Origin of the sequence: Sebaldella sp. S0638, assembly GCF_024158605.1 — a bacterium.
In the GTDB taxonomy this organism is placed as follows: domain Bacteria; phylum Fusobacteriota; class Fusobacteriia; order Fusobacteriales; family Leptotrichiaceae; genus Sebaldella.
In genome coordinates this window covers 57,672-115,342 of the sequence record NZ_JAMZGM010000004.1, presented here as the reverse complement: position 1 = coordinate 115,342, position 57,671 = coordinate 57,672, and the positions used below count along the sequence as shown (strand labels likewise).

Sequence of the window (57,671 nt, the reverse complement as noted above, 5' to 3'; positions counted from 1 at the left end):
TGTAAAAGGCACAGCATACCTGCGGAATGATATCCCCGTGAGTAATCATAGACTGCAGATGTGCATATTCCACTATTTTATCCTCTTCATGATTACTATATAACCCTAACGGAAATACACGCATAAGAGAACCGTTTCCTCTTCCGTTTTTTACCACCATACCGGATGTCAGAGGATTCTTTGTTTTGCTGTACTCCGAAAGCGATCTTGATGTCTGTACCCCTACATCAAAAACTTTCTGATTCACAGCCATATACCCTTTTTCATACCAAGCCAGAAGCTTTTTAGCCAGATTATTTATGTTAAAATTTCTGCATTCCATGAGACTCGCAAGCATGCAAAGCATTTGCGCCCCATCATCCGACCATGTTCCGGGTTTTACTTCTTTATGCGATCTGTTAAACTTTTTGGGAGGTATCATATCTATTTTTTCCAGTCTTCTGAGTTTTTCAGAAGTACAAAACTCATATGGAACCCCAACAGCATCACCGATCAAATATCCGTAAATCCCGCTCTTCATTTTCTCTCTCATTCTTCATACTCCCACAATTTGAATTTTTCAACCAATATGCCTAAATGTGTAAAATCCCGTTTTATTATACCTTTAGTTATTTAATGCCAAAAAACAGCTTCAAAATACAGATATAAATCATGCATACATCCTTATATTACCATTTTTCCACAATTTTGTCAGTCATTTTTTTAGGAATATTACATATTTTTTATTCTTATGTTATTTCTAAATACATTTGTAATTAAAAACTCAATATTATCAATGATAGAAGATACTTCAATATTTTTTTATTAACCATATTTTTATTTTCATGTAGTACGACTTTACGAATTTTTCCTTAAATATAATTCATTATAATAATTTGCCATAAAGAGAAAAAGCATCGGGACAAGAAATATATAAGCGATCCCCCTTGTCATATCCGCGGCATACTTTAAAAGGGCAAAAAATATATATAAGACTGCGAGATTAAATATATCAATGAATCTAAACAAAAGGACGCTTTCCCTGATTACTTCCCAGACATTATAGTGAGAATTATCTATTATCACAAAAAACACAAGCGAGTAAAATAAAATCACAAATAACGGGATAAAATCCATAATAATTTCTATATATTGATTCATATATATATTTCCACTGATTGCTGCTCCTCTGTCTGGAAAAACAAATGCCATAAAAAAAAGCATTATAACTGATAAAAAATATCCAATTATTAAAAAAATTCCTGTTATTGTAAGATTATAATTTTTCCTTAGTATAATAAATCCATAATTTTCATTTCTGCTTATTTTCAAAAAATAATCATAAACGCCGAAAATCAGAATAGACCCTAATAATAAAGTTATCAAAGAACTTAATATAAATCTTAGAGTAAAAAAACTGTCACCTGAAGTTGAGTGTATAAAAAATTCAAGGGGAGTATAAATCATAGATCCCCTCTCGAAAAACCAGTACATTATAAGGCACAGAAGAGATGCCTTAAAAAAGTTATTTTTATAATCATCAAATGTTTTGCTGAAAACCTCAAAGATATTAATCATGCTAAAAAACCTCCCGCTAAAATTTATGAAACTCTATCTCTCCGCCTCCGATAAGTACATTGTCAAGATAAAAGACTATATGCTGTCCTTCTGCATTTTCTGCATTTTCATTATCAAAAATAAAGTAAACTTCCTTATTTTCCACAATAATTCCGCCTGATAATCCCTTACTGGAAAATCTCGGCCTTGCAATAATTGTCTTTCCAGCTGCACTTTCCAGTTCTATATTAAATTTATAATTTATTACTCTCACAGACTTTCTCATCAAATCTTGAAATTCTCCAAGAATTATCATATTTTTCTCAGGTATAATATCAGTTATAAAATACATCTTCCCCAGATTAAGCCCGAGACCTCTTCTCTGACCTATTGTAAACAACTGATATCCCCTGTGTTTCCCCAGAACTTTTCCGTCTTTATCACAAAACAAACCTTCTTTTATCTCTATTTCTTTCCGGCTTTTCAAAAATTCTTCGTAACCTTTTGGTGCAAAACAAATTCCCTGACTGTCAGGTTTTGAGTGAATTTTTATTCCTGCTTCCTTTGCTATTTCACGTATTTCTTTTTTATTATATCCTGAAAGAGGAAACAGCATTCTTGAAAGAGTATTCATATCAAGCCTGTAAAGCATATATGTCTGATCTTTGGTATTTTCATTGTCCCATACAAGCCTGTTTTCTGATGTTTTGCCTGAATAATGACCTGTTGCTATATATTCGGCCCCCATCTTATCTGCAATTTCCACAAGTTTTTTTATTTTTATCTTTTCATCGCATATAACACAAGGTGAGGGAGTTTTTCCCTCATTATACATTTTTATAAAATAATCTATTACCTCTTTTTGAAATTCTTCTGATACATCAATGGTATAATGGGGAATTTCCAAATGACTGCATACATTTTTTGCGTCAGTTATATCATCAATGGAACAGCAGGTTTTTCCGCCGCTTTCAGATAATTCATCAGGGAGATGTTTCAAAGTTATTCCTATTACTTCATATCCCTGCTTTTTTAAAAAAAGAGCAGCGGCCGAACTATCTATGCCGCCGCTCATTCCTACTATAACTTTATTTTTCATATTTTCTTTCCTGTTTTGTTTTTTGTTATTTTACTACGATATTTACCAGTTTATTAGGAACTACTATAACCTTTACTATTTCCTTGCCTTCTGTAAACTTTTGGGCCTTTTCCGAATCAAGCGCTATTTTTTCCAGCTCTTCCTTAGGTGTATTAACATCTGCCAGAATAGTATCTCTCAGCTTTCCGTTTACCTGAACTACAAGGTTAATCTTAGTTTCTTTTGTTAATTCCTCAATATATCCCGGCCATTCTTCAAGAAAAGAATATCCTTCCCTTCCAGAAGCAGTCCATAGTTCATCAGCCATATGCGGTGCAAAAGGAGATAACATTAATATTATCTTTTCCAGCACTTCTTTCCATATCTTTTTTGATTCACTGCTGATATTTCCAGTATCAATAACCTTTTGTCTGTATGTTGTCATATCATTCAAAAGTTCCATCAATGCAGCTATTGCCGTATTAAAGTGAAAATTATCCTCCATACTTTCAGTTACTTTCTTTACTGTCTGATGAAGTTTTTTCTGTATTTCCGAATCCTCGCTATTTCTCTTGCCGTGATCTATCTCACCGTTTTCTGTGAATTCTTTTGTATCTTCTATTAATAAAAATAATCTGTTCAAAAATCTGTATGCCCCTGCAAGACCGTTCATATTCCATTCCAGTTCTTTTTCAGGCGGCGCTGCAAACAGTGTAAATACTCTGGCAGAATCAGCCCCGTATTCTTTTACTATTACTTCAGGGTCTACTCCGTTATTCTTAGACTTAGACATTTTCTCTATTTTTACTACCAGTTCTTCGCCTGTTCTTTTTGAATATGCTTTATCTGTCTTTGTATCCACATTTACATCTTCTTCAAAATAGAATTTTCTCTCTTCATTTGAGTAATATGAAGGCCCAAGAACCATTCCCTGTGTAAGCAGTCTTTTGAACGGCTCGTTTGTGCTGAGAAGTCCCATATCTCTCAGTACTTTATGAAAAAATCTGGCATAAAGCAAATGCATTACAGCATGCTCTACCCCGCCGACATACTGGTCTACAGGAGTCCAGTTATCTGCATCTGTTTTATCAAAAGGTGCTGTTTCCAGATTTGGATTCAAAAATCTCAAATAATACCATGAAGAATCCACAAATGTATCCATTGTATCTGTTTCTCTTTTAGCTGTTCCGCCGCATACAGGACATGCTGCACTTTTGAATTCCTCAGAAGTTTCCAAAGGATTTCCCACTCCTGTAAATTCTATATCCATAGGAAGTTTTACAGGGAGATTTTCTATTTTTTCCATAACAAGACCGCATTTTTCGCAGTATAATGCAGGTATCGGCGTTCCCCAGTATCTTTGTCTGCTTAAAAGCCAGTCATGAAGTCTGTAATTTACAGTTCTTAATCCGCCTTCTATTTTTTCAAGATGTTCTGAAATAGCCGCTTTTGCATCATTATTTTTCATTCCGTTAAACTTATCAGAATTAACAAGCAGTCCTTCACCTGTATAAGCCTGTTTCATTGTGCTGATATCCAGTGTTTCTCCTTCTGGCTCTATAACTATTTTAAGAGGCATACTATACTTTCCTGCAAACAAAAAATCTCTTTCATCATGTGCAGGAACCGCCATTACAGCTCCAGTTCCATAATCCATCAAAACGTAATTCCCTACCCATAAAGGAAGTTTTTCTCCGTTTATAGGATTAGTAACATATTTTCCTGTAAAAAATCCTTCTTTTTCTTTATCTTCTGCTGTTCTTTCTATTTTATCCTCATTTATCATCGCATCATTTTTAGCTTTTAATTCAGGATTATCTCTAAGAATTATGTCTTCTACCACAGGATGCTCAGGAGCTAACACTACATATGTCACTCCATATAATGTATCCGGTCTTGTAGTAAATGCAGGTATTTTTGTTTCACCGTCATCAAGTACAAAGTCTATTTCAGTCCCGTATGATTTCCCAATCCAGTTTCTCTGCATTGTAATTACCTTTTCAGGCCAGTTTCCGGCAAGTTCTTCATGGCTCTGAAGCAATTCCTCCGAATAATCAGTAATCTTAAAATACCACTGATCAAGTTCTTTTTGTATAACATCAGTTTTAGAATGTCTCCAGCACTTTCCATCTTCCACCTGTTCATTTGCCAAAACTGTATTACACTCAGGACACCAGTTAACATAAGACCTTTTCTTATATACCAGACCTTTTTCATACATTTTTACAAACATCCACTGATTCCATTTATAGTAGTTTTCCTGATATGTAGCCAGCTCACGTGACCAGTCATGGGATATTCCCATTAACTTCAGCTGTCTCTTCATATTATCTATATTTTTACGGGTCCATTCTCCCGGGTGTGCTTTATTTTCAATAGCCGCATTTTCAGCAGGCAGCCCGAAACTATCCCATCCAAACGGATGAAGTACATTAAAGCCCTTCATTTTTTTATATCTGGCAATGGCATCACCTATAGTATAATTTCTAAGATGCCCTACATGCAGCTTCCCCGACGGGTAGGCAAACATTTCCAAAGTGTAGTAGTTTTCCTTATCGCTGACATTTTCACTTTTAAAGATATTATCTTTTTCCCATTGTAACTGCCATTTGTTTTCTATTTCTTTTGGATTGTACTCTCTCATGAAACTCCCTTTCCATAATTTTTATTTTTTATCTTAATAATAACATAATTTGACTTTTTACACAAGGAAACTGTAACAAAAAGTACATTTCACAGTATCCGGAATTTTTTCTGTGATTTCCTGTAAAATAAAACCGGCTCCTGACCAGATACCGGCTTTATTATATAACAGCTTTTATCATTACTTTTTCATATCTTCCTCAATCATTTTTTTCAGTTCTTCCAAAGCTTCTGATTCAGCTACTTTTTTTACTATCTCCCCTTTTTTAAACAAAACAGTTACCTGCTTCCCGCCGGCTATTCCGTAGTCTGCTTCCCTTGCTTCACCGGGGCCGTTTACCACACATCCCATTACTGCTATGTCAATATTATAATTTTTATCTTTAAATTCCTTTTCTACCTGTTTTGCAAGGCCGATAAGATCAATTTCCGTTCTTCCGCAAGTGGGACATGAAACTATATCTACTCCCTCATCTATATAACCAGCTACTTTTAGAATGGTTTTCGCCACTCCGATCTCTTCTACCGGATTTTCAGTAAGGGAAACTCTTATCGTATCGCCTATTCCTCTTAATAAAAGCCCGCCTATTCCCATTGCACTTTTTATGCTTCCTCTTTCCATGGTACCGGCTTCTGTTACGCCGAGATGAAGAGGATAGTCTGTTTCCTGCGACATTTTTACATATGCATCATACATTGTTTTTACATTACTTGATTTCAGAGAAATCACAATATCTTCAAAACCGTATTTTTCCAGAAGTCTCACATGAAACATTGCACTTTCCACCATTGCTTCCGGTGTAGGATGTCCGTATTTCATCAAAAGATGTTTTTCCAGAGATCCTGAATTTATTCCGATTCTTATCGGGATATTTCTTCTTTTGGCTTCATCTGCCACCAGTTTTACTTTTCCCTCGTCACCTATGTTTCCGGGATTTATTCTGATCTTGTCTATTCCGTTTTCCATTGCCGCAAGGGCTAATCTATAGTCAAAATGTATATCTGCTACCAGCGGAACTCCGGGCACCTCTTGTTTTATTGCCTTAACTGCTTCTGCATCATACTTGTCTTTCACTGCCATTCTTACTATATGGCACCCTGCACTTGCCAGTTCCTTTATCTGTTTTACCGTGGCATCTACATCTTTTGTTTCAGTGTTTGTCATTGATTGTATTGCTATAGGATTTCCGCCGCCTATTAATACATTTCCTATTTTTACTATCCGGCTCATTTCTCCTCCTTACATCATGTAATTTTTTCTGATAAATCAGATTATACCTTTTTTGTATTTTTGTCAAGAGGTACATTCATTTTTTACTCTGCTCAAAGCTTAGGCTGAATAAATTACGGCGCCAGTTTGTATTTCTTATTCTCCACTATTACTTTCGGCGGTATTTTATTTTTCTCAAAATAATCATAACCAAATTTTATCTCTTCCCAAAAGCTGTAGTATTCCGAATTCTTATGCCTTTTCATATTAGCCTGTTTCATCTTAAACGGGAAAACATCCACATTTATTTTTTCCTGCCCTTTATTCAATGTTTTCTCTACTATTCCGTAAATTTCCTCTATATATTTATCAGTCATGGCATAACATCCTATAGATACACAGTTTCCGTGAATCATAATCAGGCTTCCGGTATAGCCGTGACTTTTGTCATATTCATTTGGATATCCAATATTAAATGAAAGGTGATACGAGCTGTTTGGATTTAAAAATGATTTTTTGGTGTAATAGAATCCTTCGGGACTTTTTTTGTCGCCTTCTTTTTTCTTCGGTCCAAGTCCTCCGGAAAAAGTACATATATCAAATACTTTATATAGACTATACGTACCTTTGTCATTCTTTATCCACATTTCCAGCTCTTTTTCTTCTTTAAATACTCTTATATATAAAGGATTTCCTATTTTCACATCTTCCTGTCCCGCTTTTTCTTCATTTCCGGAACTCTCCTTTTCTTTATCCATAAGACTTATAGTGCTGATAATATCTTCTCCTCCGTCCATTACTTTTTCAAAGCTTATTTTCTTGCTGACTCCCAGAAAAACCAGAAGAAATATGCCAAAAACGACTATTTTTCCTTTCTTCCCCATTAATCCTCCTTGTCTGACTCAGATTCAGATATCATTATTTCTGACTTTTCTCCCAGTTTTACAGTAGATATCTGATCGAATCTCTTGCTTATTTTATTTGAAGTAGTTGTGATATCTTTTACGTCTTTATGTACTCTGTCTATATCTCTTTCAAGATTACTCCATCTTTTCTGATATCTGTCAAATTCCTGTCCTAATCTGAGCAATTCTTCCTGTATCACATGGGCGTATTTTTCTCTTTCCACATTTACCATTACCACCTGAAGCGTAGTAAGTACAGACATTAAAGTAGTCGGTGATGCAAGCCATACTTTCTTCTTGTGGGAATATTCTATTATTTCCTGATGATACGCATTTATTTCGGCAAATATAGCCTCGGCAGGAAGAAACATTATAGCCTGATCTGCTGTTTCACCTGATACAATATATTTTCCCGAAATATCATCAATATGCTTTCTGAGATTTATTCCGAATTCTTTTTTGGCAAGCTCTCTCTGTGATTCCTCAAGGTTCTTGTCAAACATACGTTTATAGTTTTCCAGAGGAAACTTGGAATCTATACAGATTGTCCCCACAGGTTCCGGCGCAAAAACTGCCGCATCTGTGATTACCCCTGTGGAAAGTTTGTACTGAAGTGAAAAAACCCTGTCATTTCTCTCGCCAAAAACTGTTTTTAATATCTGATTCAGCTGTATTTCCCCGAAAATACCCCTGCTCTTTTTATCAGTAAGCACATCCTGCAATGATATAATATTCGTAGAAAGAGAGTCTATTTTCTTCTGTGCTTCATCTATTTTGCTGAGTCTTTCTATTATGCTGTTAAATGTTTTTGTTGTCTGCTCGAATCCTTTCGAAAGTCTTTCTTCTACTTTCAGATTCAGCATATCAAGCCTTGATTCTATTTTCAGGTTTAACTGCTCAAAATCCTTATTCATGCTGGTTTTAAATTCATCTTTAAATATATTGATATCCTTTGTAAGAATTCTGTTATTTTCTGCTGAGGTATTAGTAAGATTCTGGCTGAAATCTCCGAATTTCATAAGCAGATTTTCATTATTTCCCGAAAGATTTTTATTTACATCCTGCAAACCTTCAAGAAGTGTATTTTTACTCTTCAAAGCAAGATTACTTTCCATCTGCATAAATATTTCTTTTTCATTTTCTATATTCTTTATTAAAAGCTCTGTAACTTCTGAACTTTCTGCCGCTCTTTTTTTATTTTGGAAAAAAATACCAAATAATTGTATCAGAATAACAATTATTATTAAAACCACTATTATTATTTCCATATCATCTCCTGATGTTTTTTCTGAATTTAAATTTAAAATAACAAATGTAATATTGCCTGTATTTACTCTCTGCTATATCACAAAGCAAAATTATTTATCTATATCTTTTATTAGTTTTTCATTTTTACAAATTATATCTTCCTGTATATTTTTCAATATCGGCTTATATTTTTTGCTTATTTCCACATCTTCATACAACTGCATATTCCTGATCTCCATTTTGTTCAGCAGCATATCCAGCGTGAGAACTGCGGGGTCAACAGAAATCTGATATTTATCATCATCGCTGTCATTAACTATTTCATTGACTATTTCTATATCTTCAAGACTGTTTATTATATCTCTCATTACAGGAACTTCCACTCCCAGTTCTTTGGCAAGCTCTCTGCTGCTGTACGGCGTCTCACCCTCATGAAATCTTTTTGATATACAGTAAACCGCCAGTATGGAAAGTTCTTTTTTCAGCTTTATAGGCATTTCATCTGCATTTCTGTTTACACTGTATTTTTCAAGATTCTGGCTCGAAAAACTTATTTGTGCGCCAACCAGTACAGACATCCAGATATACTGAACCCATATAAGGAATATAGGAATAAATGATAAACTTCCATATATTGCATTATATTTCGAAATTGTAGACTGAACATGAAAAAATACAAATTTTAGAACGAAAAACATTATCGTTGTGGATATTCCAGCAACAAGAGCCGGTTTGAACTTAACCTTTGTATTCGGGACTATAATATAAATAGATGTAAACAGCAATATTATAATCAAAAATCCTGCAAAATTAAGAAACAGCGGTACACCTGTACTGAATAAAAATCCTTTTGCCAGCATCCTCAGATAATGTGTAAGAAAAGATATTGTCGCCAATACCACTGCAAAAAATATAGGCCCTAAAAAAACAATAGCCACATAGTCTATCATTCTTCTTACAATGGATCTGTCCCTTTTTACTTTCCAGATTCTGTTAAAAGCATTTTCCAGCATCAGCAGCAGTTTCAGTATTGTCCACAAAAGGATAACTACTCCGACACCTGTAAGGACACTTCCTTTAGTGGAGTCAATAAGTCTTTTTGCCATGTCTATAATCATAGAGGCGCCCTCTTTGCTTTCAGGAAACATAGAGTATATCTTTTCCTCAAAAAACATATCTATCCCGAATCCTTTGGTTATACCCAGAGTAAGAGCTATTACGGGAATTACAGCCAGTATGGAATAATATGTCAGTGAAGCTGTCCAAAGCTGTGTCTGGCTGTCATTATAGTTTCTGTATACAGTTATTACAAGAAGTATCTGCTTTTCAAAATGCTCTTTAAAAGTCTTGACTCTGTTATATATTTTCTCTACTTTCTTTTTCACGGCCTCACCTGCTCTTCAAAAATTCGTTGCGATTATTCAAAAGTAAAAATTTCCATATTATTATATATTTCTTCCATAAGTTCATTATAATCTTCGATTTTTTCCTCTTCAATCAGTACATTTTCCAGCTTTGGATTAGTCACGGGATGTTTTGGTGCAAAAATCACACATGAATCCTCATATGGTTCTATTGATTTTTCATATGTATCTATCTCTGTAGCAATATTTATAATCTCAGTCTTATCCATACCTATAAGCGGTCTGAAAACGGGAATATCCTTTACTGAAGCATTGGTACATGTAAGTCCGCCTATTGTCTGGCTCGCCACCTGACCAAGACTTTCCCCTGTTATTAAGGCACCGAATCCTCTGTCTTTAGCAAGTCTTTCTGCCAGTCTCATCATCACTCTTCTTGTAAGAATAGTAGCCAGATCTTTATTAGTTTTCTGATTTATTTCCTGCTGTATTTTTAGTATATTCATTGAAAAAAGTCTTGTCTTTGGTATATAAAGCGACAGAATTTCAGAAAGATCCTTTACTTTTTCCAATGCCTGAGTGCTGGTAAACGGAAAACTGTGAAATGTAACAGCATTTACAAACATTCCTCTTTTTGCCATCATAAAAGCAGCTACCGGACTGTCTATTCCTCCTGAAAGAAGCACCAGTCCTTTTCCTGTAGTTCCTAGAGGAAGTCCGCCGTATGTTTTTATTTTTTCAGTGCAGATATATGTACTGTTTCTTATCTCAAGATATATTGTTACATCTGCATTTTTCATTTTCACATGTTCAAACTTGCTGTTTACAAGAATATGTCCGCCCAGCTCTTTTGCAAAATCCATTGATTTTTTCTGGAATTTTTTATTATTTCTTTTTACGTCTACCTTAAAATTTCTTGCTCCGCTGTCATAAGCCCTTTCAGCAATTTCCAAAACAGCTTTCTTTATCTCGTCTTCATCATTTTCCACACGGACAGACGGTGAAATAAGCACTATCCCAAATATTTTTTTTATTTTTCTTATTATTTCGTCTATATTTTCCTGATCTGACAATATATATAATTTTGAACTGTCTATTGTCAATTTATAATCTGTTCCTTTTAGTATATTTCTTATTCTTGTGTTCAGTATTCTCTCAAAATTTCCTCTGTTTTTTCCTTTTAAAGCCAGTTCTCCGTAGCTTATCCCTAAAGCATTATACATTTTATACCCTCTTTACTATATTTTTATCTAATTATATCATAGAATGGAAATGGTTTAAATATTTTATATGCTTATACTTTTTTTTTGAAAATTTTTTTTACTTAATATACAAAAATTTTTTTATTTTTTCTTAGAACTTAAATACACATAAATTCACCATAAGTTCAATTTTTAGAATGACTATCCTAAATATCTGCAAATTTTATCTTGACTTTATTTGAGTTTTGAATTATTATTCAATCAACAGAAAGATTTTACTAAATAGTAAGCTTTTAAAAATATGAAGGAGATTTTAAGGAGAAATGATAGAAACAAAAGATAAAATTTTGTTAGGAATGCTGGATTTAATTGCTGAAACAGGATTGGAGAAAGCATCTATAGGGAGATTATGCAAAAAAATAAAGGTCAGTCCGGGGAATGTATATTTTTATTTCGCCAGTAAGGTAGAGTTGCTGAATACACTTTACCATTATTGTATTGCCGATTTAATGGAGTCACTGAATCTGGAAACCTATATAAATATTTCCAAAGAAGCAGAGTATTCAGAATATACTACTCTTATGGAGAAACTGGTAAAAAATATCATTATTTTTTACAGGGCAAATCCTAATATGCTGAACTTTGTTATAACTTCAAAAAGTTCTTGCTATCTTTCCGATGAGATAAAAAAAGGACGTTTTAAGGGAACTGTTACTCTTAATTCATTCTGGGAGAAAAGTATAGACAGAGGAATTATTAAAGATGTAAGTACAGAGTTTATACTTGCTTTCATGCTGGGTGTTGTTTACGAATTTATGAAAGAAGACATTATTTTCCAGAATATTTCACTGGATGACAATAAGATCGATATGCTGAATGATCTTATCTGGTCTGGACTGCTTGTAGAAAACAGGGTTATATCATAACTTTGATAATATAATAAAGGCTGTATCAAAATGAATACATTTTCATTTTAATACAGCTTCTTTAATTTCCAATATATTTTATCTGCCTGCTTTTAATCTTTTTGCTTTTCTGAGTGCTCTTATTATTTTTATTACTATGAGCAGCATAATAAAACTACCGGCAAAAATCACAGCTAAGTCCACAGGGCTTAAATGGAAAGCTTTTTTAGGAATAATAAGCGTGCCGTTTGGATTAACAGGAGTATAGCCGTTGTTTTTCAAAATCTGTGCAGCACTCGTAGCTCCCAGATATCTTTTACTTTTTGATAAATCCGTAACCCTTCTTACTACCCCGAAAATTGTTCCTCTTGCGTCTATTACCTCTACCCTGCCTTTGCCGAGATTCCTTATTACTATTCCCACATGCCCTGTTGTCGTGGATACAAGAGGTGAGAAGTGAACTATATCTCCGGGTTTCAGGGATTCGTAATCATCCTTTTCCATTTTCTGTCCGCTGCTGTTATACAGACCTCTTGCCGTTGTCCCGTAATCTGATTTTTTACCTGAAATAGATGTTATTCCTACCTCTCTCAATCCTCTGCTTATGAAGCTCGAACAGTCATAAGTATTTTCACCCCAGCGGTTTTCCATACTATAATCTGCCCCTACTTTGGAAGAAGCCCAGTTTATTAATTCCTGTCTGAATTTAGTCTCATCATAAGTTTTTTTTGAAAAACAAAATATACTAACTGCTAAAAATAAAAATACGCAAACTTTTTTCAAATTACCCTCCTGTTATTACTTTTTATATTTATATTTCTTTAATTATATATAATTAAATTACCACTTTATTTTTATATAGAACTTCTTCTTAATTATAATAAAAAACAGAAATCAAGTCCAGTATTTTAGTAAATAATAAATCTGGATATTTAACAGCACAAAATATCTGTTCCATTCTAATTCATTCTAAATACAAAAGACTGCACCGAATTTCTTCTGATACAGTCTTATTATTCATGCTAATATCTTCAAATTAACTTTATTTTCTCCTAAAAATAAACCTTGAAACCTAAACTCATTTTATCATTACCTGAATCATTAAGTACTTCTTTTTTATACTGTCCATAAAAGACCAGTTCTCTGTTATAGTTATACTCAAGCCCTATACCCAGATCCAGATTTCCTCTTTCAGAATCTCTTGATTCCACAAAAAATGCATTATCAAAAGCTTCCAATCCTATATTTCTTACTTTATAAGGATTTGCCGTCTCATATGAATAAAGCACTGACGGCACTAATTTTAATTTTGTATTATTATTTTCATATAATCCTAAATCTGCTCTTATCCCGGCTTTAGGCCTTACAGATGTTCCTGATGCAGAATCCACTCTCAGATTATAACCCGCAGCACCGCTTTCATTATATGAATTCTGGTGCAGATAACTCACATTCAACCCTACTAAAGGTATCACGCTTATTCTTTTATTTACATCATATGTATATTCCAGATTTGTGTCAATTCTTGCAGACCATGAATCAAAGTTACCATTGAGTTCGGTATAGCTTTTATCATATGTCAGTTTTCTCTTTGTATCAGTATTTCCGTAATTATACCCCAGAATATTACGCCATCTCAGACCGTCTGTAAGTTCTATCTCCAATGCTCCCTTTAATGAAAGAGTATCTGTTTTCTGATTTGAATTTCCATCATCTTTATAATCAATATCAGAACTAAGATATCCTGCAAAACCTCCGGCAGATATCTTATTGTTGATTTTTTTCATCATTCCGAATATTACACCGGCTTCTCTGTTTTTATAACCAAGAAAATCACCGTCATTGTCAGAATCTTCCTTACCTCCGAGAATATTTACATATACTCCTTTATCTGCTGATCTGTCTCTGTTCTCAAGAAGATCATTTACACCATTTTCCAGTACGCGGTTTCTGTTGAATTCCTGATACATCAGATTACTTACTATACTTCTTCCAGTCAGCTCGTTTTCTGCTGTTAATGCCCTATCTTTGGAAGTTACACTCACTTTCAGTGAATTATATATTTTATTTTTCCCTTCAATATCTCCTGTTTCGCTATAATTTTCTTCCAGTATTTTTCCGAATTCACTGCTAAACACTTCGGAAAAATCTTTTCTTTCCATTACTATATCATATTTTCCGCTGGAATTTTTTTCCAGTTTTCCTGTAAATAAAAGTGAATCTGATATTAATGATCCTTCACCTTCTACTTTTTCAGTATTCAGATTTCTTAGTGTAAATTTATCACTAAAAGAATCAGTAGTTCCGGCAGCATTCACATATAAGTCCCCAGCTAAATCCACGCTGTCTGCATTTATAGTTCCTGTTTTTGTATCAAGCACGAATTTTCCTGTTTCCTCTACTGTAAATGTTCCGTATGCTGATATAGTTCCGGCATTTACAAGTGTAGATGTAGAATCTATGTTATATGCTTTTCCTGCTGAGTTGCTGTTTGCGGCACCGGTACTCTGCTTATCGCTGTAATCAGTATTTCCCTGTGTTACAGCTGCATTGCCGTTCAAAATTATCTGAGAATTCTGAGCTATTTGTACCACACTGTTCCCCATAGCTTTTATTCCTGTGACATTATTCCCGTCTACTCTGATAATACCGTTATTTATAAAGACCGCATTATTATTTATATGTACTCCGATCTTATTATCCCCTGTCAGATAAATAGTTCCCTCGTTTATACCAGTAGCATTATTCAGATGCATTCCATAATCACCTGTATTTTTTATTGTTCCTTTATTTACCACATGTGCACCATTAATCCCGTAAAGTCCGGAATTCCCGTTATTTGCTATCACTCCTGATAATCCGTTAACAGCCTGTGAACCTGCTCCTGTTGCCTGCATACCATAAGTCCCTGTATTTTCTATTCTTCCGTTATTGATTATCGTCCCGGCATTTGTAGTATACATTCCGTTTGTTCCCTGATTTTTTATAATACCGTTATTTGTACCTAATGAATTAGATCCTGCCACAATACCATAATTCCCTGTATTTTCTATTATCCCTGTAGAATCATTCAGAACTTCGGAATTAGTGGTAGCATACATACCATGTGTTCCGTCATTTTTTATTGTTCCGTAATTTATTCCTTTAGAATTTACTGCTGTAGTATAAATACCATATGTACTTGTATTTTCTATTGTTCCGCTGTTTATCCCCAATCCGCCGTTAATCACATAGATTCCACTCATACCGTCATTTTTTACAATCCCTTTATTTTCGGCCTTTGAACCAGAAGCTACAGCAATTCCGTAGTTCCCTTGATTCTCTATTATTCCTGAAGTATCATTCAAAGCTTCGGAATTTCCTGTGACAAACATTCCGTTTGTTCCAGTATTTGCTATTGTACCGCTGTTCACTGCATATGAATAATTTATTGTACGTATCCCGTAATCTCCTGTATTCCTAATTATACCGCTGTTTGTACCTTCTGCATAATTAGAAATATAGAAACCGTTATTTCCTGTATTTTCCACTGACCCGTTATTTATAGCTATACTTCCGAGACCGTCAGCTGCCATTCCTGTATCTCCAGAATTTTTCACGATTCCGCCTGCGGTATTTTGTGCTTTTGCACCGGAAACTGCATACATTCCATATGTTCCCGTATTTTCTATTGTTCCGCCGTTTTCTATTACAGCATTGTTCCATTCTGCATACATTCCATAATCTCCGGCATTCTTGACTGTTCCTTTATTCGAAGCCTTTGAAGATGTTCCTGCCGTATTTAAGACTGCTATTCCGTAATCTCCGTTATTCTGTACTATTCCTGCTGTATTATTAAGAATTTCAGAGTCTGAATCAGCATATATTCCGTACATCCCAGTATTTTCCATACTGCTGTTATTTTCAAAATATGAATTATCCAGAACTTTCGCACCGTAATCTCCTGTATTTCTTACTGTTCCGTTATTAGTTCCTTTTGCACCGCCTGTAAGATTTATTCCGGTATCTCCTGTGTTTTCTACTATTCCGTCGTTTATAACTGTACTGTTTAATCCGGAACCGCCCATTCCTATGTTACCTGAATTCTTCACTGTTCCTTCATTAACTGATTTTGCACCCGATTCAGAAAGCATACCATAATTCCCGATATTTTCTATTACTCCCTTATTCAAAGCCGAACTGCTGTTACCTGCAGAATACATCCCGAAATCCATTCCGTTTTTTATCACTCCGCCGGCATTATTTGTTATTTCTCCGCCGTTCGCTGCCATTCCGTAATTACCGGTATTTTCAATAACTCCGCTGTTAGCAGCTGTACTATTTTCAGTTGCTGCAAAAATACCATAATCTCCTGTACTGGAAATTATTCCTGTGCCGCTATTGTGCGCATTGCCGTTTTCCAGATATATGCCGTAATCCCCGGCGTTCTCTATTATATTGTTATTTTGTATCTCTGCGCCGCTCTTTCCTCTGATTCCCCCGTGAGTTCCGGCTACAGTTCCGTTATTGATAAAAACTGCATTTTCCTCGGCTTCTACTGAAAAATTCTCAGCTCCTGTTCCTGTAAAAGTGGAATCCAGTATTTTATCATTCACTACTTCCGTATTCAGATCAGTCAGCCATAAAGCTGCTTTATCAGTGGAAAATATATCATTTGAAACTGTGTAATAAAGTCTGTCGCCCGCATTTTCTTTCCATGCTTTAATCACATTGTCTTCTTTGACTACAGCTATAGGATCCGGAATAGGTAATACCGGTTTTTCTTCCTCTTCTCCGGAACCATCTGATTCTTTAGAGTTAGAGGTATATGTTGACTTTGTATTTTTCTTAAATTTATAGTATGATCCCCATAATAAAAATTCATCTATCTTATTAAAACTATCTTGTGTCCCCATACTTACCGCAGGTGCCAAAACCAAAATAAAAGCTCCCACCTTTAAAAAATTATTTTTCATGATTATGTCTCCTCCTTTCAAAGCACATAAAAAAACCATATAAACACTGTAAGAGACTATATATGCTTATACAAAAAATCAACGAAATCTATTTTTATAATTTACAAAAATAACATTTCAGAATTTATTTTTTTAAGTGAAACTGCCTGTTTTTTATTGAAAGATTTTTATATGATAAGAAGAAACTGAATTTTTACTGTAAATATCTGCAAATACAATTTTATAAAATCCCATTTACTGAATAGATCATTCGCTCTAATAGTTTTGATACTTTAATATTTGTAATTTTTTTTTATTATAATTAAATAATCACAATATCTAACTTCTATTTTATAATTTCCATTTTTTGATTAAGCATTCAATTTATTAGAATAGAAAAAAATTTAATTTTCATTTTTGTATCATAGAATCCACTGACAACCCTTTTTTACAATTTCTCGGGGTTTCTTCCATAAATTTTATATAAATTAATTATCAAACCTAAAATTTTTAGACAATTTATTAAATTATACTTATTTTTCAGAATTTGTCAATAATAAAATTCTTTACATGTTTATATTTACTGAAAAATGTAGCATTACCAAGAATATATTTTTTATATTATAAAAACATTTTTTTTGCAATATTGTAATTTTTACATTTTTTGGATTTTCATAATTAAGTCTTTAAAATAAAAAATCCCTCAAAAATAATTTTTTCAGGGATTTTTTATTTTTACTTTACGAGTTCCAGTTCTATTCTTCTGTTCATCGCTCTTCCTTCCGGATTATCCTTACCATCAGGTCTTGTATTTGGAGCTATTGGATCACTTTCTCCTAATCCTCTTACTCCGGCTATATCATTCTCATTTAATCCAAATTCTAAAAGTTTTATCTTTACTGCTTCTGCTCTTCTTAACGAAAGTTTTTCATTATACTCTGCACTTCCTTTAGAATCGGTATGTCCTGTTATACTTACTCTCATACTGCTGCTTTTTATCACCTTTACTGCTTCTCTTAATTCTCCGTAATACTCTGGTTTTACCCTGCTGTCATCAAAATCAAAAAACAGCTTATCTTCACCCAGTCTTATTACTTTCTTTTCTTCTTTTACTTCTTTCTTTTCCATGGCAGGTTCTGCTTTTTCCTCTATCAGCTCCACTTCCATTGCATTTATTCTTATAGTATCATTTCTCATCTGCTTTGTGGTAAAAGGTCTCGCTGCTGCCTGAACAGAAAGAACTGTTAATAACAATACCGGTATTAATCTTTTCATCTGTCCGCCTCCTTTTCCAGAGGGACTCTTCTTGTTGTTCCGTTTATTTCCCCCTTAGGCACTGTTTTTCCCTCTACACTATTCAGATATTCCTCATTTTTATCCATTCTCTGTCTGTTGTATTCTACCAGAGCCTTATTCGTAGAGCAGGATACCATAAGTAAGAATGCAGACAATAATATAATTTTTTTCATATTTTCTCCTCTTTTTGAGATTACTATTTTATTGTTTTCTTTATATCTCTCATTTTTATTTTGTTTAGTTCTTTGAGTTCTGCTTCTTCTCTTTCCACACTTCTCACTACTCTTTTATAAAAATCAACTTTTTCCTGCATATGGGCAAGCTCCTGTTCTGCTTTTTCCACTTTTGTCAAAGAGATTTTCTCTTCTTCCAGAATCTGTACTTCTTCTATGCCGTAGGCTTCCTCTTCTGCGGCAAATCCTGCAATTCCCAGTAAGAATCCCAGAAGACCGTATATAAAAATTTTCTTTTTCATATTATTTTTCTCCTCTCGCTTCTGTTATTCCTTTACCTGATTTTCCCACAAATACTGTTCTGTGTTATTCACACGTTCTTTGGTATCTTCTATTGTTCTCTTAGTCTCCCCGGAAGTACAGGCTGTCATCATAAACAGAACCATTCCTGATAAAAAAATTTTTTTCATAATTTCTCCTTTATTCTAATCTCAAATCCTTCATTGTCTGTGAATATTTTTCTTCCAGCTCGTCCAGCTTTATTTCAGATGTTTTATAATCTTCTATATTTTTATTTATTTCATTTACTCTTTTCTCTATTCTGTCTATTTCAGCCTGCATTTTCTGACTCTCGGTTTTCTTTGCTTTTCTTATTTTCGGAGCTGACAGTGAAGTCTGTCCTGCGGAAAATATCAGCAATACTGATAACATTATTATTTTTTTCATAATTTTTCCTCTTTTCTCCATATAAAACGGAACTTTATTCATATTTCTCAAGATAAAGATATTACACATTTCGCAGTTATTATATCTTTTCAGATCTGTTCTGCAACAAGGCTGACGGATTTTTTTAAAAACGGATGTTTATAATATCTGTTACTGCTATCTGAAAGCATATGCTGCTTACATTCGAACAAGGGCATTTATATTTAAAAAACTTGAAAATATATTTTTCGGGTTTTGGGGAATCCGGTAAATAACTATTTTAAGTAAAGAAGTGTAATTCAATCTATTTGTAACCTGATTAAATTATATTTCCGCATCTTCTGCAAAACAGATCCAAAAAAGATACAATACCGCAAAATTATCATTATCTGTTTTTACTTTTTAAAAACTATATTTTACTCATCCACAGTTTCTGCTGTTATTCCAAGACCTCTGTTAACTATTGCCAGTTCTCTCTCTTTTTTTTCTATTTCTTTTTCAAGATCAGTCTGAACTGATTCATATTTTTTCAGTATTTCCTTATATTCATCCCTGTACCATCTTACTTCCGAATCCATTTTAAGTTTTTCTGTTATCTCTGTTCTGCTGTTATAATTCCCCTGCAATTCTGCAAGTTCTGCTTCCAGCTTTTCCTTTCTTCTGCTGAGCCTGTCTTTTCTCTGTTCCTCAGCTTTTTCCATTTTTTCGGCTTCTTTTGTTATTGTTGATGTTCGTGTATAAGCATAACCCCATGTACTTAGACCTATCATTAAACATATCAATAATTTTCTCATTTTTCCTCCTGTCGGCTTTTTTCCGAAAGCAGAAACATTCCGGATAAAGTCCGTTTATATAACTAATGAAAACATTTCTTTATTATTAATAACCTGATATTCTGAATAAATAAATCAGATGCATTTATTTTATCCAGACTAGAATTTCCATGAGAAATCTATCTGATATTTTGTTCCGTCTACGCTTCCTTCTTCTCTTTCCACTCTTACTCCTGTTTTGAACCCGTATGTAGTCTCAAATCCCAGTCCCAGATTAGCTTTTACTATATTATCAATTTTTTCCGGTTTTTCTAGTCTGTAATATCCTGCCGGAGTATCAGCTATTTTTACACGGTTTCCGTCATCATATATATCCTGTGTCTCATATTCATATGCAGCCCCTGCGGTTACCATGAATTTATTTCCCTTTACTGTTGTGTATGCCAGTTCTCCTTCCACTCCCACACCAGGTCTTAATGAGAAATAATCTTCCGATTTTACATCAAGATATATTCCGTCTCCGTCTTCTTTGAATCCTTCATATACTCCGTAACCCATATTCAGACTTCCAAAAATATCTACTTTAAATGTTTTTGATATTATAGGCAGTTCATAGTTAATTCTGTTCTTTATCTGTGCAGTTCCTGAAAAATAATCCCCGGTATTCTTATATGTTCCCGTATTCAGGTGAATTTTTCTTTCCATATCATGATAGTTTACACCAAGTTCTCCTCTTGTCATAAACTTAAATCTGCTGTTCTGTGCGAGATACTGCTCATATCCTATACCTGCTTTCAGGCTTGTTACATCTTCTTTTGAATCCTGATCAAAGTCAAATTTACTCTGCAGTATTCCCAGCGAGTAATTAAAGTTTGTACCATATTTCAATGTTTCTTTTTCTTTCAGATACATTATTCCAAGTGACTGATAATCATATTCTTCCACTCCCGGATTTTTATCCGATATATTTCCTCCTGAATATATAGCAGACACTTTTGTTATATCCTTAGTTGTATTTTCCTCGCTCTTAAGCTGTTTGTACGCAGTATCAAATACTCCGTCCACATCCATCATTCTCTGCTGGATATTGGCATATACATTACCTCTCAGCTGCATATCAAATGTTTCTGCCAGCTCATCTTTGTTCATTATAGTATCAATGCCGTCAAACATCTGAAGTTCTTTCCCTATCTGTCTTTCATAAATATAGTCAAGCCCTCTTCCGAATTCCATTGCTCCGGTATTTGACAGAAGTTCTACATAAGGTATCTTTGTCAGTCTTAATACATGACGTGTGTTATCTTCATCATACCATTTATCTGCAAGCCATGTTACTGATTGCGACACTATTGACAGATCTCCTGCTGTAGTCCCGAAGTCCATTATCTGAACATTATGGACAAGTTTTGAATTACCCTGTGTTGCTCCCGGACTTAATATAATGTTACCTGTTCCTGTAATTCCGTCAAGAATTTTCCATGAACCCATTCCGTCATCTGTGTCTACAGTGTTCAGAATTACATTTGTTCCTGCCGGTATATTCAAAGGCCCGTTAATAACTATATTCCCTATATTTGTTATAGGTACGCCGTGTATCTGTACATTAGGCCCTTCGAATACTATGTTTCCTATATTAGTAAAATCTGTTGCCCCTATTTTCTTAACCTGATCTTCTGTTGCTCCTATTCCGTTTATAATAAGTGTTCCTGTAAGTGTATTTACGAACTGAGACCCAGTTCCCAAATATACTCCCTGCCCTGTAGTATCCATTATCATTGTACCGCTGTTTTCAAAGTATGAACTATCCTCAAGATAAACTCCCATAGAAGTACCCTGTATTTTCATAATTCCTGAATTATACACGCTTGATCTCTTTGAAGCAGCTATTCCATATGCTCCGGCTCCGCTTACATTTATCGTTCCTATGTTATATGCTTCGGCTTCTTCATTTATCTGTATACCATAAGCATTTTTACCGGTTACGTTTATCGTTCCTTCATTATAGACTTTTCCTGTATTAGCGCCTTTTTTACCGGCGAACATTCCTACACCATATTCATTGCCTACATTTATAGTTCCTCTGTTGATCACAGTACCTGTTTCTGTTGCCATTCCCACCGCGAATTCTCTCGGATCACTCATAACATCTGATTTCCCTACATTTATTATACCTGTACTGCTGTTTACAGCGCTTCCTGCTGTAGCATATATACCTATACTTTTGTCTGTAAGATTCAGAGTGGAATTATTTATTATATTTCCTCCGGCACCATATGTAAACATGTATATAGAGCTTTCCCCGGCAGTTATAGTACCATCATTGGTAATAGTTCCGTTTTCCCCGAAAATACCCACAGATGACCATCCTGTATTAATGCTGCTTGTATTTCTTATATCACTGGTACCTGTTGCATATATTCCCACTGCTGTTTCTTCTGTTAACCCGGTTTTTATTGTATCTCCTGTTATTATAGTACCGGCATTCTCTATTATACTATCTCTTCCGTATATCCCCACACCTGCAAGTGACATTGTTACAGTTCCCGCATTTTTTACTCTGGAACTTTCACCGTACATTCCTATTGCATTTGTAGCTGTACTTGTTATATTTGCATAGTTGTCCACACCGGAAATTCCGTCTGTAACATTTTTTCCGTACATTCCTATTGCAGCTTTTCCTATGTTTATATTCGCATAATTCAGTATATTATTTGCTGTTTCCCCGTACATACCCACTGCTGTACTTGTACTTGCGGAGTCACCTATTAATATCTGATTATTATTCTGTATGTTATCGGTACTGCTTCCGTACATTCCTATATTTCCTGTTCCTCCTGTGAAGTCTATTACCCCTCTGTTATCTGCTGTTCCTCCGGCTCCTTTATTTATCATACCTATAGTTTCATTTACACCTGGTGCTGATATTATGGAAATTCCGCTATTCAGGGTAATTATTCCGCCTTCACCGGAAATTCCTCCGGCACTGTGGTCATTTAGGAATATATTATAATATATATTATAGTTTGAGTTATCTTTTACGTACACTCCTGTAGAAGCATTTCCTACATTTATACTGTTTATATTATTTACGCTTCCTGAAGAACCTATGATAATTCCTACACTGTTATTATTACCTACATTTACGATTTTCCCGCCTGTAAGATTAACTATTCCTCCGTCAGCTGCGAATCCTTTTCTTTCGTCATTTCCTACGAATACATCTCCTGCATTATTATAATTAATAGTTCCTCCGACACCTGCCATTGCTATAGTCGACTTATCCGCCAGTATATTCAGACCGTTAGTATTTATCACTCCGCCGTTTCCTGCAAAGTGAGCTATACCGCTGTCGCCTGTTTCTACTGTACCTGTATTAGTCACAATTGCCCCGTTATCGGCAAATATTCCCACTGCTGTTCCCAAACCTGTGCTTGCTCCTACTTTTATATAAGCATTTGTGGTAAAATTGCTGTTATCAGTATAAATTCCCGTTGAATTATCACTAAGAATTATATTTCCTGCCACTGTTCCGGATACAATTGTGTCTTTCATATATATACCTTTATTTTCTCCGCCGGTTCCCTGTATATCCACAGTTCCTGTGAAGTCAAGCCGCAAGTCCCCTGTAGAGCCTATTTTCTTATCAAAGGCAATTCCTGTTGCTCCTTCACCTATTTTTATCAATGAAGATCCTGTATCTATTTTCACCACAGAATCCGGTGCATTATTATCCAGAAGGGCATACACACCTACTCCGTTTTTCCCTACTTCTATAGAACTTCCGTTTTTCAGTGTTGCTGTGGAATCTTTTGTAAATATTCCCACTGAATTTTCACCTGTTAGTCCTATTATTCCTTCATTTGTTATCTTTACACCGTCTGACCCTGAAAGCGCCAAAGCCTGATCTATTACAGACCACAGCTTGCCTGTGGAAAGATTTACCACTGTGGCTCCGTTTATTCCCTGAAGTCCCGTAGTACCTACTTCTACATTAACTCCATTAGTGACACTTCCTGTTGCTCCTTCTACAATTATATTAGTCAGACCGTTTATTACAAGGCTTCCCGAAGTATTAAAAGTACCTTCCTTAATATATGCAAGTATTCCGCTGTTATTGGTATTTATCGTTCCTGCAGTAAGACTTGATGTGGCATTATTTTCAATATAGAATCCTATGTTATTTACTCCTGTTGCTCCCCCTATATTTATAGTTCCAGTAAAATCAAGATTGCTGTATTCACTCAGGTAAATTCCTATTCCGTATTTTCCGCTTGGGTTCACTGCAAGAAGATCCATAGTCCCTGTATATTTTACTGCTGCACCTGTAATTCCCGTTTTAGCAAGATAAATCCCTACTCCTTCTTCACCAGTAATTTTTATATTTGTATTCAGGTCTTTAGCTAAGCTGTTTACAGAGCTGTCCACATATATCCCTATTGTTCTGTGATCATTTAATCCGTCATTAAATGTAGTTCCTCCCACAGTCATAGTTCCCGCATAATCTATGTAGCTTTTCAGATACATTCCTATTCCGCCGTCTACATTAAATGTATAATTATCTGTACCTGTTATATTTGCGTTAGTGTCTATATATGCCCCGATTCTTTCCTTATAATCAACAAGACTTCCTGTTTCTTCCTCTATAGACCCTAGTTTGCTTATCGTCACAATATCAGCAGGCCCTGCTCCTTTGGCGTAAAGTCCCACAGCAGTTTCACCGTTCAGAAAAATCGTACCGTTATTTATTATACTTCCTCTTCCAGAACCGTAAATTCCTATCCCGCTCTTACCTACTACCTGATCGGCATTATTTATAAGATTGGTATTATTGCTCAAAATATTTACAAAATTTTCTTTTTGTCCTGTATTTATATTTTTTACAGTGATATTATTTACTCTGTTTCCAAGTCCTGTACTTTCTTCATAATATACCCCTACTCCTTTGTCTGTAGCAGAAGTATAGTCCATGTTCAGTACTTTTACTCCAGAACCTGTATCTATTGCCGTATCTGTATCGGCATATATTCCAATTCCTTCATTACCCAATACAAATTTTGAATTCGCATCATAATTTTTTATATCCAGATTTCCATTAACAGAATAAACAGCTATTCCGCCGTTCCCCACTGTTATATCACCTTTCAGAAGTTCTGCGGATGATTTATTGGATGCGCTTGGCACTATACTTGTGAGCAGCAGCCCGAATGCTTTATTTCCTGTTAATGAAATATCAGAATCTTTAAGTGTAACTTTTGTTCCGTCCAGTGCAAGCACACCTGTAAGACCATTTGCAGTTCCTGTTATCTTTGATGAACTTCCTGTTACTGTATCTGTATCCAGTATTATAGTGGAATCTGCACCGGGTGCAGTTGTTCTTTTCCCTATTATTCCTGTTCCGCTTAAAATATTTATATTACCCTGATGTTCTATCTTACTGTCTTCAGAATAAATCCCCACATATTCAGAAGTTATATCTCCTTTATTCAGAACTTCCCCGTCTTTTGAAGACACAGCTATACTTCCCGCTATAATTACCCCGGGTATAGGTTCTGTTGATGCAAGATTAGATTTTATAAGTCCTGTATATGCTGCTGTTTTATCATTTATAAATTTCCCGTTTTCTACATATACACCGACTGCATCTATCCCTGATACCAGACTAACTCCTGATTCCACTGTACCTTTGTTTACTCCCAAAGGAACATTTGTCACAGCTGTATCGCCTTTTATCAAAAGTCCTATGGAACTGTCGGCTTTTGCATATATTTCACCTTTTTTCAAAGGATCATATTCATTTGTAAATATACTGTCCTGTGTAGCAAATGCTGTAGAATTAGTGAGATAAACCCCGTAAGAACTTTTTCCGTTAGCAGTAATAGTCCCCGTACTTGACAATACTGAATCTATTACATATGCCCCCAGACTTTCATCGCTTCCCAGAGTTATATTTCCTGTACTTTTTACAGAATCTGTATTATTTATACCTGTTATAAATAATCCTATTACTGATTTCCCTGCTCCTGTACCGGTATCTGTGATATTCAGACCGTGTCCAAGTGTACCGAGAGTACCCACTGTTGTCGGTTTTGAATAGTAAACTCCTATTGGTCTGATGGCATTTCCGGATGAATCATTTCCCGTTACACTATTTAATGTTATATCTCCGCTTTTTGCCACAGAGCCGTCTTTCAGGAATATTCCTATAGATTTTACAGCCTGCGTTCCTGCCATACTTGATCTTAAATTATATGTACCTTTATATCCTGTGAGTTCATTTGTTCCGTCAGAATAAATTCCTATTCCGTCTTCATCCACATTAAATGTATTCCCAGCTGCTGTAGTTGTACTTATTTTGATTCCGCTTCCCTTAGCATACACACCTATAGGTGTATTTACCGGAGTGGCTCCTTTAGTAACAGGTTTTACATTTATTATTCCGCCTGCATCAAGATTTATTACTCCGCTTGAGTCTGTTCTACCGGAAATTTCATTAATAGTAGCAAAAATACCAAGATTATTTTCACCTTCCACATTTATGGTACCTGTATTAGTGATCTTGAATTTATCCCCGCCTGTAAGAGCCGGAACACCAGATGCTGCATCAGTAAAGTAGATACCTATATTTTGATTTCCTGTTCCTGTATCTTTATTATTTATAGTTCCTGCATTTGTAAATTCAGAACGCACACCATAAACACCTATATTATTAGCTCCTACGTTTATGACAGCATTTGTATTATTCAAGTTATTCTGTACACTGTTTATTTCTTCTCCGCCGTTTAGATACATCCCTATTTTCAGATCTTCATAAGGATTTACAGAAGCTGTTTTTACAGTATTTCCCAGTGTAATTACAGCATTATTTATCCCTCTTGCTCCCGGAGCCTTTGTTGTAGGACTTCCCGGATCATAAGGATCTTCTGGTACGCCGCTGATAATATTTCTTGTATATCCTCCCACATACACACCTATTGATTTTTTACCGTTAACTGCCAGTACCTGTGAAGAGGCTGTCCCAAAGTTCAGCGTACCGCTCCATCTCACATAAGCCCCTATTGTTTCATCACCGTCAACTTTTATTTTATCTGAAGCAGTGGTAACATTGGAATTTTTTGTGTATATTCCCACAGATTTATTCTGAAGAGCTATTTCTCCTGTATTGGTTATATTCAGGTATTCTCCGTATATCCCCTTATCTCCTTCACCTACGAGTATATTCCCATTATTTATAACTGCCGGCATATGCTGGACTGCACCCACTTTTTTTCCTGTACCGTAAATTCCTGTTACTGAACTTCCGTCATCTGCACCAAAACCGTCTGTTCCTACTTTTATATTTATATTATTAGTAAGTGTCTCACCATTTAAACCTGTGAAATATACTGCTGTTCCTTTTTGTACAGAAGGATTGGAAAGTTTTATCTCCAGAGTTTTTCCTGCACCTCCATATGGATTAATCACAGTATTCCCTTCAAATAAAAGTCCTACTCCGTTATCTCCTACAGTTATTGAAGTATTTCCCACAGCAAGATCGGAATTCTTCCCGTAAACTCCTTTTCCGTCTTTTCCTACTATTATGTTATTAGTGTCTTTCAAAGTTATTGTTCCTGTATTTACATATATTCCTGTTGTTTCATCTCCTGTAACTTCTATTTTTCCCTCGTTTGTCACTAATACTTTTGCTTTATTCGGCGATGCCACATTATTATCAGCATAAATACCCATACTCTTATTTCCTGTCACTTCAAGATCTCCTGAGTTCGTTATATTTACTGCTGTTAACGCACCATTTACTTTAAACCCGAAAGTATCATCCGGCTCAGCTCCTATTTTTTTCTTTTCAGAAAGTCCTATTATACCGATATTTTCCTGAGTCAAAGCTGTTCCTACAGATATCAGCCCGCCTGCTTTATTTTCTGTTCTGCTTCCGTTCACCCCGTATACTCCCACTCCATTTTCAGTGAGAATTTTTCCTCCGCTGTTTAACACTGTATGTCCGTAGTTTACGAACGTCCCCAGCCCGTTCGTCCCTTTTACATCAATAGTTCCGGCTATTGTATATCCGGTTTCGTTATTACTTGCAGCTTTGGCATTTGAAGTAATCAGCATTCCCTTTCCTGCATTAGAACTTATAGTTTTTCCCGCATTAAGAGTAAATGCCACTCTTTCCATCGTTATGTCATTAAACTGGTCTCCCGAAACTGATCCCGAAGAAACACTGTCTCTGTTAACATCTGAATTTATGATAAAATTTCCGCCGTCAAGTGATGATTTTACCCAATAACCTCCGCCGTTTGTTATAGTCGCTCCTCCGACCCTTGCCTGAAGCGAAGCCATGAGAGATGTATTATCTCCGTTCCATGTAGTTATCGCTTCACCTGCATTATATTCAAAGACCCCGAGATTTACCCCATGCCCCATTATATTTATCTTAACATTTGACATTCCGCCGTATCTTGCAGTTGTACTCGCAGCATTGGAATAATCCGAAGGCTTTCCGTAGAAAACTACACCTTTTGTATAGTTTATCGTTGTAGTCCCTGTAAAATTAATATTGGAAAGCGGTGAAAGCGTAGGATTAGTCCCTATTTCCCCTGCAAAGAATGCCAGCGAATCATCATGATTATGGTTTATTGTTCCCCCTGCAAAGTTTATCTTTCCTCCGTTTTTAGCAACCAAAGCCCCGTCAGAACTTGAAGTAATCGTACTTCCAGCTCCGGTAATTGCTATTTTTGATGCTGCTCCGTCTGCATAAGCACCAAGTCCGTTTATATTTATTTTCCCGTTCACTGTTACGCTGCTTCCGTCTCCTGTACTTATAACTATTTCCGTAGCCCCGGATTTATTCGCACTAAGTGAAATTACACCTTTGTTATTATTCCCGTTTACAGCTGTTATATCTCCGGTTACTGTTACATTTGTCTGGGGCTTTCCTCCTGTACCTGCCCCGCTTGTCTGAAGTACCGTCGGATTCCAGAATCTTCTTCCGTCAGCATAAGACCCTATAGAATCAGGCCCGTATAATGTTATTGACTGTGTTGTTATTTTTGCCCCGTCTTTTGCATATAAAGGAATCGCACTTTTACTTCCCATTACAACAGGTTTTTGCAAATGAATCTCCGAACCGTAATTCGCCACATATTTTTGTCCCGGAGTACCGTCTGTTACTACCAGACCCGATCCTACTGCTCCGTTATTAGGATTTATTACAGCAGGTCTTGGATTATACCAGACACCTTCAGCATAAGCTATTATACTTCCTGTTGCCCTGTCTGCATCAGGTGTTCCTGCCGCCACACCATCTGTAATATTCCCGGCCGGATTTATTCTGACCACACTTCCGTTTCTTGATACTACTGCTATGTTGTCTTTTGAATATTTACCAAATATTACAGAATAATCTGAAATCGTCAGATCTTTTATTCTGTGTGCCACTGTATTCAAGTCGGTATATCCCAGCTGTGTTCCTGCTGTTATACCTCCGCCCTGTGTATTTGTGGAAGCATGTGTAATAAGATTTACCGTAGCGGGAAAATACCCGTTTGCCACAGTTAAATCAGTTCTTTGTCCTGAAGTAACGTATAAAGCTACGTTTCCTGTGGTACTATTTTTATCTCCGTCAGTATTACCTATATCACTTTGTGTTGTTGTACCGCCTTTTCCAAGAGTTTCCCCTATTCTAAAATCCAGCGGAAGTTTCCCCTGATATATCCCGTTATAGTCCGGTCTCGAATTATGCTGTGTAAAATATACACCTACGTTACCGTCCCCTCTCATATTTACAGTTCCGAGATCTATTTCAGGTGTTTCTGATGCTCCTACACCAGCATAGCCGTAAGCTGCCCTGTCAGGAGTATATTTATTTATCCATGCCCCGACATTTCCTGAACCGTTAAAATTAAAAGTCCCCTTATTCCCTGAACCGTCTCTGTTATAATATCTGATTCTTCCCATTAACGGCGTATAAACATAAAGTCCTCCGGGATTAGTCACTGCATTATATCCGTTCCATCTTCTTGAAGCTGCAGCCTGAACGAAAAATACCGTATTTACTTTTGTATCTATATCCAGATCAGTTTTACCAAAAATTCCCTTTGCTCCGATTCCGTTATCCTTTTCAGGAAGTCCCCAGTTCGGCTGCTGTGAATTTAATTCAGGTGTTGACCAATATCCTATATCTGAAACCGGCACATTTGTAAACAGAGTATTTTCATTTCCTACTATATTTATTGTAACATTGTTAAACTCAAGTGAAGTAAGATAGTGATTTCCGTAATGCACTATGTTCTGATTAATTGTAGTTCTTCCACGCAGAGTTATGCTGGAATTATTAAACTGCACATCTCCGTCATTTCTCATCAAAAGCACTCCTGCTTCAGCTGTTTTAGCAGCTTCTCCCGGAAGTGCAGGTGTTCCCGGAGCTCCGTCAGGGCCGCCGAGTATAAAGTCTATATTACTTATTGTAGTCAAAGCATTTCCTGCTCTTTTATGCACTGTCATCAGCCATCTGTTTTTCTGATTAATACTGTTTGTTACCACTGCTCCTGCTGCATATCCCGTTCTGTTGGCGCTGCCTGCTATATCCTGACCGTAACCAGGTGCAGCACTCCAGTATTTTGGATCATATGTTGTTACTGCCTCTCCGATTCTTACATTAGTATAGCCGCTTGTCCCCGTTACGCCGTCATCTGTTCTGTATGCATATATAGTACCTCTTCCGCCGCCTCCGCCGGAAAGACTCAATTCCGAAAACAATGGAAAAGCCGGGTCAGTAAGTCTTCTCAGTTGACCGCTCGCAAGGTTTGCAGTAGTCCCCAGTGTGTAATCCGCTGTTGTATAAGCTACTAAAACTCCATTCTGAAAAGTATTGACCCCTCTTATAGTTTCCCCGTGACCAGTAATCCAGCTTCCCCCCGGAGCAATATAGTTACTGAAATTCGGTGCCTGTACTGTCTTCGGAGACGGTATCACTATCACCGGAGGTTCTATCTTTGGCGGTGTCTGCGGGTCTACCGATATTACAGGCGGATTTACGTCTATTTTCGGCGGCACTATTACATCCATTTTTACTTCGCCCGGTGCTGTTACATTTATATTTATATTAGGATCTACACCGCTTACCGTCACACTTTTAGGCGATGTTACATTTGCTATAGCTCCCAAAAGCGGCGGATTTACTCCTACAAACCCTATATTTACCTGGTCTATACTTATACTCCCTATTAATGTAGGTTCATTTACATTAATACTTATAGGATTATAAGACGGAGCACTTATCCCTCCCAGTGACGGGAGATTCACATTCGGTACCGGTATGTTCGGCTGCTGTTTCGGAGTTACGGTAGCCATTATGGAAAACATATATGTATTATCATAAATAGCCGTATTCCCATCCCACGCATTCTGGGAAAAATTCGACCAGCTGTAACCGTGTTTACTTGTATGAGACTCAGTTATCCATCCTGTAGTACCTCTTTTCCCTATGTAATTTCCCTGCTATCCGCCAAGAACATTCCTCATTCTGTCCTGTTCTGTATCTGTTCTTGTTCCGTATTTCCAGACCTTATCCTTTTTATCCATGTCCTTAAAGCTGAAAAATGAAGAAAATATATAGCTGTCCCATGGAGATTTTATTACCTGATCCCCTTCCTTTTCAAGCCTTTCCAGTTCCAGTCTGCTGTCTTTCAGTTTCTTTTTGTTTTCCTGCCTCAGCTCTTTGATACGCTTATTCAGATTTTCGCTTACCTTCACGAAATTCGCATCCTCAGGTAATTCAGCCTGATCAGCACTCAAAAATCCCCCAGTTAACAAAAAGGTCAAAGCCAGCGCTTTTGAATATTTTACCTTTTTGTTATGCTTGAGGCATGATTTTAACCTTTTTTCTACCTGTCCTAACACATTCTTCATATGTCACCTTCCTTACTGCATTTTTACATAATAATTTTTAAGTTATACAAATACCAGATAACCTCTTCCCCGGTTACCGCCCTCTTTTATTATTTATCAATTAAAAAATTAATTGCCTTGTTGGATTTTAAAATGACAGGTATTGACGTGATATTTTCAGATGGTTATATCGAATTGATCGAATTTTCGTTCTAATTTTGAAAAGATAAAAAATATATGGTATAAAACCTGTTCTTACACTCTTTCAGAACAGCTGATTCTATAATATAAAATGATTTTTTTAGTTTCCCGTAAAATTGATTTTTAGAAAAGAATATAGAATATTTCTAAATTGACAGATGTAAATTCCCAAAGATTGTTTTTCCTCATGTCCTGTTTTTACTGTGTTTCAAATGCTTTATTTATACCAATAATTTTTTAAAAAATATCTTTCGTCACCCACTTTAATTTTACCGTGAAATTAAATAAATGTCAAGCGAAGCTAAAATTCATCTGTCAAAAAAATTTACATCATGTTTTTATACTTTTTCACCTTATTCAAATTCTTTAAAATAAGTGCTTCCATCAATCTAAAAAATATTTTTTAGTAAAACTGTATTGACTTTTACTAAAATGATGTTATCATATTAATAGAAATATTTGAAATAACACTATTTTCATTGATATTATCGAAAAAATTATTTTACTAAAAGGAGGGTAAAAACATAAAAAAAAATTATTTTGCCGATCTTATGCTGCTTCTTGTTGCAGTAATCTGGGGAACAGGCTTCACAGCTTCTAAAATAGCTGTAGAAAGCGGTGTACGACCGTTTTGGATGATGGCACTCAGATTTGGCATTGCGGGTATGGCATTATTATTCTTAATAATTTACCATAAATCAAAAATCACCAAAAAAGAAATAGCAGCCGGAATTGTTACGGGAATATTCTTATACGCGGCTTTTGCCACACAAACAATAGGAATCCAGTATACCACATCTGCCAAGAATGCATTTCTTACAGGAACAAATGTAATTTTCGTACCATATTTATGCTGGATTATCTTTAAGAAAAAGCCTGATAAATTTGCACTGTTTTCCACACTGCTGGCATTTTTGGGCATATGCCTTCTGTCTGTGGATATGAACGAACTGGGGAGCTTTTCCATGAATAAGGGAGATATCTATACTCTCTTTTGTGCTTTGTTTTTTGCTCTTCATATTATTGCACTTGATTATTTTGCCAAAATCCATGACACCTTAGTTCTTGCTTTTTTACAAATAGTCTTTGCATGTTTGTTTTCAATAATTTCTGCGGTAATCGCTGGACAGGTTAACTTCGGAATAAGTACGCAAGGTATGCTTGCCACTTTATATCTTGGTGTATTCAGTACATTTCTGGCTTTCACTATACAGACTGCCGCGCAGAAATATACCAGCTCCACTAAAACAGTGGTAATTTTATCCACAGAAACAGTTTTTGGCGCATTATTTTCAATACTTATTTTAAATGAACAGTTTACTTCAAAATTACTTATCGGATGTCTGCTTATATTTGCAGCAATAATAATTTCCGAAACAAAATTGAATTTTTTATATAAATTTAGGAGGAATGTAATATGAAAAAAATATTTATAGTTAACCTGCTGCTGTTGCTTTTACTTGTTTCATGCGGCGGAGGGAATAAAAAAAAGGAAGCGGCTGACGGTACCATAACACTTAGATTCGCTACATGGGATACTGGTGAAGCACTGAATATCCAAAAAGAAATAGCAAAAAAGTTTGAGGAGAAAAATCCTAAAATAAAGGTTCAGGTAGAAGCTTACGGTGACGGATTTGACCAGAAACTGGTCGCTGCCTTTGGTGCTAAAGATGCCCCTGACGTAATGTACATGTGGGACTTTCCTACTTACGGCTCATCACTTGAAGACCTAAACACATATATTGAAAAAGATAATTCAATTGATATGAAAGATTTTTATGAAGGACTTATGAACTATGTACAGCTTGAAGGAAAAACATACGGAATCCCTGCCGGATTTACTACACACGTAATTTATTACAATAAAAAACTTTTTGATGCGGCAAATGTTCCTTACCCTACAGAAGAATGGACATGGGAAGAATTCGCAGACAAAGCTCAGAAATTAAGCAAACCTGATGAAAAAATATATGGTTTTGGTGTTCTGGCTAAACCGGATCCTTATGATTTTGAGCAGTTTCTATGGAGTTTCGGGAGTTCATATATAAGTCCTGACGGTAAAACACTTAAAGGATATATGGATTCTCCTGAAAGTGCTGCTGCTGCACAGCTTTTTGCAGACCTTGTTAAAAATAAAGCGGGAGTGCTTGTAGGAAGTAAAGATCAGCAGTCTGGCGACGATATTTTCAAAGCTCAGAAAATAGCTATGTGGGAAAGCGGTATATGGCCTATGAACGGATTTAAGTCAGCAGATATAGACTTTGGTGTTGCTCTTTTACCAAGAAAAGGTACTAATCCGCCTAAAAGTGTTATGAGTGTGTCTGCTGTATCTATGTGGAAAGGATCAAAACATAAAGATGCCGCATGGGAATTCATAAAATTTTATAACAGTGAAGAAGCTGCAAAGCTAAGAGTAGCTGATCTTCCTGTAAGAAAATCCCTTGTTGAAAAATTCGGAATTCTTGATGATCCAATGATGGCTCCTTTTTATAAAATGCTGGAAACATCTGATAATACTCCTGCTTTCTTACTGAACAAAAACTGGAAAGAAGTTCAGAGAAACCTTGCCATGGCACTTGAAAATATTCTTATAGGCAATACAGACGCCAAAACAGGTCTTGCTGATGTGGTTAATAAATCAGAACATTTACTAAATTAAAAGGAGTTTTGTATGAATATAGCAATTTCTAAAAAAACAAAAAAACTTAACCTTACTCCGTATTTGTTTATATCACCATGGATTATAGGATTTTTGCTTTTTACCCTCGGGCCGTTGATTTTTTCACTGGTTATCAGCTTCTTTAACTGGCCTATTGTGGGAGATGCCGAATTCGTAGGTATAAAAAATTATCAGACTATGCTTACCAAAGACCCGCAGTTCTGGGCATCACTGAGAATAACATTCAAATTTTCCTTTTTGTTTGTTCCCCTGAATATTATTACTGCACTTATTCTCGCAGTTCTTTTGAATCAGAATGTAAAGGGCAGTGGAATATTCAAGACTATATTTTATCTTCCCTCTGTAATATCAGGTGTTGCGCTTGCCATGATATGGTCATGGGTTTACAGCGGGGAATACGGAATTTTGAACTACTTCCTTTCACTTATACATATCCAGGGGCCTAACTGGCTTCTGGACTCCAAATGGGCTGTCATATCAATGGTACTTGCAAGCCTTTGGGGACAGGGAACTATGATGCTTATATTCCTTACAGGACTTAAGAATATACCCAAAGAGTTATACGAAGCAGCAGAGGTGGACGGAGCGAATCCGGTTCAGAAGTTTTTTAAGATTACTCTGCCTATGTTAAGCCCTACTATATTATTTAATGTTATTACAAGTATTATAAATGCGTTCCAGCAGCTTACACTTGCCCTTCTGCTTACAGGAGGAGGTCCTGCGGGAGCCACATATTTTTACGCTATGTATGTTTATGATAATGCTTTCAAATACTTTAAAATGGGATATTCTTCAGCTAATGCATGGTTTATGTTTATCATTATCCTTCTGCTGACACTGCTTGTTTTCAAATCCTCATCAATGTGGGTTTACTACGAGGGTGAGGTATCCAAAAATAAAAAAACAAAGAAAAAATTCGGGTTTCTGAAAAAATCTGTTCAGAAAGCCTGATATGAAACACTGCCTGTATATTCGGCAGAATAGTTTCACACAACTATAAATAATATTGAAAGGCCGAAATTTATGAAAAATATGAAAACAAATAAATTATTAAAAAATCTCCTTATTTATATATTGCTGATTTTTTGTTCACTGTTATTTCTGGCACCGTTTTACTGGATGTTCAGTACATCTGTAAAGCCCAGCAATGAAGTTTTTCTTTTTCCGCCAAAATGGATACCCTCACAGTTCAAATTTGAAAATTTTGGAAATGCGTGGCAGTTACAGCCATTTGGCATGTTTTTGAAAAATTCGCTTATTGTAGTGGGTATGACCACTGTGGCACAGGTTTTTTCATCTTCACTGATTGCTTACGGCTTTGCAAGATTTAATTTTAAAGGGAAAAATTTTCTTTTTATAATTGTACTTGCTACAATGATGATCCCATGGGACGTTACCATGATTCCCCTTTATATGGAGTTTAACTTATTCGGGTGGATTAATACCTTAAAACCTCTTATCGTACCGTCATTCTTCGGATCAGGATTCTTTATCTTTATGCTGAGGCAGTTTTTGCTGGGAATTCCGAAAGAACTTGATGAAGCAGCCAGAATAGACGGGGCAAACGCATTCCAGATTTACTGGAGAATATATCTTCCGCTTATGAAACCGGCTTTGATTCTGGTCGCTATATTTAATATTCTGAATACATGGAATGACTATCTCGGGCCGCTTGTATTCCTGAATGACCAGAGCAAATATACACTTACACTGGGACTTGCCCAGTTCAAAGGGGTGTTTGGCGTGGATACCACAGCTATTATGGCTATTACTACTCTTATATGTATTCCTCCTGTGCTGATTTTCTTTATAGCTCAGAAACATATTGTAGAAGGAGTAAGTTCCACAGGGTTAAAAGGTTAATAAGATTTTTGAATAAAAATAATAAAAGACTATGTTCCGGCAGTAAAATGAATACAAGACTGCCGGACTGAAAATCGAAAGGAAAAAAATGAAAATAAATATAGAAGATATATCATTCAGCAGATACGGTTCTTTTCTTTCGGTGAGTTATTATAAAGAAGAAAAAGAACTGGGAAAAGGACTTTATATCAGAAATATACGCGGCGGCGACGAAGACTTCGGAAACTTTCTTCTGGCAGAAATGCTCGTAGATGGTATTCCTGTGGATTATGAAATAGATATGGAGCCTGAAAGACTTAAGCTTACTGGTAAAAACGGAGTAATCGAACTGATTGTTTCCGAAAAAAACGAAATAAGAATAAGAGGAAAAAAATGTTCCCTTAGACTTACACTAAATAACCAGTCTTACGACCATATTATTTCACATGAAAACAACAATTGGGAATTCAACAGTTATTCAAAGCATATAAAGTCTATGTTTATCCCGCTTACCGGAGAAACTGCTATCACTGCCCCGTGGAATGAAGAAAGAAGCGAAAAGGTACAGGCTGAAATATACGGTGAGAGCTTTGAATGTGTTCTTCATTTTTATAAAAGTGTTTATCTTCCAAAAGAAGAATATGAGGACTTTGACTTATGTCTTGAAAAAATAAAAAATGAATTTTCCATATGGCTGAAAAGCTTTCCTGCTCCTGCTCAGTATAAAAGAGAAAATGACCTTGCAGCTTATGTTCTTTGGAATAATACTGTATACAGCGAAGGTGTCCTTACACATGATGCTGTATATATGTCCAAAAATTGGATGACTAATATATGGAGCTGGGATAACTGCTTTGTGGCGATGTCTCTTATAGAAAATCATCCTGAGCTGGCATGGGCTCAATTAGAGTCATTTTATTCAGTACAGGATGAAAGCGGGCTTTTTCCAGATTATATAAATGACAGATATGCTTCATTCAGCTGCTGTAAGCCGCCGATACACGGATGGGCTATAAAATATATGTATGATAAAAACCCTGAGTTTTTCAGTGATAAACTGGAAATGATCTATAATATGATTTCCAGATGGACAGATTTTTGGTTCACATACAGAACTTATAAAAATGATCCTGTTCCGAAATACTACCACGGAAATGATTCAGGCTGGGATAACAGCACCGTTTTTCATGACGGAGGTCCGCTTGAAAGTCCTGATCTTATCAGCTTTTTGATAACACAGATGAATTATCTTTCAGAGCTTGCAGAAAAGCTTTCTCTTAATGATAAAAAAGAATTTTGGAATAATAAAAGCAATGAGTTCCTGAATATTCTTATTAATGAATTCTGGACAGGCGAAAAATTTATCTCCAAAAAAGCCGAAGGAAGTAAAAAAATTCCTGTAGCAAACGGGGATTCGCTTATTTCATATATTCCCCTTATTCTGGGGAAACTTCTTCCGTCAAATATTTCAGATAAAATGACTGCCGCTTTAAAAGAAGATGGAAGATTTCTTACTGATTACGGACTGGCTACAGAAAGCCTGAAAAGTCCTTTTTATAATCCTGACGGTTACTGGAGGGGGCCTGTCTGGGCACCCGTTATGATGATTATGATAGATGCTCTGCATCATACAGGTGATACAGAATTCGCAGAAAATCTTTCGGCTAAATATCTGAATTTAGTACATACAGGCGGACTGGCCGAGAATTTTGATGCCAAAACCGGCAAAGGTTTGCGTGACAAGGGATTTGCATGGACATCAGCAGTATTTTTAATACTGAATAACAATTCTTACTCCCTGTAAACAAGAAAGGACAAAACAATGAAAATATGGGAAAACATAAATATTAATAATATAAACAGACTAAAGCAAAGAGCTGAATTCAAGCTTTATGAAGATATCAGCTCCGCCCTTGATAACAGAAAAATGCAAAATTCCAAAAGCCTGAACGGAGTATGGAAATTTCTCTTTTTGGATGCACCGGAATATTCTCCCGAAGGTTTTTTTGATAAAAGCTTTGACACATCGGAATGGGATAATATCACAGTACCGGGAAACTGGCAGATGCAGGGATACGGAAAAATGCACTATTCGGATTTATGGTACAATTTTCCTATTAATCCTCCTTATGTACCTTCGTTGAATCCTACAGGTATATATAAAAGGACATTCTCTATTCCCAATTCATGGAAAAACAAAAGAATTATACTAAAATTCCATGGTGTGGATTCTGCATTTCATGTTTACCTGAACGGCGAAGAGCTGGGTTACAGCAAAGGTGCCAGATATGAAGCAGAATTTGACATTACCGATTACATTCAGAACAGTGAAAATGAACTTACTGTCAGGGTCTATCAGTGGTCAGACGGTACTTATCTTGAAGATCAGGATATGTGGTGGCTGAGCGGAATTTTCAGAGATGTGGAAATATATTCCGAGCCTTCTGACAGTATTGATGATATCTGTATTACCACAGATTTTGATGAAGATTATACTGATTCCTTACTGAATGTTTCTGTAGATTTCAGAGGGAATGTTCAGGGCTGTAGTGTAAAATATCTCTTAGTTGACTGTAAAAATAATGAAATACTTGATATTGAGAAGAATATTGAGGGCAATTATAATAGTATAAGTGAAAAAATAGTGAACCCTGAAAAATGGTCTGCGGAAGCTCCGAATCTTTACACCCTTGTTATTTCATTAAAAAAAGGGGAGCAAATTCTCGCAGTTACCAGACAAAATGTAGGATTTAGAAAAATCGAGATAAAAGGCAATACTTTTACTGTTAATAATGTAGCTATAAAGCTCAAGGGCGTTAACAGACATGACTATAATCCCGTTAACGGACGTGTGGTTTCAAAGGAAGAAATGGTAAAAGATGTTATATTAATGAAACAGAATAATATAAATGCAGTCAGAACAGCTCACTACCCTAATTCTTCATATTTTTACGATTTATGTGACGAATATGGTCTTTATGTAATAGATGAGGCTGATCTTGAATGTCACGGTTTTGAACTTACGGAAAAATACGACTGGATCAGTAATGACCCTGCATGGGAAAGCTCTTATATTAACAGGCTCGAAAGAATGATAGCAAGAGATAAAAATTATCCTTCAATCATTATGTGGTCTTTGGGAAATGAGTCAGCTTTCGGGGATAACTTCAGAGCTATGGCTGAATATGCCAAAAAAACTGATCCTACAAGGCTTGTCCATTATGAAGGTGACTTTGAAGCAGAGGTTACCGATGTTTTTTCCACTATGTACACATGGCTTGAAAAGAACACTCAAACACCTTCAGTAAAAAAAGTTTTTATGAAAGATATAGCGCTGACATCTAAAAAACCTCATATTCTATGTGAATATGCCCATGCTATGGGTAACGGACCGGGAAATTTCAAGGAATATCAGGATCTTTTTTATGAATATGATCACTTACAGGGCGGTTTTGTGTGGGAATGGTTTGATCACGGTATTCAGGCAGCTGATGAAAACGGAAATCCTTATTATAAATATGGAGGAGACTTCGGGGATAATCCTAATAACAGTAATTTCTGTATCGACGGATTGTTAATGCCTGATAGAACACCTTCTCCAAGCCTTTCTGAATACAAAAAAGTGATTGAGCCTGTAAAGACTGATGCTGTAGATTTAAACAACGGAATTTTAAGGCTTACAAGCCGTTATGACTTTATCAATCTGAATATTCTTACTATGTTTTACAGCATACATAAAGATAACGAAGTAATAAAAAGCGGCAGGCTGGAACTTGATATAAATGCCAGAGATGTAAAAGATGTTTGCATAGAGGCTCTGAAAGATATGAAATATAAAAATACACATGACTATTTTCTGAACATTTCATACAGAGTAAACAAACGTACTAACTGGACTGATGAAGGTCATGAACTAGCAACTGCACAATTTCAGCTCAGCGAAAAAACAAAATTCTATGATAAAAAAATCAATACTTTGCTTTCAGTAGCGGAAACACAATCCGAATTAAGTATTTACGGTCTTGATTTCAAATGTGCCTTTGATAAAATCACAGGAAGACTGATTTTCGCTGAAAAAGACGGACTCAAAATTCTGGAAAACGGGCCGGAATTGAATTTCTGGCGTGCTCCTATTGATAACGACATGTATCTTCTGGACGACTATTATAAAAAATATTTTATGAACCTTATGACAGAAAATACAGAAAGTTTTCAGTATAAAGTTATGGATAACTATATCGAAATATCTGTAAAAACAGTGAATGGTACGCCTAATGCTGCATGGTACTATAAAAGTACATATACTTATAAAGTTTTCTCTGACGGCACAATATTATTCGATATCGAGGGGATTCCTTCCGGCATTGTCAGTCTGGCTCCTGAGATGATTCCTCGTATAGGGGTCAAGCTCAGATTAAATAAAGCTTGTGACAATGTGCGATGGTATGGAAAAGGACCTGGAGAATCTTATCCTGATTCCAAAGAATCACAACTATTCGGGTTTTATGAAAATAATGTAGACGGACTTTTTACAAACTATGTAAAACCACAGGAAAACGGCAGCAGAAGCAGATGCAGCTGGACAAGACTCATTAATGACAGAGGAATGGGCATTATGGTAGTTTCCGAGGAAAAATTCGACTTTAGTGCGAGACTTTTTGAGGATATTGATCTTGAAACTGCAAAACATACACCTGATCTTAAAAAAAGAGACTATATTACACTAAACATTGATTATAAACAAAATGGTCTCGGATCTAATTCATGCGGGCAGTCACAACTGGAGGAATACAAATGCAGATTTGAAAAATTCAGATTGTCTGTAAAATTATCATTATATAATAATAAAGAAATAAATGATCTGGATTTAGCAGGAGAAAAAATTATTTTTTAGCTTCAATTACCTGAAAATCTTGACAAAATATACCTATTATAATACTATTAAGTATAAATAATATCTGGTGAAAAAGGAGAAAAATATGGCTACCATAAAAGATATTGCTGAAAAAGCTCATGTCTCTATAGCTACAGTATCCAGAGTGTTGAATTATGACAACACCCTAAAAGTTACTGATAAAACGAGAAAGAAAATATTTGAAATTGCTGAAAAGCTGGAATACCTGAAAGAAAAAAAGCCCAAAACTAAAAAGAACAGCTACAGAGTGAGTATTATCAAAGGCTATTCCGAGCAGGAAGAACTGGATGATATTTATTATCTTTCTACGAGACTTGCTATAGAAAAATCTTTAAAACAAAATAATGTAAAATATGAAATTTTAGAAAAAGAAGCAATATCAGACAGCCTGAAAGATCTTGACGGAATTATACTTACAGGACTTTTTTCCCAGAATGAAATAGATACTGTAAAAAAAATGAATCAGAATATTATTTTCAGTGATATTTACATTGAGGATGAAAATATAGACTGTGTAATATTTGATATCAGAAAATCAGTAAGAAAGGTCTTAGATTATCTTTTAGACTTAGGACATAAAAAAATAGGTTTTATAGGCGGTTCTGATGTTATAAACGGCGAACGCACCATAGATTTCAGACAGTTTCATTATATTGAATATATGAAGGAAAAAGGACTTTATAATGAAAATTTTGTAAAGATAGGGGCCTTCACATCTGACTGCGGTTATAGATATATGAACGAAATTTTAGATGAAACAAACCATCCCAGCGCCTTTTTTCTGGCGAATGATTCTATAGCGATCGGAGCATATAAAGCTGTGGAAGAACACAGACTCTCAATACCTGATGACATCTCCATAGTAGGGTTTAATGATATCTCCATCGCTCAATATATGAGTCCTCCCCTTACTACAGTAAAAATATATACTGACTTTATGGGAGAAACTACAGTAAATCTACTTATGGAACGAATCCGCGACAGCAGAAAACTCAGTAAAAAAGTGATTCTCCCCACAGAACTTGTAATAAGAAAAAGCTGTATAGAAAAAAAAGCTGTCTCAAAGTAATTTTTGAGGCAGTTTTTCTTTATAAAAATACAGAATTAAAAAAATAAGGAACTTTGGCAATTTGTCCCTTATTATCTATATTTTATTTCATCATTCTTATATTTTCTACAGCTTCTTTCAAAGCCTTTACAGTTTCATCCATCTCTTCCTTGGTATTAAATATAGAAAAACTAAATCTTATACCTCCGGCAACTTCTTCCTGTGTCAGCCCCATACTTTCCAGTATTCTGCTGTTCCCCTTTCTTGATGAACATGCCGAACCTGTGGAAACATATATTTTGCTCATTCCAAGAAAATGTACAAGAACTTCTCCCTGTATTCCCCTGAATGAAACATTCAGTATGTGAGGAACAGAACCTTTCCCAAGGGTATTTACCCTTATATCGCTTATTTCCTTCTGAATTCTGTCCTGAAGGTAGTCTCTTACCTCTCTTATACATTCATTTTCTTCTGAAAAGTTATCATAAGCGATCTGCACAGCTTTGCCAAACCCTGCAATTCCTGATGAATTCAGTGTTTTCTGTACTACTCCCTGTTCCTGATTTGACCCGAAAATAAGAGGTTTTATTTTAACATTACCTGAAAGATAAATTACTCCTGTGCCTTTGGGACCATATATTTTATGACTGCTTACAGTCATTGCATCCAGCCGGCATTTTACCGGATTTATTTTTATATGTCCTAATCCCTGCACAAAATCCGAATGAAAATATGTATTTTTATTTTTCTGCTTTACTATATTTCCTATTTTTTCCAAATCCTGTATTACACCTGTCTCACTGTTTACAGCTATTACAGAAACCAAAACAGTGTCATCACGTACACTGTCCTCCAGTTCTTCCAGCTTCACCATTCCATCTGAATCCACATTAAGATAAGTCACTTCAAAGCCGTTTCTCTCATATTCCTTAAATATCTCATATACAGACGGATGCTCTATTTTGGTGGTAATCAAATGTTTCCCCTGTCTCGGATTGCCGTTTATTATACCCTGAATTATAATGTTATTTCCTTCTGAGCCTCCGGAAGTAAAATAAACATCCTTTACGCTGACATTCAGAGCATCTCCTATTACCTGTCTCGAACTTTTTATCCTTTTGGCTGCCTGCAGCCCGAATTCATGTGCAGCATCAGGATTCGCATATTCATTTAATAAAATATCCTTTACGGTTTCCAATACTTCTTCCCTTATTTTCGTACTCGCTGCATTATCTAAATATATCATTTCTTCTCCTGTTTTAAATTAAAGTCCAACCTTATTTTTTTATTTTCTATAAGATAACCTATTTCCAGAATATCTCTGTCCATTATCTCTATTTCTACATTATCAAATTGTATAAAAGTAATTCTGCCAAAAAAACTCTTTTCATTTTTCTTTTTATAAATAATATCAAAGAAATATTTCCCCTCTGGTATTCTCATACTTTTGATATTTATTCTTTTTCCGTTTATTTTGTACAGATAAAGATTCTCTGCGGTTTTCAAAAAAGCACCTTCTTTTATACGGGCTCTTCTTTCATACCTTCTTACTATTTTTAATTCCTTCGTCAGTACAAATACTGTAATCGAAGCAATTAAAGTAGAAATAGTATAAAATATATATTCAAGTATATTAGGACTATTATCAGCTTTCTCCTCACCCAGCTTCAGATCAAATGCCAGATTATTTCTGACACCCCTTTTTTCTGTGGCGGTAACTATTACTTTTGTTCCCGGAGGATAGTTATAAGGTTCGAAATAATACTCCCCTTTTACTCTGCCTCTTTTATATTCAGCCTTTATTTCGTGTGTTCCCGGTGACAGCACCACTACACTGGGACTTATTATCCCTGTATATCTGTCATCTATTTTGGAAATACTGATATTTTTATCCGGATAGATATAAACCCTCTCTTTAACCGGAATCCCCATTACCTGTCCCTTAAAAGATATCTTAGGTGTTATTTGAATAAATATCAATATCAGATATATAACCATAATAAGTAAAATATAAATAATTTTTTTGAATTTACTCATCAAATCCTCCTGATATATTTTTTATTTACCCTTTAATTATTCTCATTTTTTTGTAATAAGAGTATGTTATTAAAATATTTTATATGCTATAATAATCTATAATATGTAAAGAGGTGATAAAAAAATGGCTAAAACCGAAATAAGAGACTTCAATCTAAATATTAGAAATCGTCTGCATCCCAACTTTGTAAATTATAAATCACAAACCATACTTAATAACTTATTCTGCATTTTAAACAATGATTATTACAAAAACATCTTAATATTTATGGAAATAAAAAACGAAGTTGCTATTTCCAATGTTGTAAAGCAATATAAAAATAAGAACTTCTTTATTCCAAAAACATTTAAAGATGGAACAATGAAAATAAATACTTTGGATACTTCCAAACTTGTTAAAAATAAATTTGGTATTCTTGAATCTTCGGATACTGATTATGCTGATCCGGAAAATTTAGATCTTATAATTGTTCCCGGTGTGGTATTTGACCAGAATCTTAGCAGAATAGGCTATGGCAGAGGATTTTATGATAATTTTCTGTCGTCTATAAATAAGCCTGTATTAAAAGTAGGTATTTGTTATGATTTTCAACTGTACGATAATATTCCCACTAGTAAAAATGATATAAAAATGGATCTTATTGTTACCGAAAAAAGAACGGTAATAAGCGATCATCCTAAATATTCAAAAACTTTTTTGGAATGTTATCTTCCTAGCACAATACCTGAGTAGAAATTTCGGATATATTAATTTGATTCTCTTTCAGCACATGCACGGCATGTGCTATTTTGTTATCTTTCACCAAAACATAATCTGTATTATAAGTAGACACTACAAAAATGCTTATTTCTTCTTTAGCCAGAATATTGCTTATCTTAGCAATTATTCCTATTTCGCCGAAGTCCAGTACTCCTTCTATCTTCAGGCACTTAAATCCTGTTTCCTCATTTATTTTTTCATCTATAAAACCAGAGTATTCCTGATTCAAAAGAACTGATATTTCATCTTCAGTAATACAAAGATTAAAAAATGATTCCCCGAATTTTTCAAAGTTAATTTTGGAAATATCCTTTACTTGTATCACTGAGTAAGTACCCGGAAGTAATTTCATGTTTAATTTCATGTTCTCTCCTTAATTCTTTCTATTTAGAAAGTTTTTTTAATGTGTCGCCGTCTACCCTGTACTTTATCCATTCATCCTGACTGTCAGCTCCCAGACTTTCATAAAAATCTATTGAGGGCTTATTCCAATCCAAAACAGACCACTCCAGTCTTCCAAAGTCATTTTCATTGCATATCTCTGCCAGTTTTTTCAGCAGCTGTTTACCAAGACCCATACCACGATATTTTTCTTTTACGTAAAGATCTTCGAGATATATTCCCGGTTTTCCCAGAAAAGTAGAATAACTGTGAAAATATAAAGCCATACCGGCAGGTTTACCGTCATATTCAGCTATTAATACCTTAGCATATTCAGTCTCAAACAAAGTCTTTTTTAATAAAGATTCATCAGCAGTAACTTCATGAAGTAATTTTTCATATACTGCAAGCTCCTTTATAAACTCCAGAATGGTACCTGTGTCCATTTCCTGTGCTTCTCTTATTTCTATGAGTTCATTCATCTGTAAAAAACCTCCCTGAAAATTTATTTTCCCGCAAAATCAGATCATATCTGCGTATGTTAATAATATAACATTTCTGTATCAATAAAATCAATACTTTATTTGAAAAAAGACCAGTATTTTAATAAAAAATGAGCCTATGTTTTTTTGCATGCCCATTTTTGGAATTACTGTTATAAAAAAAACTGTTTTTATTTTGAATAATCTTTTTTAAAAAACTCCATAAATTTTTTGGCTTCCTCATCCTGCTTCACAGGAATAACAACATTGTCAGGATCCTGATTAATCATTTCAGGAACATTAAACTGAATATATTTTTTCGGCAGTCTTTTGTCACGTATAGTTATTTCTTTTGACAGCCAGCTTATCTTCGCTTTGTCAATCTCGGATTTTTTCAGATATACCGGTGTACCGTATGTCTCCATATCAATGTCTATAGGTAATATCACAATCTCTGCTTCATTTGTATCGAATCCCACTGCATAACTGGAATATGTATAAGTAGTTTTGCGAACGACTATAAAATTTGTCATTCCTACATCTACTCCACAGGCATACACCACTGAAAACCGTCTGTGATCCGGTATCACCTTATTAAATAACTCACAAATCCCGGAGTAATTCTCCAGACATACTTCATCAGAAAATTTTTTCGCCATAAATCCCTCCATTACTTCATTTCGTATAAGATACTATAATCAATTTTACCCTGTTTTTTAACAAAAGCAACATTAATATATTTTTTTATTTTTTAAATAAAACAGAACTGATTCAGAATATTTCCAAATCAGTCCTTAAAATATAGTATCATTAATTTTATTTTTTATTTATCTGTAATTCAGGTTTCTGCCAGCTGCCGTTTATCAGAGTATCCTCAGGCAAGTATGCTCTTAAAACCATATAGAACTCCCCATCAGGTGCTGGAAGCCAGTTTGATTCCAGATTTTTCCCCGGAGAAGTTTTCTGTATATATATGTCTATTCCTCCGTTTTTATCTTTTTTGAAATCCGGTATCATCGCAGAGTTTACCAGATAACGATTTAATGGATTTTCTACCATTGCATAAGAATTTTTCTCGTACATAGTTATAGACCAGAAAGCCTTTACAGGTGGTAACTTATCTTTATCAAAGTGAAGTATATAATTATTTTTCCCTGTATCATAAACTACACCGTCTGAACCTTTCAAATAAAAAATATACATAGCTTCTTCTTCAACATTTCCGAAAAGTCCGCCCATTGCTGCCATTGACTTCATCATATAATTATTCTTAAGTGTTTCTTTCGATCCGAAGAATCCCTTTGAATCAGGACTTGCTTCCAGTTTTGTCTGAATTTCCTTAAGAGCATCCTGTATTCCCTGAGCCATTGCCTTCTGTTGATCCGGTGTCATACCGCTCATATCAAATGCCTTGCCGGGAACAATGCCTATTTTTGCAAATTCTGCTCTCAGCCCTTTTTCATCTGCGTACTCAGGCATGTACTGCAGCATTGTATTAAGATAATTATAAAAATTTTCCGGTTTAAACTCATTTTCTTTGCTGATTGGAGGCCAATTAATAACCGCTGCTTTTTTATCCACAGTTTTCCCAAGATATTCATTTAATGTCTGCACTTTATATCCTGCCTGTATTTTAGCCACATTTGGAAGATCTTTTTCACTTAAAAGCTGTGTTCTGAATAATACATAAATAAAATCAGTATTTACTTTCACTACTCTTTTTATTCCTGCTGGAACCTGTCCGTTCCACTTTGGTCCTGCTATTAGAAACTTCCCTCCGTCATTACCGTCTTTTCTTGTTCCTAAATAATCCACGTCGTATGTATAAGAATCTATAATCTGAGCAGAATAATAACGATTTTTCTCAATTTTCGGTATAGTAATTACTGCAGCATCATCTCTTAAATCAAGCCAAAGATAAGAATAAGGCGTATCTGCATTTATTGTCTGTATTCCGCTGTCTTTAGGCCCTGCTGCTTCTGCTATGCTTTTTATCTGGTTAAAAGGTGCCTTAAACTGTGGATCACTGGTATTTACTGCCTGCTGATACATAATTCTGTAGAATTCCACTGTAGGATATCCATATATTGTTGCTTCTTTAGAAATTTTATAAACTTCATCTTTTGACAAATTAACTTTAGTTGCTGCTATACTCTGGTTCAATCCTGTTACAGTTATCAATAATGTTAACATCAGGATAATTCCCGAATAGACTCTTTTCATTAATTATCTCTCCTATCCTAAAAGGTATATTTTTTATTTTCTATTAAACACATGTACATTATATGCTATTATTCTTCTAAATTCCATTATATTTTCATTTGACTGACAATTTTCCCAGCAGAAGTAAACTATGCAACAACACTAAATTCAAAGTATATAAATATTTTATTGAAAACTCAAACTAAAAAAATTACCCTGAAAATAAATAATCAGGGTAATATGTATGTATAAATATATCTTACCAACATTTTATTAAAAGCAACTGACAACTGCCGTGTCCGCTTTTATCAATTCTTGATAATACAGGATAAAACACTTATCTTACAGCCATGAATTAAACTTTTTTATATACCATTTTTTTACAACCTGTGTAAGGAAACAGTATGATATCAGAATTACTGCAAGCCACAAGAAGTAAAGCGGAGGAAGTGCAGTAAGATCTACCGAACGCCCGAATGAAGTAAAAGGTATTATTATCCCTATTATCATTGCAAGGAGTGTAAATACCAATACAGGAAATGATGCTGAGTCCTGTATAAACGGTATCTTTTTTGTACGTATCATATGCACGATCAGTGTCTGAGACAAAAGTCCCTCTACAAACCATCCTGAATGAAACAAAGCCTGTGCCGCTTCTGTTCCCGCACTGCATTTAAATACAAACCACATAACCAAAAAAGTAACTATATCAAATATTGAACTTATCGGCCCGATAAAAATCATAAATCTGCTTATTCCGGCTGCATCCCATTTTCTTGGCTGTTTCAGATAATCTTCATCCATTTTGTCCCATGGTATTGAAATCTGCGAAACATCATAAATAAGATTCTGTATTAATATATGTATAGGAAGCATTGGCAGAAAAGGCAGAAATATACTTGCTACAAGCACACTGAACATATTACCGAAATTCGAGCTTGCAGTCATTTTTATATATTTTATTATATTCCCGAAAGTTCTTCTTCCTTCTATTACTCCTTCTTCCAAAACCATAAGACTTTTTTCCAGAAGGATAATATCTGCCGACTCTTTGGCAATCTCTACTGCAGTATCCACAGATATTCCCACATCTGCATCTTTAAGTGCCGGTGCGTCATTAATACCGTCTCCCATATATCCCACAGTATGCCCTCTTTTTTGCAGGGATTTTACTACTCTCGATTTTTGAAGCGGAGATAATTTTGCGAATATTGTTGTCTCTTCCACAATATTTTCAAGCTGTGTATCGCTAAGTTCCTCTACTTCCACACCGAGTATTATCTTATCTGCTTCTATTCCCACTTCTTTACAAATCTTTTTTGTTACTATTTCATTGTCACCAGTAAGTACTTTTATGCTGACACCATATTCCTGAAGTGCCTTTATAGCTTTTACGGCACTGTCTTTAGGCGGATCAAGAAAACCTATATACCCCATCAAAAGCATATTTTTTTCATCTTCCACACTAAACAGCCCTTCACTTCTCGGATTAGTCTTCTGAGCGACTCCTATTACCCTCATACCATCCTCATTAAGCTCCATTGCTTTTCTTATCACTTCATCTTTTATATTATCAGTGAGTTCTATAGCTCTTCCGTTATAAACAGTGTGACTGCATATAGTAAGCATTTCTTCGATTGCTCCTTTAGTCACCATCTGTGTCTTTCCGCTTTTATCCTTTATCACTACCGACATTCTTCTTCTTGCGAAATCAAAAGGAATCTCGTCCACCTTTTCATATTTATCCTGTATTTTTGCCAGTCCGATTTCATCACCATATTCAATAACTGCCAAATCCATAAGATTTTTCAAACCTGTCTGATAATAACTATTCAGATAAGCATGTTTCAAGACATTGTCATTTTCATTGCCGTGTACATCAAGATGTTTTTCAAGCACTATTTTATCCTGTGTCAAAGTTCCTGTCTTATCAGTACAAAGTACATCCATTGCACCGAAATTCTGTATTGAATTCAGACTTTTCACCACTGTTTTGTGCTTTGACATAAAAACAGCGCCTTTGGCAAGATTTGTAGTAACTATCATCGGAAGCATCTCAGGTGTAAGTCCTACAGCTATTGAAACAGCGAATAAAAACGCACTCAACCAGTCACCTTTTATTATTCCGTTTATAAAGAATACAAGCGGTATCATTACAAGCATAAATCTTATCAAAAGCCAGCTTACACTGTTTACACCTTTATCAAAACTTGTCTCAGGTCTTTTTTCAGCAAGACTTTTTGCCATAGAACCAAAATATGTTCTGTTTCCTGTATTAACAACTATAGCAATTCCGCTTCCGCTGACTACGTTTGTCCCCATAAAACATATGTTATCCAGTTCAAGAACTGTTTTTTTCCTGTCAGGGTCTTTTATAACATTATATTTTTCAGCCGGTTCTGACTCTCCTGTAAGCATAGACTGACTCAAAAATAAGTCTTTTGAATATATTATTCTCAAATCTCCGGGAATTATATCCCCCGCCGCAAGTCTTACAATATCTCCCGGCACTACATTTACCATGGGAATTTCTTTTCTGTTCCCGTCTTTACGCAATACATCACTTGTATTATGAACAAGTGCTTTCAGCTTTGCAGCTTCTTTGTTCGATCTCATTTCCTGAACAAATCTCAGCATTCCGCTTATTCCTATCATAAGCCCTATTATTATAACTGTTGTCCAGTCTTTTTTCCCCTGTGTTTCCATAAATACATCAGTTATAAACGAAACCACCGCAAGCAGCATTAATACTATTACAAAAGGATTTATAAATGCTTTTGACAGCTGTGTCAGCCATGTTTCCTGCTTATTATGCTTTACTTCGTTTAATCCGAATTCTTCAAGCCTGTCTTCTGCATCTTCCTCGCTGAGACCTCTGCTGCTGCTGTTAAGTCCTTCGTATACCCCGTTCATGTCCATTTCTGCATATCTGAATAAATCTGCAGCAGAAAAAGACTGAACATTTTCTCTTTTTTTCATTGTCCTACCTCCAAAGCTATTTATTTTCATTCTAAATTTTTAAAATATAAAGCCTTGGAGAATTTCATACAATAATATTCCCAAAATTTATTTCATTATAATACGGTGGAAGAAATCCTTCCATTTTTCCGTGTATATATTCATATTATATGTAATTCTCCTGTGCTCTATATTCATACTGGGTTCTTCCGGCATTTCTTCCACCTCCTGAATTTATTTTTAAATAAAAAAACGCCACATAAAGACGGCGAAGTTACTATTACAGTATCGTACGAGTTTTAGCTTCTCAGGGCAATGAAATTGCATTATTCTAGGCCTTGAATCGACCTAGACTGCTCAAACCAAAACGTAAAAATGTCTCCATCTTTCCGCGGCAGCAATCCGTATCCCTTGAGTTAACCTCACCTACCGAATTCAATTGTCAATAACATTATACTCATAAAAAAACATAATTGTCAATTTTTTTTGAACAAATGCTCTATTCTATTGGTTATCTCTCATATTTAAAAAATGAAACGTGATATGCAGTTTATTCTGCTGCTGTTTTTCCGAAACCTCTAAGATCGAGAGCGTACAAATTCTCATTTTCCAGTTCATTCATCAGTATTTCAAAAAACTTAAACTTTTTCACAAAAGCGCTGTTAAAAAAATAAACTTCTTTTCCTTCTACTTCTCTGTCAATGATGACTTCCATATTAACCAGTTCTTTTATATGCTTATGTATTTCAAAACTCGGGATATTCAGTGTTTCATTCAGCTCATCTTCACTTATGGGTCTTTTGTAATTAATCAGATTAAGAATCCTTAACACATCTTCCTGTGAGATACACCTCAATATTTTAGAAATCATACGTTCCTCCCTGTTTTTTCTTTACTATATCATGAATGAGGTGATTTGTATATAGAATAGTTTGTTTTGTTGATTACAAAATTCTGAATATAACAAATGAATGAAACATAAACTGATTACTAAAAAGTCCCTCTTTATATGCATACAGCATTTTTTTTACTATACAGCAAGTTTAATCCATTAAAAAAGCCATCTGAGACCAACATCCCAGACAGCTTTTTATTGAATATATTTAAATAAATCATTCGGCTTTTTTAGCTTAGAATGTATAATCTAACCCTAGTTTAAGATATATCTTATCTCTTCCATTCATATCTTCACCATTTTTTGGATTCTGCATTTGCTCATCCTGATAATATGCCTCTCCATACACGCCTATTCCGTTACTAGCAACATATCCCATTTTTGCACCGTATCTGTTTCTTAATCTATTGTCATTGTCATATCCATATGTAGTTTTTTCAGTCTTATCTACACCTATTCTCACAAATGGAGATACAAATACACCATTATCGAATTTCTTTTCATATGCTAATCTTACTTGCCATTCATCATAGCTGTACGCCTGAACCTGAGCCGGAGACTTTTCATCTTTTTCATACTCATTATAGATACTGAATACCACAGCTTGATTTCCCTCAAACTTATACTTTACTCCAGTTTCTATTTCATGATAATAGTCATTCCAGTTCTTAGTCTCGGCATTTCCTCTGTATGCTTTCGTAGGCTGATATGTAAACATCCAGTTATTGAATAAAGTCCACTGGTCATTAAATTTATAATCCCAGTTTGGTTTGAATCTGTTACCCCATTGCTCATCAGGTGATTCTCTTAATTCTCTTACTCTCAATTCATACTCAGGTCTAAACACAAAGCTTCCAGCTTCAAATTTATATCCGATCATAAATTTATATCTGTCCTCATCACCTGTATGTCCTGGAAGATTAACATTTCTATATTCATAGTTAAACTCAGCCCATAAAGGAATATCCTTCATCGCAGCCTTTAGTTTTATCCCTTTTACATCCAGATCACTTCCAGTATATTCCGCATTATGATCTTCACTTTCGATATAGACACCCGTAGTAATATTTACCTTTTCCAAAGCGTACGCGCTTCCTACCAGGCCTAAAAACAGACCTAGAACTACTAATTTTTTCATCCACAACCTCCAAAAATTTGAATTTATTTATATCATTAAAATATTGTAACTAACTATAAATTCAGGCTGCCTCCCTAGAGCAGTCAACCAATAAAAACATAAATTTCCATACTAATAAAAAGCTATATATTAAATTTATCATCTCCTATAAAAAAAAAATCAATTTATTATTTGTATGTTTAATATATACCTCGTTTTTATAAATTGTAAAGATTGAAACATCTAATTTTATTTTGAATTAATTATTTTTTTATTCTAAAAAAATATCACTTCTATTATTTCATTATAAAAATGATCTTAACAAAAAAAGAAACTGTCTGAATCCAGACAGTTTCCCATATTTATATTGGAAGTAAATCACTCTTTATTATTCGGATTAAAAAGTGTAATCAATACCTAGTTTCAAGAAGAATCTGTTTTTATCAGACTGATCATGACCGTCTACTTCTCTTGGCTCATTCTGATAATAAGTTTCTCCGTATACACCCAGACCGTTGTCGGCAGCATATCCCATTTTAACACCATATCTTCCTTTTCCTTTAGATTTGATGTCATAACCTTCTTTAGCTTCTTCTTTCTGGCTTACAGTTATTCTTGCGAATGGTGATACTAAAATTCCGTTATCGAATTTTTTCTCATAAGCAAGTCTTATCTGCCATTCATCGAATTTTTTAGCTCTTGGATACATATCCGATTTTTCTTCTTTCTTATACTCGTTATAGAACCCGAAAGCTACTGCCTGATCATCAGTAAACTTAAATTTTACTCCTGTTTCTATCTCATGGTAATAGTCATCCCATGTTTTTGTTTCTGAGTATCCTCTGTATGCTTTATTAGGTTCATAAGCAAATAACCATCCATTGAATAATGACCATTGGTCGTTAAACTTATATCCCCAATTCGGCTTAAATCTGTGACCGACATTTTTTTCAGCTGATTCTCTTTTGTCCCCTATTCTTAATTCATACTCAGGTCTGAAACTAAAGTCTCCTGCATTAAATCTAGTCCCAAGCATAAACTTGTATCTGTCTTCGTCACCCTGATGTCCTGAAAGACTGTCAGCATTTCTGTATTCATATGCAAATTCAGTCCATAAAGGAAAATCTTTAAAGTCCAGCTTTGCTCTCACACCATGCACAGTTACATCACTTGAATTGTATTCTGCATTATGGTTTTCAGATTCCATGTAAACCCCTGTTGTTATATTTACCTTTTCCAAAGCGTACGCACTACCCATAAGTCCTAAAAACAGACTTAATACTAGTAATTTTTTCATCACAACCTCCAAAAAATATTTTTTTATATAAATATTTAAAATCCAACATTCCAAAAACAATAAATTTTAAATATTAAAAACTAAAATATTATAATTTTCAAATTTTATTTTTATAAATAATAAAATATAAAAATAATTTAAAAACAATCATTAATATTATAAAAATTAATTACAAAAAATCGATACTTCCATATGTAAAAAACCGATTTTTTACATTTTCTCACAATATTTAACAAAAATTTGTTCCAACCAATAAAATATTAAACTCCAGTTCATTTGATTAATTATTCAATCTATTTTTATGAAAACCTACAAGGTATAAAAATATTGAAATTATAAGATTAATACTTTATACCTCGTTTTTTCCATTTGTAAATAGTTGTTATTGTTTTTTTACTATTTACAATGATTTTTTTATGCCTTCATTATCTATTTTATTAAGATATTCAGATGTCAATTTTAATAAACCATTTATTTTTGTAAGGTCTTCATCCCATAGTTTTTCAAGCTTAAGTACCTTTTCTACCATACTAGTATAATTGTGATTGTCACCCTTCCATAACTCACTGTAAAATTCTAAGATATATGCATCATCTTTAAGTTCAATTTTCTCTCCGCCTCTGACACCTTTATAGAATCTTATCAGTGCCGCCAGTGAAAATACCAGTTTTTCAGGTAATTTATTATACTTTTCATAATATTCCCGCAGCTGAGGAAGAATTCTCGACTTGTATTTACTCATGGAATTCAATGCTATTGACATCAGCATATGTTTTATATAGGGATTTCTAAATCTGTCTATCACAGAATCGGCAAATTCCACAAGGTCTTTTTCTTCCATATCGAGTACAGGGATTATTTCGTCGAATATGGCCTCTTTTACATATTTGCCTATAACAGGGTCCTCTATACTGTCTTTTACTGTATCAAGGCCGTATAAATAAGCTACAGGCACCATCAAAGTATGAGCACCGTTCAGTATCCCTACTTTTCTTAATTTATATGGTTTTATATCATCCACTATTTTTATATTCATAGGGACTTTATCCAGCTTCAATTCTTTTTCAAGCCATTTTGGCCCCTGTATTACAAACAGATAAAAATATTCCCCTGTTGTAATAAAATTATCTTTATATCCCAGTTCTTTTTCCAGTTCGTCCTTTTCGGAAAAAGGATAACCTGTTACTATTCTGTCAACCAGTGTAGAACACCATGTATTTGCTTCTGTGAGCCATTCCTTAAATCCGCTGTCCAATCCCCAGATATCTGCATACTTCATCACAGTTTCTTTAAGAATTTCACCATTATAGTCTATCAGTTCACACGGTAATATTATAAATCCGCTGTCTTTACTTCCGCTGAAAAACTTATATCTTTCATGCAGAAGTCTTGTAAGTTTTCCCGGAAACGTACTCTGCGGTCTGTCATCATATTTATCATTTTCGTCAAATACAATCCCGGCTTCGGTAGTATTTGATATAATCCATCTTATTTCAGGATTTTCAGCAAGTTTCAGATATTTATCAAACTCCTTATAAACAGGAATTTCTCTGTTTACTGACTGAACAAGCCTGTAATCCTTCACTGCCTCTCCGTTTTCATTTATTCCGCGTATAACAGCAGTATACAGACCGTCCTGTGTATCAAGCAGCGGAACACTGTCATAATCAATAGGTCTTATAATTGTAACACCTGAATTAAAATCAGTTTTTTCATTTAATATGTCTATCTGCCAATCAACAAAACATCTTAAAAAATTTCCTTCTCCAAACTGAATTATTTTTTCGGGATATCTTCTGGTTCTTTCCAAAAAAACTCTCTCCTCTCCAATTTCATAACAAAATTTTACCTTCTAAAAGCACTCTTCCACATTATTCCTGATTATTTCTTCACCCTCTGCATTTTCCACAATCAGGTTTTTTATTTCAAGTCCTTTTATATTATTGAAATAAAATCCCCCTCTACTTTGCGGATCAATAAAATCCATCATTGCCGGAATATCTTTTTTAGGATCACCGGCAAAATCTATAGTTAGATTCTCTAACATAACCCTCTCTATTTTACTTTCGGGAAGTCCGTACATAAATCCTGCACACACTTCCGAATTCTTACATACCATATTTTTAAAAGTAATATTTTTTATAACTGGTGTTTCTTCTGTTACTTCTTTTTTTTCCTTACTCCATACATACTCTGCTTTTCCGTCACTGTCGCAGTAATAAAACTCATTTATTACAAAAGGAGTCAGAACTTTATCCATTACTATATTTTGGGCATGAATCCCGTCTATTACACCGCCTCTTCCCCTTCGGGTCTTTATCCTCAGACCCCTGTCCGTATTTTCAAAGAGACAGTTTCTTATATTTACGTTTTTTATTCCGCCGGACATCTCGCTTCCTATGACTACACCGCCATGTCCAAACTCCATGTGACAATTATCAATATTTATATTTTCCGAAGGAATTCCTATATCCCTCCCTATCTTCCCTTTCCCTGACTTTATTGCTATACAGTCATCCCCCACAGAAAATTTCACTCCTGCTATAGTGACATTTCTGCATGATTCAGGATCAATCCCGTCTGTATTCGGAGAATCTTTGGGATTTTTTATTCTCAGATCAAAAAATCCCAGATCGGATGAGAATACCGGATGTACTGTCCATGAAGGAGAATTTTCTATATTTACCCCCACCACATTTATATTATTGCAGTCTGTAAGAAATATGGTTCTCGGACGCCACGATATTCTCTTTATTTTTGCATTTTTCCACCATGTTTCATAATCTGCATTTCCGTTAATAGTTCCTTCACCTGTTATATTTATATTACTTACGCTTACCCCTGTAAAAAGACTGGCAAAACAACCTGCCGGCTCTCCTTCCCAAGATCCCAGATAAAAAGTTTTATCCGGTCTGTTAATACTTGCGGGAAGTATAGGATACATTTCCCTGTCTCTCAGCGCTGTAAGTCTTGCATTTTTGGCAAGATTAATAGTTATATT

40 protein-coding genes and 1 riboswitch (2 of these 41 cut by a window edge) are annotated in these 57,671 nt (G+C 35.0%); of the genes, 9 read left to right on the top strand and 31 right to left on the bottom strand.

The window, feature by feature from the left end; genetic code table 11:
- The 9 genes from NK213_RS02580 to thiI form a co-directional block, all read right to left on the bottom strand.
- Positions 1 to 532, bottom strand: partial view of an ADP-ribosylglycohydrolase family protein gene (locus NK213_RS02580; protein WP_253346387.1) — the 5' portion only. Its footprint begins 392 nt before the window's first position; only the first 532 of its 924 coding nucleotides appear in the window; the start codon lies at positions 530 to 532; its stop codon lies off the left edge, out of view.
- A 305-nt stretch (positions 533 to 837) separates the two neighbouring features.
- Positions 838 to 1,557 (bottom strand): hypothetical protein, encoded by a 720-nt coding sequence (locus NK213_RS02575; protein ID WP_253346386.1) that lies wholly within the window; start codon positions 1,555 to 1,557, stop codon positions 838 to 840.
- 16 nt (positions 1,558 to 1,573) lie between these two features.
- A complete protein-coding gene (gene mnmA, locus NK213_RS02570; protein WP_253346385.1) occupies positions 1,574 to 2,635 on the bottom strand; it encodes a tRNA 2-thiouridine(34) synthase MnmA in 1,062 nt (353 codons plus the stop codon).
- A 25-nt stretch (positions 2,636 to 2,660) separates the two neighbouring features.
- Entirely contained in the window at positions 2,661 to 5,258 is a 2,598-nt protein-coding gene (gene leuS, locus NK213_RS02565) for a leucine--tRNA ligase (RefSeq protein WP_253346384.1), read from the bottom strand.
- 180 nt (positions 5,259 to 5,438) lie between these two features.
- Positions 5,439 to 6,488: a flavodoxin-dependent (E)-4-hydroxy-3-methylbut-2-enyl-diphosphate synthase gene (gene ispG, locus NK213_RS02560; RefSeq protein ID WP_253346383.1), complete on the bottom strand. Its 1,050-nt coding sequence runs from the start codon at positions 6,486 to 6,488 to the stop codon at positions 5,439 to 5,441.
- Positions 6,489 to 6,601: 113 nt separating this feature from the next.
- Positions 6,602 to 7,351 (bottom strand): murein L,D-transpeptidase family protein, encoded by a 750-nt coding sequence (locus tag NK213_RS02555; RefSeq protein ID WP_253346382.1) that lies wholly within the window; start codon positions 7,349 to 7,351, stop codon positions 6,602 to 6,604.
- Positions 7,351 to 8,640, bottom strand: a complete 1,290-nt coding sequence (locus NK213_RS02550; RefSeq protein WP_253346381.1) for a DNA recombination protein RmuC — start codon at positions 8,638 to 8,640, stop codon at positions 7,351 to 7,353. Before NK213_RS02550 ends, NK213_RS02555 begins: the two co-directional genes overlap by 1 nt.
- Before the next feature lie 90 nt (positions 8,641 to 8,730).
- Positions 8,731 to 10,005, bottom strand: a complete 1,275-nt coding sequence (locus NK213_RS02545; RefSeq protein ID WP_253346380.1) for a YhjD/YihY/BrkB family envelope integrity protein — start codon at positions 10,003 to 10,005, stop codon at positions 8,731 to 8,733.
- Between the two features lie 32 nt (positions 10,006 to 10,037).
- The gene (gene thiI / locus NK213_RS02540; RefSeq protein WP_253346379.1) at positions 10,038 to 11,204 is read right to left on the bottom strand and encodes a tRNA uracil 4-sulfurtransferase ThiI; all 1,167 of its coding nucleotides are present in this window, start codon (positions 11,202 to 11,204) and stop codon (positions 10,038 to 10,040) included.
- A gap of 302 nt (positions 11,205 to 11,506) precedes the next feature.
- Here thiI and NK213_RS02535 point away from each other — a divergent pair, with 302 nt between their 5' ends.
- On the top strand, positions 11,507 to 12,109 hold the full coding sequence (locus tag NK213_RS02535) for a TetR/AcrR family transcriptional regulator (protein WP_253346378.1): 603 nt from the start codon (positions 11,507 to 11,509) through the stop codon (positions 12,107 to 12,109).
- A 78-nt stretch (positions 12,110 to 12,187) separates the two neighbouring features.
- Here the strand turns inward: NK213_RS02535 and NK213_RS02530 are convergent, their stop codons facing one another.
- The 10 genes from NK213_RS02530 to NK213_RS02485 form a co-directional block, all read right to left on the bottom strand.
- Positions 12,188 to 12,871 (bottom strand): C40 family peptidase, encoded by a 684-nt coding sequence (locus NK213_RS02530; protein ID WP_253346377.1) that lies wholly within the window; start codon positions 12,869 to 12,871, stop codon positions 12,188 to 12,190.
- Positions 12,872 to 13,140: 269 nt separating this feature from the next.
- A complete protein-coding gene (locus NK213_RS02525; protein WP_253346376.1) occupies positions 13,141 to 17,043 on the bottom strand; it encodes an autotransporter outer membrane beta-barrel domain-containing protein in 3,903 nt (1,300 codons plus the stop codon).
- Between the two features lie 714 nt (positions 17,044 to 17,757).
- On the bottom strand, positions 17,758 to 18,297 hold the full coding sequence (locus tag NK213_RS02520; protein ID WP_253346375.1) for an OmpA family protein: 540 nt from the start codon (positions 18,295 to 18,297) through the stop codon (positions 17,758 to 17,760).
- Positions 18,294 to 18,491, bottom strand: a complete 198-nt coding sequence (locus NK213_RS02515) for a hypothetical protein (protein WP_253346374.1) — start codon at positions 18,489 to 18,491, stop codon at positions 18,294 to 18,296. The genes NK213_RS02520 and NK213_RS02515 overlap by 4 nt, the downstream gene beginning before the upstream one ends.
- A 23-nt stretch (positions 18,492 to 18,514) precedes the next feature.
- Entirely contained in the window at positions 18,515 to 18,793 is a 279-nt protein-coding gene (locus NK213_RS02510; protein WP_253346373.1) for a hypothetical protein, read from the bottom strand.
- Positions 18,794 to 18,817: 24 nt separating this feature from the next.
- Positions 18,818 to 18,961, bottom strand: a complete 144-nt coding sequence (locus NK213_RS02505) for a hypothetical protein (RefSeq protein WP_253346372.1) — start codon at positions 18,959 to 18,961, stop codon at positions 18,818 to 18,820.
- A 10-nt stretch (positions 18,962 to 18,971) separates the two neighbouring features.
- Positions 18,972 to 19,217: an FAD-I family protein gene (locus NK213_RS02500; RefSeq protein WP_253346371.1), complete on the bottom strand. Its 246-nt coding sequence runs from the start codon at positions 19,215 to 19,217 to the stop codon at positions 18,972 to 18,974.
- A gap of 395 nt (positions 19,218 to 19,612) precedes the next feature.
- Positions 19,613 to 19,990, bottom strand: a complete 378-nt coding sequence (locus tag NK213_RS02495; RefSeq protein WP_253346370.1) for an adhesion protein FadA — start codon at positions 19,988 to 19,990, stop codon at positions 19,613 to 19,615.
- A gap of 138 nt (positions 19,991 to 20,128) precedes the next feature.
- Entirely contained in the window at positions 20,129 to 31,330 is an 11,202-nt protein-coding gene (locus NK213_RS02490; RefSeq protein ID WP_253346369.1) for a hypothetical protein, read from the bottom strand.
- Positions 31,331 to 31,465: 135 nt separating this feature from the next.
- Positions 31,466 to 31,876, bottom strand: coding sequence for an autotransporter-associated N-terminal domain-containing protein (locus NK213_RS02485; protein ID WP_253346368.1), 411 nt, complete (start codon positions 31,874 to 31,876; stop codon positions 31,466 to 31,468).
- Between the two features lie 731 nt (positions 31,877 to 32,607).
- On the opposite strand from NK213_RS02485, the gene NK213_RS02480 reads away from it, so the two are divergent.
- The 7 genes from NK213_RS02480 to NK213_RS02450 all read left to right on the top strand — a co-directional run bounded on the left by NK213_RS02480 (position 32,608) and on the right by NK213_RS02450 (position 42,562).
- Positions 32,608 to 33,477, top strand: a complete 870-nt coding sequence (locus tag NK213_RS02480) for a DMT family transporter (RefSeq protein ID WP_253346367.1) — start codon at positions 32,608 to 32,610, stop codon at positions 33,475 to 33,477.
- Complete coding sequence (locus tag NK213_RS02475; RefSeq protein WP_253346366.1) at positions 33,474 to 34,715, top strand: sugar ABC transporter substrate-binding protein; 1,242 nt, start codon at positions 33,474 to 33,476, stop codon at positions 34,713 to 34,715. The genes NK213_RS02480 and NK213_RS02475 overlap by 4 nt, the downstream gene beginning before the upstream one ends.
- A gap of 12 nt (positions 34,716 to 34,727) precedes the next feature.
- Positions 34,728 to 35,687: a carbohydrate ABC transporter permease gene (locus tag NK213_RS02470; protein WP_253346365.1), complete on the top strand. Its 960-nt coding sequence runs from the start codon at positions 34,728 to 34,730 to the stop codon at positions 35,685 to 35,687.
- Positions 35,688 to 35,759: 72 nt separating this feature from the next.
- The gene (locus NK213_RS02465; protein WP_253346364.1) at positions 35,760 to 36,599 is read left to right on the top strand and encodes a carbohydrate ABC transporter permease; all 840 of its coding nucleotides are present in this window, start codon (positions 35,760 to 35,762) and stop codon (positions 36,597 to 36,599) included.
- A gap of 88 nt (positions 36,600 to 36,687) precedes the next feature.
- A complete protein-coding gene (locus NK213_RS02460) occupies positions 36,688 to 38,382 on the top strand; it encodes an amylo-alpha-1,6-glucosidase (protein WP_253346363.1) in 1,695 nt (564 codons plus the stop codon).
- A gap of 18 nt (positions 38,383 to 38,400) precedes the next feature.
- Positions 38,401 to 41,472 (top strand): beta-galactosidase subunit alpha, encoded by a 3,072-nt coding sequence (gene ebgA / locus NK213_RS02455; RefSeq protein WP_253346362.1) that lies wholly within the window; start codon positions 38,401 to 38,403, stop codon positions 41,470 to 41,472.
- An 85-nt stretch (positions 41,473 to 41,557) separates the two neighbouring features.
- Positions 41,558 to 42,562: a LacI family DNA-binding transcriptional regulator gene (locus NK213_RS02450; protein ID WP_253346361.1), complete on the top strand. Its 1,005-nt coding sequence runs from the start codon at positions 41,558 to 41,560 to the stop codon at positions 42,560 to 42,562.
- An 82-nt stretch (positions 42,563 to 42,644) separates the two neighbouring features.
- Here the strand turns inward: NK213_RS02450 and NK213_RS02445 are convergent, their stop codons facing one another.
- Complete coding sequence (locus tag NK213_RS02445) at positions 42,645 to 43,787, bottom strand: cysteine desulfurase family protein (protein WP_253346360.1); 1,143 nt, start codon at positions 43,785 to 43,787, stop codon at positions 42,645 to 42,647.
- Entirely contained in the window at positions 43,784 to 44,578 is a 795-nt protein-coding gene (locus NK213_RS02440; RefSeq protein WP_253346359.1) for a hypothetical protein, read from the bottom strand. Before NK213_RS02440 ends, NK213_RS02445 begins: the two co-directional genes overlap by 4 nt.
- Positions 44,579 to 44,702: 124 nt before the next feature.
- On the opposite strand from NK213_RS02440, the gene NK213_RS02435 reads away from it, so the two are divergent.
- Positions 44,703 to 45,311, top strand: a complete 609-nt coding sequence (locus NK213_RS02435; RefSeq protein WP_253346358.1) for a 5-formyltetrahydrofolate cyclo-ligase — start codon at positions 44,703 to 44,705, stop codon at positions 45,309 to 45,311.
- Here the strand turns inward: NK213_RS02435 and NK213_RS02430 are convergent.
- The 10 genes from NK213_RS02430 to NK213_RS02385 all read right to left on the bottom strand — a co-directional run.
- Entirely contained in the window at positions 45,292 to 45,702 is a 411-nt protein-coding gene (locus NK213_RS02430; RefSeq protein ID WP_253346357.1) for an ACT domain-containing protein, read from the bottom strand. The genes NK213_RS02435 and NK213_RS02430 overlap by 20 nt on opposite strands.
- A gap of 19 nt (positions 45,703 to 45,721) precedes the next feature.
- Positions 45,722 to 46,201, bottom strand: coding sequence for a GNAT family N-acetyltransferase (locus NK213_RS02425; protein WP_253346356.1), 480 nt, complete (start codon positions 46,199 to 46,201; stop codon positions 45,722 to 45,724).
- A gap of 191 nt (positions 46,202 to 46,392) precedes the next feature.
- Positions 46,393 to 46,860: a hypothetical protein gene (locus NK213_RS02420; RefSeq protein WP_253346355.1), complete on the bottom strand. Its 468-nt coding sequence runs from the start codon at positions 46,858 to 46,860 to the stop codon at positions 46,393 to 46,395.
- A 157-nt stretch (positions 46,861 to 47,017) separates the two neighbouring features.
- Entirely contained in the window at positions 47,018 to 48,424 is a 1,407-nt protein-coding gene (locus NK213_RS02415; RefSeq protein ID WP_253346354.1) for a DUF1254 domain-containing protein, read from the bottom strand.
- Between the two features lie 321 nt (positions 48,425 to 48,745).
- On the bottom strand, positions 48,746 to 51,382 hold the full coding sequence (gene mgtA / locus NK213_RS02410) for a magnesium-translocating P-type ATPase (RefSeq protein WP_253346353.1): 2,637 nt from the start codon (positions 51,380 to 51,382) through the stop codon (positions 48,746 to 48,748).
- Positions 51,383 to 51,635: 253 nt separating this feature from the next.
- Positions 51,636 to 51,802, bottom strand: a riboswitch (M-box (ykoK) riboswitch).
- A gap of 109 nt (positions 51,803 to 51,911) precedes the next feature.
- The gene (locus tag NK213_RS02405) at positions 51,912 to 52,232 is read right to left on the bottom strand and encodes a helix-turn-helix domain-containing protein (RefSeq protein WP_253346352.1); all 321 of its coding nucleotides are present in this window, start codon (positions 52,230 to 52,232) and stop codon (positions 51,912 to 51,914) included.
- A 259-nt stretch (positions 52,233 to 52,491) separates the two neighbouring features.
- Positions 52,492 to 53,394, bottom strand: coding sequence for an OmpG family monomeric porin (locus tag NK213_RS02400; protein ID WP_253346351.1), 903 nt, complete (start codon positions 53,392 to 53,394; stop codon positions 52,492 to 52,494).
- Positions 53,395 to 53,770: 376 nt separating this feature from the next.
- Positions 53,771 to 54,670: an OmpG family monomeric porin gene (locus NK213_RS02395; protein WP_253346350.1), complete on the bottom strand. Its 900-nt coding sequence runs from the start codon at positions 54,668 to 54,670 to the stop codon at positions 53,771 to 53,773.
- A gap of 400 nt (positions 54,671 to 55,070) precedes the next feature.
- Complete coding sequence (locus NK213_RS02390) at positions 55,071 to 56,480, bottom strand: tagaturonate reductase (RefSeq protein WP_253346349.1); 1,410 nt, start codon at positions 56,478 to 56,480, stop codon at positions 55,071 to 55,073.
- Between the two features lie 42 nt (positions 56,481 to 56,522).
- Positions 56,523 to 57,671, bottom strand: the 3' portion of a protein-coding gene (locus tag NK213_RS02385; protein ID WP_253346348.1) for a glycoside hydrolase family 28 protein. The gene runs 390 nt beyond the window's last position; the window shows 1,149 of its 1,539 coding nt (coding positions 391-1,539); its start codon lies off the right edge, out of view; it ends in the stop codon at positions 56,523 to 56,525.

Bases quoted from the DNA above. Each gene is read 5' to 3' on its own strand.
- NK213_RS02520 (WP_253346375.1), bottom strand. From the start codon at position 18,297: ATGAAAAGATTAATACCGGTATTGTTATTAACAGTTCTTTCTGTTCAG.
- mnmA (WP_253346385.1), bottom strand. From the start codon at position 2,635: ATGAAAAATAAAGTTATAGTAGGAATGAGCGGCGGCATAGATAGTTCG.
- thiI (WP_253346379.1), bottom strand. From the start codon at position 11,204: ATGTATAATGCTTTAGGGATAAGCTACGGAGAACTGGCTTTAAAAGGA.
- NK213_RS02435 (WP_253346358.1), top strand. From the start codon at position 44,703: ATGGCTAAAACCGAAATAAGAGACTTCAATCTAAATATTAGAAATCGT.
- NK213_RS02470 (WP_253346365.1), top strand. From the start codon at position 34,728: ATGAATATAGCAATTTCTAAAAAAACAAAAAAACTTAACCTTACTCCG.
- ebgA (WP_253346362.1), top strand. From the start codon at position 38,401: ATGAAAATATGGGAAAACATAAATATTAATAATATAAACAGACTAAAG.
- leuS (WP_253346384.1), bottom strand. From the start codon at position 5,258: ATGAGAGAGTACAATCCAAAAGAAATAGAAAACAAATGGCAGTTACAA.
- NK213_RS02465 (WP_253346364.1), top strand. From the start codon at position 35,760: ATGAAAAATATGAAAACAAATAAATTATTAAAAAATCTCCTTATTTAT.
- ispG (WP_253346383.1), bottom strand. From the start codon at position 6,488: ATGAGCCGGATAGTAAAAATAGGAAATGTATTAATAGGCGGCGGAAAT.
- NK213_RS02555 (WP_253346382.1), bottom strand. From the start codon at position 7,351: ATGGGGAAGAAAGGAAAAATAGTCGTTTTTGGCATATTTCTTCTGGTT.
- NK213_RS02485 (WP_253346368.1), bottom strand. From the start codon at position 31,876: ATGAAGAATGTGTTAGGACAGGTAGAAAAAAGGTTAAAATCATGCCTC.
- NK213_RS02550 (WP_253346381.1), bottom strand. From the start codon at position 8,640: ATGGAAATAATAATAGTGGTTTTAATAATAATTGTTATTCTGATACAA.
- NK213_RS02430 (WP_253346357.1), bottom strand. From the start codon at position 45,702: ATGAAATTAAACATGAAATTACTTCCGGGTACTTACTCAGTGATACAA.
- NK213_RS02400 (WP_253346351.1), bottom strand. From the start codon at position 53,394: ATGAAAAAATTAGTAGTTCTAGGTCTGTTTTTAGGCCTGGTAGGAAGC.
- NK213_RS02495 (WP_253346370.1), bottom strand. From the start codon at position 19,990: ATGAGAAAATTATTGATATGTTTAATGATAGGTCTAAGTACATGGGGT.
- NK213_RS02475 (WP_253346366.1), top strand. From the start codon at position 33,474: ATGAAAAAAATATTTATAGTTAACCTGCTGCTGTTGCTTTTACTTGTT.
- NK213_RS02450 (WP_253346361.1), top strand. From the start codon at position 41,558: ATGGCTACCATAAAAGATATTGCTGAAAAAGCTCATGTCTCTATAGCT.
- NK213_RS02505 (WP_253346372.1), bottom strand. From the start codon at position 18,961: ATGAAAAAAATTTTTTTATCAGGAATGGTTCTGTTTATGATGACAGCC.
- NK213_RS02425 (WP_253346356.1), bottom strand. From the start codon at position 46,201: ATGAATGAACTCATAGAAATAAGAGAAGCACAGGAAATGGACACAGGT.
- mgtA (WP_253346353.1), bottom strand. From the start codon at position 51,382: ATGAAAAAAAGAGAAAATGTTCAGTCTTTTTCTGCTGCAGATTTATTC.
- NK213_RS02535 (WP_253346378.1), top strand. From the start codon at position 11,507: ATGATAGAAACAAAAGATAAAATTTTGTTAGGAATGCTGGATTTAATT.
- NK213_RS02480 (WP_253346367.1), top strand. From the start codon at position 32,608: ATGCTGCTTCTTGTTGCAGTAATCTGGGGAACAGGCTTCACAGCTTCT.
- NK213_RS02460 (WP_253346363.1), top strand. From the start codon at position 36,688: ATGAAAATAAATATAGAAGATATATCATTCAGCAGATACGGTTCTTTT.
- NK213_RS02405 (WP_253346352.1), bottom strand. From the start codon at position 52,232: ATGATTTCTAAAATATTGAGGTGTATCTCACAGGAAGATGTGTTAAGG.
- NK213_RS02440 (WP_253346359.1), bottom strand. From the start codon at position 44,578: ATGAGTAAATTCAAAAAAATTATTTATATTTTACTTATTATGGTTATA.
- NK213_RS02525 (WP_253346376.1), bottom strand. From the start codon at position 17,043: ATGAAAAATAATTTTTTAAAGGTGGGAGCTTTTATTTTGGTTTTGGCA.
- NK213_RS02515 (WP_253346374.1), bottom strand. From the start codon at position 18,491: ATGAAAAAAATTATATTATTGTCTGCATTCTTACTTATGGTATCCTGC.
- NK213_RS02490 (WP_253346369.1), bottom strand. From the start codon at position 31,330: ATGTTTTCCATAATGGCTACCGTAACTCCGAAACAGCAGCCGAACATA.
- NK213_RS02575 (WP_253346386.1), bottom strand. From the start codon at position 1,557: ATGATTAATATCTTTGAGGTTTTCAGCAAAACATTTGATGATTATAAA.
- NK213_RS02395 (WP_253346350.1), bottom strand. From the start codon at position 54,670: ATGAAAAAATTACTAGTATTAAGTCTGTTTTTAGGACTTATGGGTAGT.
- NK213_RS02420 (WP_253346355.1), bottom strand. From the start codon at position 46,860: ATGGCGAAAAAATTTTCTGATGAAGTATGTCTGGAGAATTACTCCGGG.
- NK213_RS02445 (WP_253346360.1), bottom strand. From the start codon at position 43,787: ATGATATATTTAGATAATGCAGCGAGTACGAAAATAAGGGAAGAAGTA.
- NK213_RS02500 (WP_253346371.1), bottom strand. From the start codon at position 19,217: ATGAAAAAAATAATAATGTTATCAGTATTGCTGATATTTTCCGCAGGA.
- NK213_RS02510 (WP_253346373.1), bottom strand. From the start codon at position 18,793: ATGAAAAAGAAAATTTTTATATACGGTCTTCTGGGATTCTTACTGGGA.
- NK213_RS02415 (WP_253346354.1), bottom strand. From the start codon at position 48,424: ATGAAAAGAGTCTATTCGGGAATTATCCTGATGTTAACATTATTGATA.